This window comes from Nocardioides hankookensis (genome assembly GCF_042658885.1).
GTDB classification, from domain to species: Bacteria; Actinomycetota; Actinomycetes; order Propionibacteriales; family Nocardioidaceae; genus Nocardioides; species Nocardioides hankookensis.
Genome location: NZ_JBHSRJ010000004.1, coordinates 1,293,087 through 1,348,229 on the forward strand (window position 1 = coordinate 1,293,087; position 55,143 = coordinate 1,348,229).

General features: G+C 71.2%; 56 protein-coding genes and 1 riboswitch (2 of these 57 running past the window's edge). Of the genes, 34 read left to right on the plus strand and 22 right to left on the minus strand.

What is annotated here, in order from left to right:
- On the plus strand, positions 1-158 hold the 3' portion of the coding sequence (locus tag ACFPYL_RS12700) for a GNAT family N-acetyltransferase (protein WP_379154431.1). Its footprint begins 805 nt before the window's first position; 158 of the gene's 963 nt are visible here — the last part of the coding sequence; the start codon falls outside the window, past its left edge; it ends in the stop codon at positions 156-158.
- Here the strand turns inward: ACFPYL_RS12700 and ACFPYL_RS12705 are convergent.
- From ACFPYL_RS12705 to ACFPYL_RS12720, 4 genes are read right to left on the minus strand one after another with little or no spacing between them, the layout of a single operon-like run.
- A complete protein-coding gene (locus ACFPYL_RS12705; protein ID WP_379154434.1) occupies positions 155-1,222 on the minus strand; it encodes an NAD(P)H-dependent flavin oxidoreductase in 1,068 nt (355 codons plus the stop codon). The two genes, ACFPYL_RS12700 and ACFPYL_RS12705, sit on opposite strands and share 4 nt — an antisense overlap.
- Positions 1,215-1,976, minus strand: coding sequence for a CoA-transferase subunit beta (locus ACFPYL_RS12710; protein ID WP_379154437.1), 762 nt, complete (start codon positions 1,974-1,976; stop codon positions 1,215-1,217). Before ACFPYL_RS12710 ends, ACFPYL_RS12705 begins: the two co-directional genes overlap by 8 nt.
- The gene (locus tag ACFPYL_RS12715) at positions 1,973-2,851 is read right to left on the minus strand and encodes a CoA transferase subunit A (RefSeq protein WP_379154440.1); all 879 of its coding nucleotides are present in this window, start codon (positions 2,849-2,851) and stop codon (positions 1,973-1,975) included. Before ACFPYL_RS12715 ends, ACFPYL_RS12710 begins: the two co-directional genes overlap by 4 nt.
- Positions 2,848-3,603 (minus strand): enoyl-CoA hydratase family protein, encoded by a 756-nt coding sequence (locus ACFPYL_RS12720; protein WP_379154443.1) that lies wholly within the window; start codon positions 3,601-3,603, stop codon positions 2,848-2,850. The genes ACFPYL_RS12715 and ACFPYL_RS12720 overlap by 4 nt, the downstream gene beginning before the upstream one ends.
- A 50-nt stretch (positions 3,604-3,653) precedes the next feature.
- Here ACFPYL_RS12720 and ACFPYL_RS12725 point away from each other — a divergent pair, with 50 nt between their 5' ends.
- Together ACFPYL_RS12725 and ACFPYL_RS12730 are read left to right on the plus strand one after the other, a co-directional pair.
- Positions 3,654-4,403: an SDR family oxidoreductase gene (locus ACFPYL_RS12725; RefSeq protein ID WP_379154446.1), complete on the plus strand. Its 750-nt coding sequence runs from the start codon at positions 3,654-3,656 to the stop codon at positions 4,401-4,403.
- Positions 4,400-5,281 (plus strand): SDR family oxidoreductase, encoded by an 882-nt coding sequence (locus tag ACFPYL_RS12730; protein WP_379154449.1) that lies wholly within the window; start codon positions 4,400-4,402, stop codon positions 5,279-5,281. Before ACFPYL_RS12725 ends, ACFPYL_RS12730 begins: the two co-directional genes overlap by 4 nt.
- Before the next feature lie 85 nt (positions 5,282-5,366).
- Here the strand turns inward: ACFPYL_RS12730 and ACFPYL_RS12735 are convergent, their stop codons facing one another.
- Complete coding sequence (locus ACFPYL_RS12735; RefSeq protein WP_379154452.1) at positions 5,367-6,308, minus strand: hypothetical protein; 942 nt, start codon at positions 6,306-6,308, stop codon at positions 5,367-5,369.
- A 166-nt stretch (positions 6,309-6,474) separates the two neighbouring features.
- A complete protein-coding gene (locus tag ACFPYL_RS12740) occupies positions 6,475-7,638 on the minus strand; it encodes a steroid 3-ketoacyl-CoA thiolase (protein ID WP_379154455.1) in 1,164 nt (387 codons plus the stop codon).
- Positions 7,639-7,746: 108 nt separating this feature from the next.
- On the opposite strand from ACFPYL_RS12740, the gene ACFPYL_RS12745 reads away from it, so the two are divergent.
- Positions 7,747-8,988 (plus strand): cytochrome P450, encoded by a 1,242-nt coding sequence (locus ACFPYL_RS12745; RefSeq protein ID WP_379154457.1) that lies wholly within the window; start codon positions 7,747-7,749, stop codon positions 8,986-8,988.
- Positions 8,989-9,108: 120 nt separating this feature from the next.
- On the opposite strand, the gene map is transcribed toward ACFPYL_RS12745, so the two are convergent.
- Positions 9,109-9,879 (minus strand): type I methionyl aminopeptidase, encoded by a 771-nt coding sequence (gene map, locus ACFPYL_RS12750; RefSeq protein WP_379154460.1) that lies wholly within the window; start codon positions 9,877-9,879, stop codon positions 9,109-9,111.
- A 54-nt stretch (positions 9,880-9,933) separates the two neighbouring features.
- Between map and ACFPYL_RS12755 the strand changes: the two genes are divergently transcribed.
- From ACFPYL_RS12755 to ACFPYL_RS12770, 4 genes are read left to right on the plus strand one after another with little or no spacing between them, the layout of a single operon-like run.
- Complete coding sequence (locus ACFPYL_RS12755) at positions 9,934-10,845, plus strand: aldo/keto reductase (RefSeq protein WP_379154463.1); 912 nt, start codon at positions 9,934-9,936, stop codon at positions 10,843-10,845.
- Positions 10,846-10,872: 27 nt separating this feature from the next.
- Positions 10,873-11,478, plus strand: a complete 606-nt coding sequence (locus ACFPYL_RS12760) for a ClpP family protease (RefSeq protein WP_379154466.1) — start codon at positions 10,873-10,875, stop codon at positions 11,476-11,478.
- Positions 11,475-12,095, plus strand: a complete 621-nt coding sequence (locus ACFPYL_RS12765) for a ClpP family protease (protein ID WP_379154469.1) — start codon at positions 11,475-11,477, stop codon at positions 12,093-12,095. The genes ACFPYL_RS12760 and ACFPYL_RS12765 overlap by 4 nt, the downstream gene beginning before the upstream one ends.
- Positions 12,092-12,868, plus strand: a complete 777-nt coding sequence (locus ACFPYL_RS12770; RefSeq protein WP_379154472.1) for a maleylpyruvate isomerase family mycothiol-dependent enzyme — start codon at positions 12,092-12,094, stop codon at positions 12,866-12,868. Before ACFPYL_RS12765 ends, ACFPYL_RS12770 begins: the two co-directional genes overlap by 4 nt.
- On the opposite strand, the gene ACFPYL_RS12775 is transcribed toward ACFPYL_RS12770, so the two are convergent.
- The 5 genes from ACFPYL_RS12775 to ACFPYL_RS12795 are packed head-to-tail and all read right to left on the minus strand — an operon-like array spanning position 12,862 to position 17,329.
- Positions 12,862-13,761, minus strand: a complete 900-nt coding sequence (locus tag ACFPYL_RS12775; protein ID WP_379154475.1) for an arginase family protein — start codon at positions 13,759-13,761, stop codon at positions 12,862-12,864. The genes ACFPYL_RS12770 and ACFPYL_RS12775 overlap by 7 nt on opposite strands.
- On the minus strand, positions 13,758-14,072 hold the full coding sequence (locus tag ACFPYL_RS12780) for a helix-turn-helix domain-containing protein (RefSeq protein WP_379154478.1): 315 nt from the start codon (positions 14,070-14,072) through the stop codon (positions 13,758-13,760). Before ACFPYL_RS12780 ends, ACFPYL_RS12775 begins: the two co-directional genes overlap by 4 nt.
- 59 nt (positions 14,073-14,131) lie before the next feature.
- Entirely contained in the window at positions 14,132-15,298 is a 1,167-nt protein-coding gene (locus ACFPYL_RS12785; protein ID WP_379154480.1) for a thiolase domain-containing protein, read from the minus strand.
- Complete coding sequence (locus ACFPYL_RS12790; RefSeq protein ID WP_379154483.1) at positions 15,298-16,350, minus strand: thiolase domain-containing protein; 1,053 nt, start codon at positions 16,348-16,350, stop codon at positions 15,298-15,300. Before ACFPYL_RS12790 ends, ACFPYL_RS12785 begins: the two co-directional genes overlap by 1 nt.
- A 10-nt stretch (positions 16,351-16,360) precedes the next feature.
- The gene (locus tag ACFPYL_RS12795) at positions 16,361-17,329 is read right to left on the minus strand and encodes a Zn-ribbon domain-containing OB-fold protein (protein ID WP_379154486.1); all 969 of its coding nucleotides are present in this window, start codon (positions 17,327-17,329) and stop codon (positions 16,361-16,363) included.
- Between the two features lie 71 nt (positions 17,330-17,400).
- On the opposite strand from ACFPYL_RS12795, the gene ACFPYL_RS12800 reads away from it, so the two are divergent.
- Genes ACFPYL_RS12800 through fadD8 form a run of 3 tightly spaced genes read left to right on the plus strand, consistent with a single transcriptional unit; the run spans position 17,401 to position 20,873 of the window.
- Entirely contained in the window at positions 17,401-18,444 is a 1,044-nt protein-coding gene (locus ACFPYL_RS12800) for an LLM class F420-dependent oxidoreductase (RefSeq protein ID WP_379154489.1), read from the plus strand.
- Between the two features lie 13 nt (positions 18,445-18,457).
- Entirely contained in the window at positions 18,458-19,228 is a 771-nt protein-coding gene (locus ACFPYL_RS12805; RefSeq protein WP_379154491.1) for an NAD(P)-binding domain-containing protein, read from the plus strand.
- A 22-nt stretch (positions 19,229-19,250) separates the two neighbouring features.
- Positions 19,251-20,873, plus strand: coding sequence for a fatty-acid--CoA ligase FadD8 (gene fadD8, locus ACFPYL_RS12810; protein ID WP_379154494.1), 1,623 nt, complete (start codon positions 19,251-19,253; stop codon positions 20,871-20,873).
- Here fadD8 and ACFPYL_RS12815 read toward each other — a convergent pair.
- Both ACFPYL_RS12815 and ACFPYL_RS12820 read right to left on the minus strand, forming a co-directional pair.
- Complete coding sequence (locus tag ACFPYL_RS12815) at positions 20,763-21,656, minus strand: phosphatase PAP2 family protein (protein WP_379154497.1); 894 nt, start codon at positions 21,654-21,656, stop codon at positions 20,763-20,765. The genes fadD8 and ACFPYL_RS12815 overlap by 111 nt on opposite strands.
- A 12-nt stretch (positions 21,657-21,668) precedes the next feature.
- Positions 21,669-22,829 (minus strand): GDSL-type esterase/lipase family protein, encoded by a 1,161-nt coding sequence (locus tag ACFPYL_RS12820; protein WP_379154500.1) that lies wholly within the window; start codon positions 22,827-22,829, stop codon positions 21,669-21,671.
- A 164-nt stretch (positions 22,830-22,993) separates the two neighbouring features.
- Here ACFPYL_RS12820 and ACFPYL_RS12825 point away from each other — a divergent pair, with 164 nt between their 5' ends.
- Genes ACFPYL_RS12825 through ACFPYL_RS12850 form a run of 6 tightly spaced genes read left to right on the plus strand, consistent with a single transcriptional unit; the run spans position 22,994 to position 30,465 of the window.
- Positions 22,994-24,283: an ABC transporter substrate-binding protein gene (locus ACFPYL_RS12825; protein WP_379154503.1), complete on the plus strand. Its 1,290-nt coding sequence runs from the start codon at positions 22,994-22,996 to the stop codon at positions 24,281-24,283.
- Between the two features lie 34 nt (positions 24,284-24,317).
- Positions 24,318-25,298: a carbohydrate ABC transporter permease gene (locus tag ACFPYL_RS12830; protein WP_379154506.1), complete on the plus strand. Its 981-nt coding sequence runs from the start codon at positions 24,318-24,320 to the stop codon at positions 25,296-25,298.
- A gap of 7 nt (positions 25,299-25,305) precedes the next feature.
- Positions 25,306-26,142, plus strand: a complete 837-nt coding sequence (locus ACFPYL_RS12835; protein ID WP_379154509.1) for a carbohydrate ABC transporter permease — start codon at positions 25,306-25,308, stop codon at positions 26,140-26,142.
- Positions 26,139-27,215: a LacI family DNA-binding transcriptional regulator gene (locus ACFPYL_RS12840; RefSeq protein WP_379154512.1), complete on the plus strand. Its 1,077-nt coding sequence runs from the start codon at positions 26,139-26,141 to the stop codon at positions 27,213-27,215. Before ACFPYL_RS12835 ends, ACFPYL_RS12840 begins: the two co-directional genes overlap by 4 nt.
- On the plus strand, positions 27,212-29,497 hold the full coding sequence (locus tag ACFPYL_RS12845; protein ID WP_379154515.1) for a glycoside hydrolase family 3 N-terminal domain-containing protein: 2,286 nt from the start codon (positions 27,212-27,214) through the stop codon (positions 29,495-29,497). Before ACFPYL_RS12840 ends, ACFPYL_RS12845 begins: the two co-directional genes overlap by 4 nt.
- Entirely contained in the window at positions 29,497-30,465 is a 969-nt protein-coding gene (locus ACFPYL_RS12850; RefSeq protein WP_379154517.1) for an acetylxylan esterase, read from the plus strand. The genes ACFPYL_RS12845 and ACFPYL_RS12850 overlap by 1 nt, the downstream gene beginning before the upstream one ends.
- 33 nt (positions 30,466-30,498) lie before the next feature.
- Here ACFPYL_RS12850 and ACFPYL_RS12855 read toward each other — a convergent pair whose 3' ends face one another.
- A complete protein-coding gene (locus ACFPYL_RS12855; protein WP_379154520.1) occupies positions 30,499-31,302 on the minus strand; it encodes a crotonase/enoyl-CoA hydratase family protein in 804 nt (267 codons plus the stop codon).
- A gap of 46 nt (positions 31,303-31,348) precedes the next feature.
- Here ACFPYL_RS12855 and ACFPYL_RS12860 point away from each other — a divergent pair, with 46 nt between their 5' ends.
- The 4 genes from ACFPYL_RS12860 to ACFPYL_RS12875 all read left to right on the plus strand — a co-directional run bounded on the left by ACFPYL_RS12860 (position 31,349) and on the right by ACFPYL_RS12875 (position 35,389).
- Entirely contained in the window at positions 31,349-33,010 is a 1,662-nt protein-coding gene (locus tag ACFPYL_RS12860) for an acyl-CoA synthetase (protein WP_379154522.1), read from the plus strand.
- Positions 33,010-34,119, plus strand: a complete 1,110-nt coding sequence (locus ACFPYL_RS12865) for an NAD(P)H-dependent flavin oxidoreductase (RefSeq protein ID WP_379154525.1) — start codon at positions 33,010-33,012, stop codon at positions 34,117-34,119. The genes ACFPYL_RS12860 and ACFPYL_RS12865 overlap by 1 nt, the downstream gene beginning before the upstream one ends.
- 248 nt (positions 34,120-34,367) lie before the next feature.
- Positions 34,368-34,511, plus strand: coding sequence for a hypothetical protein (locus tag ACFPYL_RS12870; RefSeq protein WP_379154528.1), 144 nt, complete (start codon positions 34,368-34,370; stop codon positions 34,509-34,511).
- Between the two features lie 23 nt (positions 34,512-34,534).
- Positions 34,535-35,389, plus strand: coding sequence for an NAD(P)-dependent oxidoreductase (locus ACFPYL_RS12875; protein ID WP_379154531.1), 855 nt, complete (start codon positions 34,535-34,537; stop codon positions 35,387-35,389).
- Between the two features lie 10 nt (positions 35,390-35,399).
- Here ACFPYL_RS12875 and ACFPYL_RS12880 read toward each other — a convergent pair whose 3' ends face one another.
- From ACFPYL_RS12880 to ACFPYL_RS12890, 3 genes are all read right to left on the minus strand, one after another.
- Positions 35,400-36,449 carry an NAD(P)H-dependent amine dehydrogenase family protein gene (locus ACFPYL_RS12880; protein WP_379154534.1) on the minus strand — a complete coding sequence of 350 codons (1,050 nt, stop codon included), beginning with the start codon at positions 36,447-36,449 and terminating at the stop codon, positions 35,400-35,402.
- A gap of 161 nt (positions 36,450-36,610) precedes the next feature.
- A complete protein-coding gene (locus tag ACFPYL_RS12885) occupies positions 36,611-37,879 on the minus strand; it encodes a DUF1501 domain-containing protein (protein WP_379154537.1) in 1,269 nt (422 codons plus the stop codon).
- Positions 37,879-39,318, minus strand: coding sequence for a DUF1800 domain-containing protein (locus tag ACFPYL_RS12890; RefSeq protein WP_379154539.1), 1,440 nt, complete (start codon positions 39,316-39,318; stop codon positions 37,879-37,881). The genes ACFPYL_RS12885 and ACFPYL_RS12890 overlap by 1 nt, the downstream gene beginning before the upstream one ends.
- A gap of 261 nt (positions 39,319-39,579) precedes the next feature.
- On the opposite strand from ACFPYL_RS12890, the gene ACFPYL_RS12895 reads away from it, so the two are divergent.
- From ACFPYL_RS12895 to ACFPYL_RS12955, 13 genes are all read left to right on the plus strand, one after another.
- The gene (locus ACFPYL_RS12895; RefSeq protein ID WP_379154542.1) at positions 39,580-40,944 is read left to right on the plus strand and encodes a hemolysin family protein; all 1,365 of its coding nucleotides are present in this window, start codon (positions 39,580-39,582) and stop codon (positions 40,942-40,944) included.
- Positions 40,941-41,990, plus strand: a complete 1,050-nt coding sequence (locus ACFPYL_RS12900; protein ID WP_379154545.1) for a hemolysin family protein — start codon at positions 40,941-40,943, stop codon at positions 41,988-41,990. The genes ACFPYL_RS12895 and ACFPYL_RS12900 overlap by 4 nt, the downstream gene beginning before the upstream one ends.
- 99 nt (positions 41,991-42,089) lie before the next feature.
- Positions 42,090-42,689: a CDP-alcohol phosphatidyltransferase family protein gene (locus ACFPYL_RS12905; protein WP_379154548.1), complete on the plus strand. Its 600-nt coding sequence runs from the start codon at positions 42,090-42,092 to the stop codon at positions 42,687-42,689.
- Positions 42,682-43,557 carry a DUF881 domain-containing protein gene (locus tag ACFPYL_RS12910; RefSeq protein WP_379154551.1) on the plus strand — a complete coding sequence of 292 codons (876 nt, stop codon included), beginning with the start codon at positions 42,682-42,684 and terminating at the stop codon, positions 43,555-43,557. The genes ACFPYL_RS12905 and ACFPYL_RS12910 overlap by 8 nt, the downstream gene beginning before the upstream one ends.
- Positions 43,554-43,886: a small basic family protein gene (locus ACFPYL_RS12915; protein WP_379154553.1), complete on the plus strand. Its 333-nt coding sequence runs from the start codon at positions 43,554-43,556 to the stop codon at positions 43,884-43,886. Before ACFPYL_RS12910 ends, ACFPYL_RS12915 begins: the two co-directional genes overlap by 4 nt.
- The gene (locus ACFPYL_RS12920; RefSeq protein ID WP_379154556.1) at positions 43,879-44,640 is read left to right on the plus strand and encodes a DUF881 domain-containing protein; all 762 of its coding nucleotides are present in this window, start codon (positions 43,879-43,881) and stop codon (positions 44,638-44,640) included. Before ACFPYL_RS12915 ends, ACFPYL_RS12920 begins: the two co-directional genes overlap by 8 nt.
- 40 nt (positions 44,641-44,680) lie before the next feature.
- On the plus strand, positions 44,681-45,067 hold the full coding sequence (gcvH, locus tag ACFPYL_RS12925; RefSeq protein ID WP_379154559.1) for a glycine cleavage system protein GcvH: 387 nt from the start codon (positions 44,681-44,683) through the stop codon (positions 45,065-45,067).
- Between the two features lie 131 nt (positions 45,068-45,198).
- Positions 45,199-45,717: an FHA domain-containing protein gene (locus ACFPYL_RS12930; RefSeq protein WP_379154562.1), complete on the plus strand. Its 519-nt coding sequence runs from the start codon at positions 45,199-45,201 to the stop codon at positions 45,715-45,717.
- Positions 45,714-46,457: a transcriptional regulator FtsR gene (gene ftsR, locus ACFPYL_RS12935; RefSeq protein WP_379154564.1), complete on the plus strand. Its 744-nt coding sequence runs from the start codon at positions 45,714-45,716 to the stop codon at positions 46,455-46,457. Before ACFPYL_RS12930 ends, ftsR begins: the two co-directional genes overlap by 4 nt.
- Positions 46,458-46,500: 43 nt before the next feature.
- Positions 46,501-46,974 carry a bifunctional nuclease family protein gene (locus tag ACFPYL_RS12940; protein ID WP_082574382.1) on the plus strand — a complete coding sequence of 158 codons (474 nt, stop codon included), beginning with the start codon at positions 46,501-46,503 and terminating at the stop codon, positions 46,972-46,974.
- 259 nt (positions 46,975-47,233) lie between these two features.
- A complete protein-coding gene (locus tag ACFPYL_RS12945) occupies positions 47,234-47,755 on the plus strand; it encodes a MerR family transcriptional regulator (protein ID WP_379155458.1) in 522 nt (173 codons plus the stop codon).
- A 98-nt stretch (positions 47,756-47,853) separates the two neighbouring features.
- Positions 47,854-47,963: riboswitch (glycine riboswitch) on the plus strand.
- Positions 47,964-48,033: 70 nt separating this feature from the next.
- The gene (gcvP, locus tag ACFPYL_RS12950; protein WP_379154567.1) at positions 48,034-50,916 is read left to right on the plus strand and encodes an aminomethyl-transferring glycine dehydrogenase; all 2,883 of its coding nucleotides are present in this window, start codon (positions 48,034-48,036) and stop codon (positions 50,914-50,916) included.
- Positions 50,913-52,256 (plus strand): serine hydrolase domain-containing protein, encoded by a 1,344-nt coding sequence (locus tag ACFPYL_RS12955; protein ID WP_379154570.1) that lies wholly within the window; start codon positions 50,913-50,915, stop codon positions 52,254-52,256. The genes gcvP and ACFPYL_RS12955 overlap by 4 nt, the downstream gene beginning before the upstream one ends.
- Positions 52,257-52,261: 5 nt before the next feature.
- On the opposite strand, the gene ACFPYL_RS12960 is transcribed toward ACFPYL_RS12955, so the two are convergent.
- The 4 genes from ACFPYL_RS12960 to ACFPYL_RS12975 form a co-directional block, all read right to left on the minus strand.
- A complete protein-coding gene (locus ACFPYL_RS12960; protein ID WP_379154573.1) occupies positions 52,262-53,020 on the minus strand; it encodes a hypothetical protein in 759 nt (252 codons plus the stop codon).
- A gap of 48 nt (positions 53,021-53,068) precedes the next feature.
- On the minus strand, positions 53,069-53,833 hold the full coding sequence (locus tag ACFPYL_RS12965) for an Ig-like domain-containing protein (RefSeq protein WP_379154575.1): 765 nt from the start codon (positions 53,831-53,833) through the stop codon (positions 53,069-53,071).
- A gap of 74 nt (positions 53,834-53,907) precedes the next feature.
- A complete protein-coding gene (locus tag ACFPYL_RS12970; RefSeq protein ID WP_379154578.1) occupies positions 53,908-54,462 on the minus strand; it encodes a hypothetical protein in 555 nt (184 codons plus the stop codon).
- A 104-nt stretch (positions 54,463-54,566) separates the two neighbouring features.
- A protein-coding gene (locus ACFPYL_RS12975) for a metallopeptidase TldD-related protein (RefSeq protein WP_379154581.1) crosses the window boundary here: on the minus strand, positions 54,567-55,143 show its final stretch. The gene runs 818 nt beyond the window's last position; 577 of the gene's 1,395 nt are visible here — the last part of the coding sequence; its start codon lies beyond the right edge, outside the window — the gene reads right to left on this strand; its stop codon occupies positions 54,567-54,569.

The window sequence follows — 55,143 nt, forward strand, 5'->3', positions numbered from 1 at the left end:
TCAAGCTCGGGATGCTGCACTGGCTCGACGTCGAGGAGCCCCAGGTGCGCGAGATCGACACCTGGAACGCCGAGTCCAACCACCACATGATCGGCGTCAACGAGATGCTCGGCTACCGGGTGCTCGGTCGGGTGCTGGACTTCCAGCGCTCCCTCTAGCGCACGTACGACGACGCGCGGCGCAGCTCCTCGGCGGCGCCGGTGACGATCCGGTCGATCAGCTCCTGGCAGGTGGGCAGGTCGTCGATGACGCCGACGACCTGGCCGCTGGCGAGGACGCCCGCATCGGTGTCGCCCTCGACCAGGCCGGCCTTGAGCATCGTCGGGGTGTTGGCGGCGAGCGCCATCTGGCCGAGGGTGCGACCCTGCGCCTTCTTCATGGCGCGGCCGTCCTTGAGCAGCGCCGCCCACGACATGCCGGAGTCCTTCTTGAACTCCAGTGTCCTGCGCATCGTCGGCCCCATCCGCTTGATCGCGCTGGCGCCCTCGAGCTCCTCGACGAGATCGGTGCGGAGCATCCGGTGCGGCATGCCGTCGACCTTCGCGGTGACGACCGTGTCGGTCAGCCCGCGCTCGAGGTAGAGCTGCTTGACGGCGTCCGGGACCGCCGAGTCCTGGGTCAGCAGGAAGCGGGTGCCCATGCCGACGCCGGCCGCGCCGTACGACAGCGCGGCGGCGAGTCCCCGGCCGTCGAAGAACCCGCCCGCGGCGACGACGGGGATGTCGACGGCGTCCAGGACCGTCGGCAGCAGCAGCGTCGTCGGGACCGGGCCGGTGTGGCCGCCGCCCTCGCCGCCCTGCACCATCACGGCGTCCGCGCCCCACGAGGCGACCTTGACCGCGTGCTTGGCCGCGCCGATCGACGGCATCACGACGATGTCGTGCTCCTTGAGCTTCGCGATCAGCTCGGGCTTGGGGGCGAGTGCGAACGACGCGACCTTCACCCCGTGGTCGATCAGCAGCTGGCAGCGGTCGGGGGCATCGGCGGCGTCCGCGCGGAGGTTGACGCCGAACGGCTCGTCGGTGCGGCCCTTGACCTCGATGATCGCGGCCTCGAGCTCGGCGAAGGTCATCGTGGCGCTGGCCAGGATGCCGAGGCCGCCGGCGTTCGCCGTACCGCTGACCAGGCGTGGGCCGGACACCCAGCCCATGCCGGTCTGCACGACCGGGTGGCGGACGCCCGTCAGCTCCGTGAACGGCGTCCGGATCAGCTGCTCAACCATCGTGGGGGACCTCCTTGAAGCGCAGGCCCTTCGGGTCCAGCACCTCACGGATGAGGACCAGCTCCTCCGTCGTCGGCTCGCGCGTCGTGGGCACGTCGGCGGGGACCTCGAGCTCGAAGCCGGTCGCCTCGCGCACGTCGTCGACCGTGACGCCCGGGTGCACGCTCAGCAGCCGCACCGTGTCGCCTGCGCCCTGCACGTCGAAGACGCCGAGGTTGCTGACGATCCGGTGGATGTCGTTGTAGCGAGTGGCGGCCGGCCCGGCCTCCTTCGCGAGCGCCGGTCCCACTCCCGACACGATGTCGACGCGCTCGACGAAGACGCGGGTCGAGTGCTTCGGCACCCAGTACGACGTGCGGTTGTTGACCGTGTTGCCGGGTGCTCCGCGGCTGCCGAGCAGCTGCCGCTTGGGCTGCGCCCAGTCGCCGATCGCCGAGATGTTCTGGTTGCCGTGCCGGTCGACCTGGGTGGCGCCCATCATGACGTGGCGCTTGCCGTAGGCGACGACGTCGAAGACCTTGCGGAAGGGGATCCAGCCCTCGACCACATCGCCCTTGGCGAAGAGCGGCGGGACGCCGGCGAGGAAGAGCGACTCCCCGTCGGAGATCACCAGGTCGGGGTTGCTGGTCAGCTTGGCCAGCCGGACTCCGAGCATCGGCAGCAGCCCCATCGGGCTGCCGAAGATCTCGCCGTCGTCCTTGAACGCGTCCGCGATCGCCGCGGCGCAGACGTCGGCTCGCGTGGCGTCGCTCATGCGTCCTCCCCGAGCTCGCGGACCGCCGCCTGGTAGGCCGCTTCGTCGCCCTCCAGGAACCGGGCGCTGAACTCCGCCCAGTCCTCGTCGCTGCCGGACGCAGCGGCGGCGTACGTGCGCTGGAACTTCTCGTCGCGCTCGTAGTCGGGCGTGCAGGTGGTGAAGTGGGCGCCGTTCGGCGTCTCGACGACGCCCGCGACCATCATCCGGCTGAGCAGGAGGCGCTGCACCGGGGTGTCGACGGTGAGGCCGGCGGTGTCGACGACCTGCTCGACGCTCACGTAGCAGCGGTCGGCGGCCATCGCGAAGAGGTCGTCGAAGTAGGGGTCCGGTCCGAGGTACGTCGCGTTGCCGTGCTGGTCGGCGCGGTTGAGGTGGACGAGCGCCACGTCGAGGTCGAGTGCCGGTACCGCAACGAGCTCCTCACCGTCGGCGTACGGGCTGGTGACCGTCCTGATCCACGGCTGGTTGACGAGCACGTCGGAGCCGAGGCCGGCCCGCATCGGCAGGAACGGCAGCCGCTGGGCCGCCGCGCGCAGGCCGGTCTGGAACATCCCCTCGTCGAGCTCCACGAGCTCGGGGATCGTGCCCTCCTGGCGCGCCTTCTGGAAGTTCGGCTCGAGTGGCACCGAGTCGAGGCTGACGAACGCGTAGACGAGCTTCTTGATCTTGCCGGCGCGCGCGAGCAGGCCGACGTCGGCGCCGCCCCAGCTCACGATCGTCAGGTCCTTCAGATCGCTGTTGAGGATCGCCCGCACCAGCGCCATCGGCTTGCGCCGCGGGCCCCAGCCGCCGATGCCGATGGTCATGCCGTCCTTCAGCTCGGCGACGACCTCGTCGATCGTCATCCGCTTGTCGCGTGGGCCCTTGCTCACTTCTTGCTCTTCTCCGTCCCGGCGAACTGATCACGCAGCTCGTCGCTCACGCCGGCGAGGTTGAGCTCCATCGTGAAGCCCTGCTCGAACCGGTAGCTCTTGTTGACGTCGATCGGGTCGATGCCGTTGAGGCACTCCTTGGCTGCCCGGATCACCCGGGTGTCGTGCTTCGCGATGTCGGTGGCCACCGCCATCGCGGCGTCGTCCAGCTGGTCGCGCGGCACGACCTCGAGGACCGAGCCGAACTGCACCAGGTCCTTCGCCGGGATCGTCCGCGCGGTGAAGTAGAGGGTGCGCATCATGTGCTGCGGCACCAGCCGGGCCATGTGGGTGGCCGCGCCGAGCGCGCCCTGCTTGACCTCGGGCACGCCGAAGTAGGCGTCCTCGCTGGCCACCACGCAGTCGGCGTTGCCGACCAGCCCGACGCCACCGCCGAGGCAGAAGCCGTTGACGGCTGCGACGACCGGTACGGCGCACTCGTAGACCGCCTTGAACGCCGCGAAGCAGCCCTTGTTGGCGCCGATCAGGGCGTCGAAGCCGGTGGTGTTCTGCATCTCCTTGATGTCGACGCCCGCGTTGAACCCGCGCCCCTCGGCGCGCAGCACGACGACGTGCGTCTCCAGGTCGGCGCTGGCATCGTCGAGAGCCGCCGCCACGTCGTACCAACCCTGGACCGTGAGGGCGTTGACCGGCGGCGCGTCCATGGTGACGACGCGGACACCGTCGGGGCGGAGCTCGGACGTGATCGGCACATCTCCTCCTAGCAAGAGCCAACCAAGCAAGTGCTTGGTAGGGTAGCAGCATGGCGCTGTCGATCGACCTGTCCGGACGAGTAGCGCTCGTCACGGGCGGCACCCGCGGGATCGGGCTCGGGATCACCCACGCCCTGCTCGCCGCGGGGGCCACGGTGGTCACTTGCTCGCGCTCGGACGTCGAGCCGGTCCCGGGCACCACGCACCGGGTCTGCGACGTCCGCGACCCGGAGGCGGTGGACGCGCTCTTCGCGTCGTTCGACCGCCTCGACGTGCTCGTCAACAACGCCGGGGGAGCGCCAGCGGCCGATGCCGCCACCGCCTCGCCGCGCTTCCACGACAAGATCGTCGGGCTCAACCTGCTCGCGCCGCTGCTGTGCTCGCAGGCGGCCAACGCGCTCATGCAGCAGCAGGAGTCCGGCGGCGCGATCGTCAACATCTCCTCGGTCTCGGCCAACCGGCCGGCGCCCACCATCGCGGCGTACGCCGCGGCGAAGGCGGGCCTCGACTCGCTCACGGCCTCGCTCGCGATGGAGTGGGCCCCGAAGGTGCGGGTCAACGCGATCGACGTCGGGCTCTGCCGCACCGAGCAGACCGACGACCACTACGGCGACGACGCGTCCGTGGGCGTCATCGAGGCGACCATCCCGCTCGGCCGGATGGCACGTCCCGACGAGGTCGGCAACGTCGCGGTGTTCCTGGCGAGCGACCTCGCGTCGTACGTCTCCGGCGCTGCCGTCGCCTGTCACGGCGGGGGAGAGACGCCCGCCTTCCTCCTGGTCCAGAAGGGACTCACATGACCAACCTCCTCGACGGTCGCGTCGCCATCGTCACCGGAGCGGGCCGCGGCATCGGCCGCGCGCATGCGCTCGAGCTGGCCCGGCACGGCGCGGCCGTCGTCGTGAACGACTTCGGCGTCTCGCTCTCGGGCGAGGGCACCGGCGAGACGCCCGCCGAGTCGGTGGTCGCCGAGATCGAGGCCGCTGGCGGCCGCGCGGTCGTCAACGGCGCCGACGTCGCGGACTTCGAGCAGGCCGCGGCGATGGTGCAGCAGGCGATCGACACCTACGGCGGCCTCGACATCCTGGTCAACAACGCCGGCTTCGTCCGCGACCGGATGCTCGTCAACACCGCCGAGGAGGAGTGGGACGCGGTGATCCGCGTCCACCTGAAGGGCCACTTCGCGCCGCTGCGGCACGCCGGCGCCTACTGGCGGGCCGAGGCCAAGGAGGGCCGCCAGCGCGCCGCCCGGGTCATCAACACCTCGTCCGGCGCGGGGCTCCAGGGCTCGGTCGGCCAGACGACGTACTCCGCGGCCAAGGCCGGCATCGCCGGCATGACCCTCGTCGCCGCCCAGGAGATGGGGCGGTACGGCGTGACGGTCAACGCGATCGCGCCGGTCGCCCGCACCCGGATGACCGAGGGTGCCTTCGACACGTCCGCGATGGCACTGCCCGAGGACAACTCGCCCATCGTCGCCTGGCTCGCCTCCGTCGAGGCGGGCGACGTCACCGGCCGCGTCATCGAGATCGACGGTGGCCAGGTCACCGTCGAGCTCGGCTGGCGCCACGGTCCCGCGCTCGACCTCGGCCGCAGGTGGGAGGCGGCCGAGGTCGGGCCGGCCCTGCGCGAGCTGCTCGCGGCGGGTCCGGACCCGGAGCCCGTCTACGGGGCGTAGGCGGAGAGTTTCATCGGCCGGCCGATGAAACTCATCCTTGGACGATGAAGCTTTGTCGTCCAGGCGCGAGTTTCATCGTCCAAGGTCAGCTGGCTCGGCGGTGCGAGACGATCCGCGCCACCCTGGATCCGATCTCGGCCGGCTGTTGGAGATCCGCCCACACGAGGCGGAGCATGCGCAGTCCGGTCAGCTCCTCCAACAACACTTCCCGATCCCGCTCGGCCTTGATCACGTCGGTGATCGTCTGCCCAGGCTTGAGGAGGCGGCCGTACTTCACCCAGCCGTCGAACTCGACCATCACGCCCTGTCTGCGGAGCAGCAGGTCGACCCGTCCCGCGAGCCGTCCGGAGGGATGGTGCACCGCCCACTGTGGCTCGGGCTCGAAGCCCAGGTTCTCCAGTGCGATCCTGCTCCGAGTCTCGCCGACGGACTCCGAGCGTCCGTCGCTGCGAGCCACCGCCACCGGCAGCTCGATGCTGCCCGGCCACTCACGCAACCAGACCGTCGCATAGCGCTCGAGCTCCTCGCGAGTGGTGAGGCCCTGGTGGAGCGTCCAGTCGAGGACGCATACCGCCGCGACGAGCTCGAGGCCGGCCGCGGTCTCGACGGCAGTCCTGCCCGGCGCCGTCACCCAGTGGCCGTTCAGACGGGAGACGTCACTGACCCGGGTGGTGCCGCGGTGGTGGGTGATGCCGGCCTGGACGCGGTCGCCTCGCCCGAACAGGTTCGTCACGTTGACCTTCTCGAGGTCGAGACCCCAGTCGGGGCCGCCACGCATCACGTGGGCGCTGGCGTGTGACAGCGCGACCCGGTCGTCGTACTGCAGCATCACCGCGCGGCTGAGCAGGAGGTGCCGACCGGCCGGCGTCAGCTGCTGCCAGACGTCGGCGTCGGCGTAGGCGCCGTGCCGGATCCGGACCAGTACGCCGAGACGGAGCATCCGGGCGAGCCAGTTGTCGTCCAGACCGAGCGTCAGGGCAGTGCGACGAAGCAGCAGTCCGTACTCGTCGACGAGTAGGTATCGCATGCCGCAACACTTCCCCGCTCACGTCCCGCGCGGGATCGCCCGCTGGCGACCTGTGGAGAGCCCGGTCGATCCACAGGATGATGCTCACGCTTGGACGATGAAGCTTTGTCGTCCAAGCGTGAGCTTCATCGGCCGGCCGATGAAACTCTTCCGGGCCGGCGGCGGGCTAGATGCGCTCGATGACGGTGCCGGTGGCCATCGCGCCGCCCGCGCACATCGAGATCAGTGCGGTGGCCTGGTCGCGGCGCTCGAGCTCGTGGAGGGCGGTCGTGATCAGGCGGGTGCCGGTGGAGCCGACGGGGTGGCCGAGCGCGATGGCGCCGCCGTTCACGTTGACGCGGTCGAGGTCGACCTGGTGCTGGCCGGCCCAGGAGAGCACGACGGAGGCGAAGGCCTCGTTGACCTCGAAGAGGTCGAAGTCGGAGATCGCCATGCCGGTCCGGTCGAGCACCTTCTGGGTGGCCTCGATCGGGCCGTCGAGGTGGTAGTACGGGTCCGAGCCGACCAGGCAGTGCGAGACGATCCGTGCCCGCGGCTTCAGGCCGAGGGCGGCCGCACGGTCGGAGTCCATGATCAGTACGGCGGAGGCGCCGTCGCTGATCTGCGACGAGGTGCCGGCCGTGTGCAGGCCGTCAGGGAGCACGGTCTTCAGGCCGGAGAGGCCTTCGAGCGTGGTGTCGCGCAGGCCCTGGTCGGTGTCGACCACCCGGGTCTCGCCGGTCGGGTTGCCCTCGGCGTCGAGCACCGGTGCCGTGATCGCCGAGATCTCGCGCTTGAAACGACCCTCGTCGACCGCGACGCGGGCCTTCTGCTGGGACGCGAGGCCGAAGGCCTCGAGGTCGGCGCGGGTGAGGCCGCGGTTCTTGGCGATCCGGTCGGCCGCCTCGAACTGGTTGGGCATGTCGATCGACCAGTCGTCGGGTCGCGGGTCACCGGTGCCCGGCGGGACGTTGGCGCCGAGCGGGATGCGCGACATCGCCTCGACGCCGGCGGCGATCCCGATCTCGATCGTGCCGGCCGTGATCATGTCGTTGACCAGGTGCGCGGCCTGCTGGCCGGAGCCGCACTGGGCGTCGACCATCGTGCCGGCGGTGTGCTGCGCGAGCCCGGCGTGCAGCCAGGCGCGGCGCACCATCCCGTTGGACTGCTCGCCTGCCTGGGTGACGCAGCCGGCGACGACCTGGTCGACGAGGTCGGAGTCGAGCCCGGAGCGGGCCAGCACCTCGCTCATCGCATGGCCGATGAGGACGGCGGGGTGCACGCCGGCGAGCCAGCCCTTCCTCTTGCCGAGGGGAGTGCGGACGGCGTCGATGATCACGGGGGTGCCCATGGGACAAAACTAGAACACGTTCTTGTCCGTGACAATCTTCCCCTGCGTACCTTCGGTATGTATTGTCCATCACTAGAACGTGTTCCAGCCAGACTCGAGGGAGCTCCCGTGACAGCAACCGACGTCCTGCCTGACGGCTTCGACTTCACCGATCCCGACGTGAACCAGGCGGCCATCCCGCACGACGCCTTCCGCGCGGCTCGCCAGAACGCACCGATCCAGTGGGTGAAGCAGGAGCCGACGTGGACGACGGGCTTCGCCCCCGAGGGCCAGGCCGGCTACTACGCCATCACGCGGCACGAGGACGTCTCGGCGATCTCGAAGGACAGCAAGAACTGGTCCACGGCCGAGAACGGCGCGATCATCCGGTTCCCCAACGAGATGGCCCGCGAGATGATCGAGATGCAGCGGGTCATCCTGATCAACCAGGACCCGCCGGAGCACACCCAGACCCGGGCCATCATCTCGCGTGGCTTCACGCCGCGTTCCATCGCCGAGCTCGAGGACACCATGGTCTCGCGCGGTGCGCAGATCGTGCAGGACGCGGTGAAGCGGGGGAGGGGCAACTTCGTCGAGGAGGTCGCCGCCGAGCTGCCGCTGCAGGCCATCGCCGACCTGATCGGCGTGCCCCAGGAGGACCGGCACAAGCTCTTCGACTGGTCCAACCAGATGCTGGCCGGGGAGGACCCCGACTACGCCGGCAACAACGACGTCGCGGCCGCCGAGATCCTGGGCTACGCGATGATGCTCGCCGCGGACCGGAAGGCCAACCCGCGCGACGACCTGATCACCAAGCTCATCCAGGCCCACAAGGGCGAGCGCGGCCTCACCGACGACGAGTTCGGCTACTTCGTCATCCTGCTCGCCGTGGCCGGCAACGAGACCACCCGCAACGCGATCTCCCACGGCATGAACGCCTTCCTCGACAACCCCGAGCAGTGGGAGATCTGGAAGCGCGACCGGCCGGCGACGATGATCGACGAGGTCGTCCGGTGGGCGACGCCGGTGACCGTCTTCCAGCGCACGGCGCTCAGCGACGTCGAGGTCTCCGGGCACGTCTTCAAGAAGGGCGAGCGGGCGGCGCTCTTCTACGCCAGCGCCAACTTCGACGAGGACGTCTTCGAGGACCCGTTCACCTTCAACATCCTGCGCGACCCCAACCCGCAGCTCGGGTTCGGCGGCCACGGAGCGCACTACTGCCTGGGCGCCAACCTGGCCCGCCAGGAGATCCGGGTGATCTTCAACGCGATCGCCGACCACGCGCCCGACATCTCCAAGATCTCGGAGCCGTCGCGGCTGCGGCACTCCTGGGTCAACGGCCTGAAGGACCTGCAGGTCAAGTACGCATAGGGGAGCCGGGCGGTCGTGTCGGGCACCCGAACGGGTCTCGACACGCTCCGTCACGGCTTCGCGGGCTCAGCCGTGGTCGCTGCTCGACCACCGACGATCAGGTCCGCTCCGCGTCCCTGATCAGGCGGCCCGCTCGGTGAGAACCAGCGGGCCGTCGATCGTGATGGCCACGGTGTGCTCCATGTGGGCGCCGCGCGAGCCGTCCTTGCTGCGCAGGGTCCAGCCGTCGGGGTCGGTGAAGATCTCGTCGGTCGTGTGCAGGAACCACGGCTCGATCGCGATCACCAGGCCGGGTCGGAGCTTGAGCCCGCGGGCGGCGCGGCCGTCGTTGGGCACGTGCGGCTCGCCGTGCATGGTGCGGCCGACGCCATGGCCGCCGAACTGCAGGTTCACGCCGAGCCCGGCGGCGCGGGCGACGTCGCCGATCGCGGCGGAGATGTCGCCGAGCCGGTTGCCGGAGACCGCCTGCGAGATGCCCGCCTCGAGCGCGCGGCCGGTCACCTCGATCAGGTCCAGGTCCTCCTGGCGCGGGGTGCCGACCACGACGCTGAGCGCCGAGTCCGAGACCCAGCCGTCGACGTTCGCCGCGAAGTCCACGGACAGCAGGTCGCCGTCCTGGAGGACGTAGTCGTGGGGGAGGCCGTGCAGGACCGCGTCGTTGACCGACGTGCACAGCACCTTGCCGAAGGGCGAGGCGCCGAACGACGGGTGGTAGTCGATGTAGCAGGACTCCGCGCCGCGGTCACGGATCATCTGGTGGGCGAGCGCGTCGAGCTCCAGCAGGTTGACGCCGACGTCGGCCTTCGCAGCGAGCGCGGTGATCACGTCGGCGACGAAGCGACCCGCCGGTCGCATCTGCTCGATCTGGGCGGGGGTGCGGAGCTCGATCATGTCGTCGACCCTATCCACTGAGGTTCCGGGACGGCGCATCCGTAGGGTGATCGAATGCAGCTCGTCCTCGGCACCATGTACTTCGGCACCCGCACCGACGAGGCGACGTCGTACGCCTTGCTGGACCGCTTCGTGGCGGCCGGCGGACGGATCCTGGACACGGCGAACTGCTACTCCTTCTGGACCTCGCCGACGGGGCGCGGTGGGCAGAGCGAGGCGCTGCTCGGGCGGTGGCTGGCGGCGAACCCGGGGCTTCGCGACGAGCTGGTGATCGCGACCAAGGTGGGGGTCGAGCCGACCGACGACGGGGGCGTCGAGGGACTGTCGGCGCCCGTGATCGAGCGGGAGTCGGTTCGCAGCCTCGAGCGCCTCGGCGTCGACGTCATCGACCTCTACTGGGCCCACGGCGAGGACCGCGCGACCGACCTCGAGGAGACCGTCGGCGCTTTCGGTGCCCTCGTCGAGCGGGGCGTCGTACGCCGGCTCGGCGTGTCCAACCACCCGACCTGGCGCGTCGAGCGCGGCCGCGCCCTCGCCGAGCGGCTGGGTGTCGAGCCGTGGACCGCGCTGCAGCTCACCACGTCGTACGTCGAGCCGCGCCCGGGTGCGCAGGTGCCGGGCAAGGACCACCGCTTCGGGTTCGTCAGCGACGAGACCGCCGACTACCTCGAGACCCATCCGGAGATCGACCTCTGGGTCTACAGCCCGCTGGTGCAGGGCAGCTACGACCGCGCGGACCGGCCGTTCCCCGAGGCCTACGACCATCCCGGCACGACCGAGCGACTGGCCGCGCTGACCCGCGTCGCCGAGGCGCACGGCGTACCGCGCTCGCAGGTCGTGCTCGCCTGGATGCTCAGGCGGGGCTGGAAGCCGATCGTCGGAGTGAGCTCCGTCGACCAGCTGGACTCGGCGCTCGCCTCGGTTCAGCTGGGGGCAGATCTGCTGGGAGCGGATTCGCTTCCGTGACGGTCCGGGCCGCCGCAGGCTCGGAGCATGACCCAGACACCCTCCATCGCCGGGCTGACGGCGGCCGACCGGCTCCTGCACCAGCGGATCGTCGTGCTCGGCCAGCAGGTCGACGACGACATCGCCAACAAGCTCTGCGCCGAGCTCCTGCTGCTCTCCGCCGAGGACCCGAAGCGCGACATCGCGCTCTACATCAACTCGCCCGGCGGCAGCGTCAGCGCCGGGCTCGCGATCTACGACGTGATGCGGCTGATCCCCAACGACGTGAGCACGCTCGCGATGGGGCTCGCGGCCAGCATGGGGCAGTTCCTGCTCTCGGCGGGTACGCCGGGCAAGCGCTACGCCCTGCCGCACTCGCGGATCCTGATGCACCAGGGCTCGGCCGGGATCGGCGGCTCCGCGGTCGACGTACAGATCCAGGCCGAGAACCTCGAGCACACCAAGAACGTGATGATCGGCCTGATCGCCGAGCACACCGGCCAGCCCGTCGACGTGGTCGAGCGGGACTCGCTGCGGGACCGCTGGTTCACCGCCGAGCAGGCGAAGGAGTACGGCTTCGTCGACCGGGTGCTGACCGACGTCGGTGCCGTCACGCCGGCCCGGACCGCTCCCGTCTTCGGAGTCCGCGCATGAGTCAGTACACGATCCCGAGCGTCATCGAGAAGACGCACCGCGGCGAGCGGGCCGTCGACATCTTCAGCCGGCTGCTCACCGAGCGCATCGTCTACATCGGCACGGAGATCGACGACGGCGTGGCCAACGTCGTGATCGCGCAGCTGCTGCACCTGGAGTCCGACAACCCGGACGCGCCGATCGACCTCTACCTGAACTCCCCGGGCGGGTCGATGACCTCGATGCTGGCGATCTACGACGCGATGGAGTTCGTCCGGCCCGAGGTCGGCACCAAGTGCGTCGGCCAGGCGGCGTCGACGGCCGCGGTGCTGCTGGCTGCGGGAGCGCCGGGGCAGCGGATGATCCTGCCGCGCGCCCGCGTCGTGCTGCACCAGCCGTCCGGCGGCGGTCAGGGCGCGTTGCCCGACCTCGCCGTCGCTGCGAAGGAGCTCGCCCGGGCGCGCGCGGAGATGGAGGAGATCCTGTCCGCGCACACGGGCCGGTCGGTGGAGCAGGTCCGCGAGGACACCGAGCGGGACCTGGTGCTCTCGGCCGACGAGGCGGTCGCGTACGGCGTCGTCGACGCGGTGCTCTCCAGCCGGAAGATCCTGACCGCCTCGCGGGTTGCGTCCACATGACCTCTCTCGCAGACCGCGCGATCGCGGCCCTCCGCAGCAACCACGACACGCTCGCCGCCCTGGTGCCGACCCTGTCCGAGGACCAGCTCAACGGTCCCAGCGGCGCCTCCGAGTGGACGGTCGCCCAGGCGCTGTCGCACCTCGGCAGCGGCGCCGAGATCACCCGTCAGCCGATCGCGACCGCCGCGGGGGAGCAGGTCGAGGTCGAGGACAACCAGACGATCTGGGCGCGCTGGGACGGCTCGACGCCGACCGAGCAGGCGGCCGGCTTCGTCGAGCACGACGCGGCGTACGTCGCCACCGTCGAGGCGCTGACCGCGGACCAGCGGCAGAGCCTGATGATCGACCTCGGCTTCCTGCCGAAGCCGGTGCCGCTCGAGGTCGCGCTGGGCATGCGCCTCAACGAGGTCGCCAACCACGCCTGGGACGTGCGGGTCGGCGTCGACCCGGCAGCCACCGTGGAGGCCGAGTCGGCCGAGCTGCTGCTCGAGCTCTTCGACGGGCCGCTGTCGTTCCTGCTCGGGTTCTCCGCCAAGGCCGACCAGGTCGACCAGGAGGTGCGGCTCGCTGTCCCCGGCGGCGGCATCGAGATCACCGACGGCGTGAGCGTGACGACCGAGCCGTTCGCGGAGCCGACGGCGACGTTCGACGGCCCGGCCGAGGCCGTGGCCCGGCTGCTGACCGGCCGCCTGCGCGCGCCGTACGACGCCGGGGTCGGGGTGACCGGCAACGTCACCCTGGACGAGCTGCGGAAGGTCTTCCCGGGCTACTGAGCCCGGCGGTCGAGCACCCCGCCCAGCACGGCGACCAGCCGTCGGAAGGACTCGGCCTCGTCCGGAGCATGGTCCGGGTTGACCTCGCACATCGTCAGCCCGCGCCAGGCCGGGGCAGCGACGAGCTCACCGAGGACGGTGGCGAGCTCGTCGAGCGTCAGCCCGTCCGCGCGGCGGCTGTTCTCCGCGATCGGGAAGTCGATCCAGGACAGCACGTCGATGTCGACGTGCACCCAGAGCTCGTCGTGGCCGGCCGCCCACTGCACGACCCGGCGGGCCGCGGCGGTCGGGTCACCGTGCACGTCGGCCAGCGTCTCGACCGTGATGCCGGTGTCGGCGACGATCGCCGCCTCCGAGTCGGTGATGTTGTCCTGCGCGAAGAGCAGCACGTCGCTGCCGGCGAGCATCGGCCGACGCGGGCCGAGCGACGCGATCTCGTCGTCGGCACCGGGTGCGTCGACCAGGTGCGCGACGCCCATCCAGTCGATGGCGCCTTCGCCGGTCGCGGGCACCTTGAGGTCGGCGTCGAGGTCGATGTAGACCAGCGCCACCGACCGCCCACGCTCCAGTGCGCCGGCGATGCTGCCGAGCTCGACGGTGCAGTCGCCGCCGAGGACGAGCACGTCGTCCCCGTCGTCGAGGGCGCTCGCCACCCGCTCGGCCACGCTGCGGCCGGTGGCCGCGACGGCGTGCGCGTTCATCGCGTCGGGTCGACCGCCGTCGGCACGCCACCGGAAGGTATCGACGTCACCGCGGTCACGCACCACCACACCGCCGGCCGAGAGCCGCTCCAGCAGGCCGTGACGCCGCCAGGCCTCCGGAGCCTTCTCCTGGCCGGGGGCGTAGGCCCCGGCGCTCGACGGTGCACCGATCACCGAGAGCGCGCGGGTCATGCGGCGAGCGCGACCGGCCCTGAGATCTGACCCACGCTCAGCCTGCGACTGACGCGCGTGGTGAGGTCGACAAGCCGCAGCCCGAGGGCGCCCGCGACGGCGCCGAGGACCTCCGAGCTGGGCTCCTTGAGTCCGCGCTCGACCTCGGAGAGGTACTGCGTCGAGACCCCGGCGTCGCTGGCGACGTCGGCCAGCGTGCGCTCCGCCGTACGGCGCTCCTCGCGCAGCTCGTGACCGACGGCCTCGCGCCAGAGCGGCTCGGGCTCGGCGGAGCGGGCTGGCTGGACCGGGAATGCGACGAGGTCACCCATGTCCCGACGATAGGCCCGCCGGGACACGGGTGGCAGCGCCGTTCGCCAGGGGCGAACGACTAGTTCGTGGGCTTGTCCGCGCCGACGACCCACATCGCGAAGAACTGCGAGCCACCGCCGTACGCGTGGCCGAGCGCCTTGCGGGCGCCGTCGACCTGGTGCTCGCCGGCCGCACCGCGGACCTGGAGCGCCGCCTCGCCGAAGCGGAGCATGCCGGACGCGCCGATCGGGTTCGAGGAGAGGACGCCGCCGGAGCAGTTGACCGGCAGCACGCCGTCCATGGCGGTGCCACCGGACTCGGTGAGCCGCCAGCCGCCGCCGTTCTCGTCGGCGAAGCCGAGCGACTCCAGCCACATCGGCTCGAACCACGAGAACGGCACGTAGATCTCGGCCATGTCGATCTCGTCGATCGGGCTGGTGATGCCGGCCTGCTTCCACAGGGCGGCCGCCGCGTCGCGCGACGCCTGGGGGTTGACCTGGTCCCGCTCGGCGGCGGTGGTCGCCTCGGAGCGCATCACGGTGCCGTGGATCCACGCGGGGTTCGGCGACGCCGCCGCGACGTCCTCGGCCACGATCACCAACGCGCACGCGCCGTCGGAGGACGGGCAGGTCTCGTCGTAGCGGATCGGGTCCCAGAGCATCTGCGACGCGAGCACCGACTCGACCGTGGTGCCCTCGTTGTGCAGGTGCGCGTACGGGTTCTTCAGCGCGTTGTTGCGGTCCTTCGCGGCCACGATCGCACCGACGTGGGTCGGCGCGTCCGAGCGGCGGATGTAGGAGCGCACGTGCGGGGCGAAGTAGCCACCGGCGCCGGCGTGCACCGGCATGTTGAACGGCAACGGCACCGACAGCGCCCACATCGCGTTGGACTCCGACTGCTTCTCGTACGCGACCGTCAGCACCTTCTTGTGCACGCCGGCCTGGACGAGAGAGGCGGCGACGATGGCGGTCGAGCCGCCGACCGAGCCGGCGGTGTGCACGCGCAGCAGCGGCTTGCCGGCCGCGCCGAGCGCCTCCGCCAGGAACAGCTCGGGCATCATCACGCCCTCGAAGAGGTCGGGCGCCTTGCCGACCACGATCGCGTCGATCTCGTCCAGCGTCATGCCGGCGTCCTCGAGGGCCCGGTCGATCGCCTCGCGGCAGAGGCCGGCCATCGAGACGTCCAGGCGCTTGGCGCGGTGGTGGGTCTGGCCGACGCCGACCACCGCGGCGGGCTGCTTCGCCATCAGTTGCTTCCTTCCAGGACGCAGAGGAGGTTCTGCTGCAGGGCGGGACCGGACGTCGCGTGCCCCACGCCCTTGGCGATCTCGCCGGACCAGATCCGCGAGGCGACCTCGCCGACCCGGATGCCGCCACCGGAGAACATCGGGTTGCTGGTCAGCGCGCCCCCCGACGGGTTGATGCGTACGTCGTCCGCGAGGCCGAGCTCGCGACGCAGGATCAGCTCCTGGTGGCTGAACGGCGCGTGCAGCTCCGCGACCTCCACCCCGGACAGGTCGACCGCGGCGGCGGCCCGCTCGGCCGAGGGCGAACGGGTCAGGTCGCGGGTGCCCATCCCCATCGGGTCGATGTAGTGCGCCAGACCGCTGATCCACGCCGGGCGCTCACGCACGTCGCGGGCCCGGTCGCCGGCGGCGAGCACGATCGCGGCCGCACCGTCGGTCACGGGGGAGCAGTCGTGCTTGCGCAGCGGGTCGGCGTACATCGGCCGGGCGAGCAGCTCCTCGACCGACGAGCCGCCCTTGCGGATCGAGTAGTCGTTCTTCTCCGCGTCGGTCAGCGACCGGTTGGCCACCTCGGCCATCGCGGTCTCGTCCCAGGCGCCGGCGTCGATGCCGGCGCGCGCCTGCAGGCCGGCCAGCGACACGGTGTCGGGCCACAGCGGCGTCATCGTGTACGGCTCGAGCTGGAGGCCCAGGGTCCGGCGCAGCACGCCGGCCGAGGACTTGCCGAACGCGTAGACGAGCGCCGTGTCGACCTCGCCGGTCTGGATCTTCAGCCAGGCCTCGTACATCGCCCACGCGAGATCCATCTCCACGTGCGACTCGTTGACCGGCGGGATCACGCCGATGGCGTCGACCGCCGACACGAACGAGAACGACCGGCCGGCCAGGTAGTCGGACGAGCCCGAGCACCAGAAACCGATGTCGCGGCGGGTCCATCCGGTCTGCTCGTAGCACTCAGCGAGGAGCGGCACGAGCATCTCCACGCAGGTCGGCGACCCGTCGAACTCGGGCATCTGTCGCTGGGCGAACCCGACGACTGCAACGTCTCTCATTCCCAGTCCCTCACAGGTGGTTTCGGTAGGTCTCGTAGTCCGCGTCCGGGTCACCGGTCGGCTCGAAGTGGTCGATGTTCTCCAGGGAGTAGGTCCACTCGGCCTCGGGCTTCCACACCGCCTTGACGCGCATGCCCATCCGGACGTCGGCGGCGTCGACGCCCAGGATCAGGTGCAGGATCGCGATGTCGGCGCCGTCGAGCAGCACGTACGCCGAGACGTACGGCGGCGTGATCTTCTGGCCCAGGAACGGCACGTTGACGATGCAGAAGGTCGTGATGGTGCCGGTCTGCGACACCTCCACCTCCTCCGCCGTCGGCGTCCCGTCGGACGGGCAGGCGCTGCGCGGCGGCACGTAGACCTTCTGGCAGGTGGGGCAGCGCTGGCCGACGATGCGGCCCTCGTTGAGGCCTCGGTAGAACGCCGACTCCTCCGGGCTCGCGGCGTACAGGTAGTCGAGCGAGACCGGGACGATGACGCCGGTCACCGGGTCGACGGCGACGGTGGTTGAGGAAGGCGCGCTGGCGCCTGTCTCGAAACCTCCGTCGCTCTCCGGTTCGAAGACGATGTCGGTGATCGCGCCGACCCGCTCCTCGGCGAAGCGCACCTGCACCCGCATGCCGGTCGACACCTCGTCGGGCGAGGCGACGTCGAGCGCGTGCAGGACGGGTCGGGTGGCGCCGTCCAAGGTCACCAGCGCGAACGCGAAGGGCCGGTCGAACGGCTGGTCCTTGACCGGCTCCGGCACCCATACCCACGACGCGACCGTGCCGCCCGGGCCGACCTCGACGAACTCCGTCGTCGGCTCGTGGGTGACCGGGTCGAACTCCAGCGGGGGTACGACGACCTCACCCGCCGAGGTCCGGCCGCCGACGACGACGCCGTCGCGGAGCCCGGTGAGGAAGCGACCCACGACGGGGCCGGTGGAGCGGGTGTAGTCGAACGCTACGGTGACCGGTGCTGACAGTGTTCGTGTCATGGTCCGAAAGTAGAACACGTTCTAGGATCGGGCAAGCACCCACCACCAGAGGACCACCAGAGGAGACGCACATGAAGCTCGGACTGCAGCTCGGGTACTGGGGCGCGCAGCCTCCGCAGGGTGTCGGGGAGCTGGTGGCCGCCGCCGAGGAGGCGGGGTTCGACGCGATCTTCACGGCCGAGGCGTGGGGGAGCGACGCGTTCACCCCGCTCGCGTGGTGGGGTCGGGAGACCGAGCGGATCAAGCTCGGCACCTCGATCGTGCAGATGTCCGGTCGGACGCCGACCTCGATCGCGATGCACCTGATGACGCTCGACCACCTGTCGAACGGTCGCGTCATCCTCGGCATGGGCGTCAGCGGCCCGCAGGTGGTCGAGGGCTGGTACGGCCAGCCGTTCGGCAAGCCGCTGGCCCGCACCCGCGAGGTCGTCGACATCATCCGCAAGGTGCTCGCCCGCGAGGACAAGGTCACCAACGACGGCCCGCACTACCCGCTGCCGTTCCGCGGTGAGAACTCCGTGGGCCTCGGCAAGCCGCTCAAGCCGATCGTGCACCCGCTGCGCGCGGACGTGCCGATCTGGCTGGGCGCCGAGGGGCCCAAGAACGTCGCCCAGACCGCCGAGATCGCCGACGGCTGGATCCCGATCTTCTACACACCCCGGTCGGCCGGCATGTACCAGCCCTGGCTCGACGAGGGCTTCGCCCGACCCGGCGCGCGTCGTACCCGAGCCGACTTCGAGATCGCCGCGACCTGCCACCTCCAGGTGGTCGAGAACGCCGAGCAGAAGCAGCTCGTCCTCGACGCGATCAAGCCCTCGGTCTCGCTCTACATGGGCGGCATGGGCGCGCAGGAGGCCAACTTCCACAACCAGGTCTTCGTGCGGATGGGCTACGAGGACCTCGCCAAGGAGGTGCAGCAGCTCTACCTGAGCGGCGAGAAGGACAAGGCGACGTCGCTGATCCCCGACGAGCTGGTCGACGACATGCACATCGTCGGCACCCCGGGCGAGGTCAAGGAGAAGGTCGCCCAGTGGGAGGAGACCGGCGTGACCACGCTGCTGCTCAGCGCCCGCTCGGCGGACGAGATCCGGTCGGTGGCCGAGCTGCTCGCGTGACAGAGTTCCCTCTGTGAGCACGTACGGCGTCATCGGAGTCGGGTCGATCGCGGAGGCCATCGTCGTCGGGCTGTGCGACGGGGTCGACGACCCGCCCACGATCGTGCTGTCCCCGCGCAGCGCCGACCGGTCGGCGGCCCTGGCGGCCAGGTTCGCGACGGTCGACGTGGCCGCTGACAACCAGGCAGTCGTCGCCGAGGCCGACGTCGTGGTCGTGTGCCTGCTCCCGGGCAACGCCGCCGAGATCCTGGCCGGGTTGGCCTTCCGTGCCGACCAAGCGGTCGTGAGTGCGGTCGCCGGCCTCGACGTCGCTCGCCTGCGCTCGATCGTGGCGCCCGCGACCGATGTCGCACGCAGCATCCCGCTCCCGGCGGTGGCGACGCGTGGCGGCAGGACGCCGGTGCACCCGGCGACGCCGGCGGTGACCGACCTCTTCGGTCGCCTCGGCGGGAGCCTGGCGATCGACGACGAGCTCGCCTACGAGTCGGTGGCGGCTGCATCAGCGACGGTCGCCGCCCACTTCCGCTACCTCGGCACCATCGCCGGCTGGCTGACCGACCGGGGCATCGCCGGACCCGAGGCGCGGCGCTACGTCGCGGACACGTTCGCAGCGCTCTCGGGCGAGCTCGGTCAGCCCGACGCCGACTTCACGGCGCTCGCCCAGGCGCACGCCACGCCCGGCGGGCTCAACGAGCAGTTCGCGCGCGACCTCGGCGAGGCCGGGGTGTACGACGAGGTGCGGAGCGGCCTCGACGCGGTCCTCGCGAGGATTGCCCCGAACTGAAACACGTTCTAGTCTCGGTCGCATGACGGACGCTCTGCCCTCTTCCAACGACCTGCGCGTCGGCACCCACAACGGCCACCTGATGGTGTCCGCCCTCAAGCGGCACCGCGACAAGCCGGTCATGTACCTCGGTGACACCACGATCACCGGGGGCCAGGCCGCGGAGCGGATGAGCCAGTACGCCCAGGCCTTCGAGGCGCTCGGCGCCGGTCGCGGTACGGCGGGGGCGCTGCTCGCGCTCAACCGCCCCGAGGTGCTCTTCATCCTCGGCGCCGGCCAGACCCAGGGACACCGGCGCTCCTCGCTGCACCCGCTGGGCTCGCTCGACGACCACGCCTACGTCATCAACGACGCGGAGATCACCAGCATCACCATCGACCCGGTGCCGATGTTCGTCGAGCGTGCGCTCGGCCTGCTCGAGAAGTGCCCGAAGCTGGAGAAGGTGCTGACGATCGGGCCGGTGCCCGAGGAGCTGAGCCACGTCGGCCACGACCTCAACGCGGCCGCAGCGTCGTTCGACCCGCTGCCCCTCGAGGCGGTCACCCTCGACCCCGACCACATCGTGTCGATCACCTACACCGGCGGTACGACGGGCAAGCCCAAGGGCGTCATCGGCCTGTCGCGTCAGATGAACACGATGACCCAGATCCAGATGTCGGAGTGGGAGTGGCCCGAGTCGCCGCGCTTCCTGATGTGCACGCCGCTGTCGCACGCCGGCGCGGCGTTCTTCGTGCCGACCGTGCTCAAGGGCGGCTGCCTCTACGTGCTGGCGAAGTTCGACCCGGCCGAGGTGCTGCGCACCATCGAGGAGCAGAGGATCACGGCGACCATGCTGGTGCCGTCGATGCTCTACGCGCTGATGGACCACCCGGACAGCAAGACCCGCGACCTGTCGTCGCTCGAGACCGTCTACTACGGCGCGTCCGCGATCAACCCGGTGCGGCTCAAGGAGGCGATCGAGCGGTTCGGCCCGATCTTCGCCCAGTACTACGGGCAGTCCGAGGCGCCGATGGCGATCACCTACCTCTCGAAGGAGGACCACGTCACCGGCGACGACCGCCGGCTCGCCTCCTGCGGTCGTCCGTCGGCGTTCATCCGTACGGCGCTCCTCGACGAGGACGGCAAGCAGGTCCCGGTCGGTGAGCCGGGCGAGATCTGCGTGGCCGGCCCGCTGCTGGCCGGTGGCTACTGGAACCTGCCGGACGAGACCGCCGAGACCTTCCGCGACGGCTGGATGCACACCGGTGACGTGGCGCGCGAGGACGAGGACGGCTTCTGGTACATCGTCGACCGCACCAAGGACATGATCGTCTCGGGCGGCTTCAACGTCTTCCCGCGCGAGGTCGAGGACGTCGTCGCCGAGCACCCGGCGATCGCCCAGGTCGGGGTGATCGGCACCCCGCACGAGAAGTTCGGCGAGGCGGTGACCGCGATCGTGGTGCTCCGCTCGGACGCGCCGCGCGACGAGGAATCGATCGCCACCATGACCGCTGAGATCCAGGAGATGGTCAAGGCACGGAAGGGTTCCGTGCAGTCACCCAAGCAGGTGATCGTCGCCGACTCGCTGCCGCTGACCGGGCTCGGCAAGCCCGACAAGAAGGCCCTCCGGGCTCAGTTCTGGACCGGGGACCGCGCCGTCGGCTGAGCGGCGCCGCCAGTAGCGGCGGATGGCGGTGTCGGCCGCGAGCGAGCCCGCGAGGAGCGCGATCGCGACGATGCCGTCCATCCACCAGTGGTTGCCGGTCGCCGAGACGACCAGCATCGTCAGGATCACGTGCAGCAGGAAGAACCACCGCCAGCGGCTCGTGCTCGCCGCGATGATGCCGAAGGACACCACCGCGGCCCAGGCCACGTGGATCGAGGGCATCGCGGCGTACTGGTCCGAGACCCCGGTGGTCGGGTCGACGGCGTACACGGACATCCCGAACTGGCGGCCCATGTCGACGTACCCGAGGTCGGGGAGGAAGCGCGGCGGCGCGACCCGGACGAAGCGGATCACCAGGCACCACGCGGTGATCAGCGCCAGCCCGTTGCGCCAGTGCGGGTACTTGTCCCGGTGCCGGATGAAGAGCCAGACCAGGAAGGCGATCAGCGCCGGGACGTGCACCGTCGCGTAGTACCAGGTCGTCAGGTCGGCGACGTGCTCGTGGGCGAGCACGAACTTCTGGAGCGACAGCTCCGACGGCAGGTGCAGCCAGTCCTGGAACGCCGCGATGTCGTGCGCCCGGGCGATCGCGCCGTGGGTGGCCGTGATCGGGAGCATCCGAGCCAGGCGCCACACGGCGTAGAGCGACGCGATCAGGGCGAACTCGGCGGCGGCCGGCTCGACGTGCGGGGTGAGGCGGCTCGGCCGCAGCCGGACCGCGAGCCAGACCAGGCCGCTGATCAGGGCAGCGACCGCTGCTTGATCCCAGGTCGGCCACGGCACTCGGAGATTCTGTCAGGCGATGTCGAAGACGTGACCGGAACCCAGGATCATGTCGGCGAACCGCTCACCGATGAGCAGGTGCGTGGCGGCGTCCGGGTGCAGGTCGTCGGGCAGCGGGAGCCGGGCCGCGTCCGCCTCGCCGTACAGCGCGAGACCGTCGAGGTAGTGCAGGTGCGGGTCGCGGTCCGACCGCTGGGCGACGATCCGCGCCAGCTCCCGGCGGATCACGCGCAGGGTCAGCCTGCCGAACAGCGTCTCGGCGGGGTCGCCCGACGCCTCGAACCGGACGTTGCCGTCCGCATCGGTGGCCGGCATCAACGGTCCGGGGGTGTCCTCGTGGATGCCGCACCAGATCGGTGAGACGACCAGCAGCGGCGTCGTCGGGTGGCCGTCGCGGATGGTGTCGAGGAAGCCGTGCACGCCGGCGGTGAAGGCCCGCAGTCGCATCAGGTCGGCGTTGACCAGGTTGATCCCCATCTTGACGCTGATCAGGTCCGCGGGGGTGTCGCGCATGGTGCGGGCCACGAACGGGTCGAGCAGCGCGCTGCCGCCGAGTCCCAGGTTGACCAGCTCGACGCCGCCGAGGGTCGCGGCGCGGGCCGGCCAGGTGGTCGTCGGGCCCGCGGCCTCGGACCCCGCACTGATCGAGCTGCCGTGGTGCAGCCAGACCGGGCGCCCGTTGCCGGGTGAGGGGTCGACCGGTGCGTCGGTGCGCAGCTCGACCAGCACGGTCGTCTCGCCGTGCGGGAGCCAGATCTCGACGTCCTTGTCGGCAGGGGAGAGGTCGGCGAAACGCAGCGTCCCGGCCGGCCCGGGGCGGTCCTTGAACGTCCCCTTCGTCATGTCGATGACGATCGCGCCGCCGCCCGGCACGCTGCCCTGGTCGACGAGCTCGCCGTCGACGACGAGGTCGTAGAGCCCGTCGGGTCGAGGCGGGACGCCGACGTACACCCGCTTGGTCGGCACGGTGTCGAGCTCGATCGTGGTGGCGGCCGTGCGGAAGCACAGGCGTACGCCGGAGGGCTGGCTCTCGGCCATCAGCAGCTGCGGCTCCGGCACCTGCGCCCGCGCCCAGGCCGGCAGGCGGTGGGGGAGCAGGCCCGCATCGGTCGGCTCGAGCTCGAGGGCACCGCGCACGAGGTCGGCGGTGATGGGCGTCGTCAGGAGCGGCACGACCCCACGGTCTCACCGCCGGACCCTTGCCCTTTGTTTCGAAAATGGCGAAACTATGGAAAACGTTATCGACAACGATTGACACGCCCTGTGACGAGTGACACCTTTCCGGTCATGTGTGACGTGCGTCGCACCCGGCGTACGCCGAATGGAAGGGTTTCCGTATGAGGTCGAAGTCTCGCAGCGCGGCGCTCGCCGTGCTCTGCGCCGGCGTGTTGACGTTCGCTGCCTGTGGCAGCGACGACTCGTCGGAGGGGAGCGGTGGCACCACCACCATCACGTGGTGGCACAACTCCAACAACGAGCCCGGCATGGGCTACTACGAACAGGTCGCCAAGGACTACGAGGCCGACCACCCGGGCGTGAAGATCGAGATCAGCGCCATGGCCCACGAGGACATGGTCGACAAGCTCGACGCGGCGTTCCAGAGCGGGGACATCCCCGACATCTACATGGAGCGCGGCGGCGGCGAGCTGGCCGACCACGTCGACGCGGGCATGGTCCGTGACATCTCGGACGACGCCTCGGAGGAGATCGACAAGATCGGTGGCTCCGTCGGCGGCTGGCAGATCGACGGCAAGACGTACGCGCTGCCGTTCTCGCTCGGCGTCGTGGGCGTCTGGTACAACGCCGACCTGTTCGACCAGGCCGGCATCACCGCGCCGCCGACCACGATGGACGAGTGGTACGACGACATCGCCAAGCTCAAGGACGCCGGCATCACGCCGATCTCCGTGGGCGCCGGTGACAAGTGGCCCGCCGCGCACTACTGGTACTACACCGCGCTGCGCTCGTGCCCCGAGGACGTCCTCCAGGACGCGGTCACCAGCCTCGACTTCTCCGACCCGTGCTTCGTGAAGGCCGGCGAGGTGGTCGAGGACCTGCTCGCGACCGACCCCTTCAACAAGGGCTTCCTGACCACCAAGGCGCAGGAGGGCGCGACGTCCGCGTCCGGCCTGCTCGCCACCGGCAAGGTCGCGATGGAGATGCAGGGCCACTGGGAGCCCGGCGTCATGCAGGGCCTGACCGACGACGGCAAGGGCCTGGGCGACAAGACCGGCTGGTTCCCCTTCCCGGCGGTCGAGGACGGCCAGGGCAACCCGGCCGACGCCCTCGGCGGCGGCGACGCGTGGGCGGTCTCCGAGGACGCCCCCGACGAGGCGGTCGACTTCGTGAAGTACCTGCTGTCCGACGAGGTCCAGGAGGGCTTCGCGTCGAACGACATGGGTCTGCCGACCAACCCGGCCGCGAACGGCTCGGTCTCGGACCCGGCGCTGGCCGGCGTCCTCAAGGCACGCGACGACGCGCCGTACGTCCAGCTCTACTTCGACACGGCCTTCGGTGCCTCCGTCGGTGGGGCGATGAACGACGAGATCGCACTGCTCTTCGCCGGCGACGCGTCCCCGCAGGACGTGGTCGACGCGACGCAGCAGGCCGCCGACGCCGAGCAGTGACCCGGACCGCACCGACAGGAGCAGTGAGCTGACCGTGACCGACGAGGACGTCGCACTCTCCACGACGTCCACACCTCTCGGAGGGGCCACCCGGCGCGACCAGCGCCGGGTGGCCTCCCGGCCCCTCGGGTCGGGCTGGCGACAGCGACTGGAGATCGCGTTCTTCGTCACGCCCGCGCTGGCGCTGATGGCGGTCTTCGTCGTCTGGCCGATCGTCTCGGCCGTCCGGATGTCGTTCTACCGGTGGAAGGGCTTCGGCCCGATGGACGACTACATCGGGATCGACAACTACCGCTACGTGCTCAGCGACGACGTGTTCACCGGGGCGGTGACGCACAACTTCATCATCGTCTTCGCCTCGATCCTGATCCAGCTGCCGCTGGGGCTCGCCGTGGCCCTGCTGCTCAACCGCCGCATCCACGGCCAGGGGATCCTGCGCACGATCGTCTTCGTCCCCTACGTGCTGGCCGAGGTGATCGCCGGCGTCGTCTGGTACCAGCTGCTCCAGCCCGAGTCCGGCGTCGTCGACGGGCTGATCACGGCGGTCGGGCTGACCCCGCCCGAGCAGGGCTTCCTGGGTACGCCGGACCTGGCCCTCGCGACGGTGTTCGTCGTGCTCACCTGGAAGTACCTCGGCCTGGCCATCCTGCTCTTCCTGGCCGGCCTCCAGGGGGTGCCCCACGACCTCTTCGAGGCGGCGCAGCTCGACGGCGCCAGCTGGTGGCAGGTGCAGCGCCGGATCGCGATCCCGCTGCTCGGCCCGACGATCCGGACCTGGTGCTTCCTGTCGATGATCGGCTCGCTCCAGCTCTTCGACATGGTCTGGATCCTGACCGGCGGCGGTCCGGCCAACGCGACCACCACGATGGCGACCTACCTGATCAACCAGGGGACCGGCCGGCACAACTACGGCATCGCCGGCGCGGCGTCCGTGATCCTGTTCGTGATCGGCTTCCTGATGGCGTTGATCTACCAGGTGTTCGTGCTGAGGCGCGACACGACCGTGGAGAGGTGAGGCGGCCATGATCCGACGTGCGAGGCCGTTCGGCTCTGGTGGACCGCTGGTCTACCTGCTGGCCCTGGTCGCCGTCATCATCACCCTCGGGCCCGTCGTGTACGGCGCGCTCGGCGGCTTCCGCAGCAACGAGCAGCTGGCCAGCGACCCCTCGGGGCTGCCGGACCCGTGGGTGTTCTCCAACTACACCGCAGTGCTCACCAACGAGACGTTCTGGCGCTACGCGCTGAACTCGACCATCGTCGCGCTGGTGACCACGGTCGTGGCCGTGCTCTTCGGCGTGATGGCGGCGTACCCGCTCGCGCGCTACCAGTTCAAGGGCCGCGAGCCTCTCTTCATGGTCTTCGTGCTGGGGCTGCTCTTCCCGGCCGCGGTGGCGATCATCCCGCTCTTCATCCTGGTCTCGCGCAACCTGCACCTCGCCAACACCTGGTGGGGCGTGGCGCTGCCGCAGGCCGCGTTCGCGCTGCCGATCACCGTGGTGATCCTGCGACCGTTCCTGATGGCGATCCCGCGCGAGCTGGAGGAGGCCGCACTGATCGACGGGGCGTCGCGGGTCGGGATCTTCTGGCGCCTGGTGGTGCCGCTCTCGATGCCCGCGCTGGTGACGGTCGGCGTGCTCGCGTTCGTCGCGTCCTGGAACGCCTACCTGCTGCCCCTGCTCCTGCTGCAGGACGACATGCGTACGCTGCCGCTCGGCGTGGCGGACTACTCGAGCGAGCACTCGTCCGACACCGCGGGCGTGCTCGCGTTCACCACGTTGGCGATGATCCCGGCCCTCATCCTCTTCCTGGCGATGCAGCGGCGCATCGTCAGCGGTCTCCAGGGCGCGGTGAAGGGATGACGGGCGACGTGGAGGAGAACACCGTGACCCAGCAGGGCACCGGGCCGAGCGCACCGCTGGGTGGTGGCGGCCGGGTCACGATGCAGCAGGTCGCGCTCGAGGCCGGGGTCTCGATCTCGACGGTCTCCAAGGTGATGAACGGCCGGTACGGCGTCTCCAGCCAGACCTTCGACCACGTCACCGAGGTGATCAACCGCCTCGGCTACGAGACCAGCCTGGTCGCGCGCAGCCTGCGCAACGCCCGGACCAACGTGATCGGCGTGCTGGTCGCGGACTTCGAGCCGTTCAGCACCGAGGTGCTCAAGGGAGCGGCCGACGCGATCCGCGGCACCGGCTACGAGCTGGTCGCCTACTCGGCCGGCGGCCGCTTCGACGAGCACGTCGGCTGGGAGCGTCGCTACCTCTCCCGCGTGATGGGGACGCTGGTCGACGGCGCCGTCCTGGTCACCCCGACGGTCACCGACGTCCAGTACGACGGCCCCGTGGTCGCCGTCGACCCGCACACCGGTCGTTCGAGCCTGCCGACCGTCGCCGCCGACAACCTCCAGGGCGCCCGGATGGGCGTCGACCACCTGCTCAGCCTGGGGCACCGACGCATCGGCATGGTCACGGGCCGCGCCGACCTGGTCTCCGCCCAGCTCCGAGAGCGCGGCTACCGCGAGGCGCACGCGGCCGCCGGCGTACCGGTCGACGAGTCGCTCCTCGCCGACGGTGCCTTCGACCCCGAGCAGGCCCGCGAGGCGGCCCGGACGTTGCTCGGGATGGCCGAGCCGCCGACCGCGATCTTCGCCGCGAACGACCTCTCGGCGCTGTCGACCCTCGAGGTCGCCGCCGAGCTCGGCGTCGAGGTGCCCGGCCAGCTCTCCGTCGTCGGGTTCGACAACATTCCCGAGTCGGCGCTGTCGCACCCGCCCCTGACCACCGTCCAGCAGCCGATGCGCCAGCTCGGGCACGACGCGATCGCGATGCTCGTCGCGCTGATCGCGGGCGAGCAGCTCGACGAGACGCACGTGACCCTCGACACCACGCTGGTCCTCCGGCGTACGACCGCGACCCTGGGAGATGCATCGTGACCGAGCTGTGGCGTGACCCGACGGCACCGGTGGAGGCGCGGGTCGCCGACCTGGTCGACCGGATGACCGTCGAGGAGAAGGTCGCCCAGCTCGGCTCGATCTGGTGGCTCGACCCCGACGCCGGCGGGATGGCGCCGATGCTCAGTGAGAGCGTCGGCCCGATGCCGCCGTGGGACGAGGTCGTCGCCGACGGGCTCGGCCAGCTGACCCGTACGTTCGGGACCGCGCCGCTCGAGCCGCTCGAGGGCATGCGGATCCTGGCCCAGCGGCAGCGCGACGTGATGGCCGGCAACCGGTTCGGCATCCCGGCGCAGGCGCACGAGGAGGTGCTGACCGGGCTGGCCGTGTGGGGCGCGACCATCTATCCCGCGCCGCTCTCGTGGGCCGCGTCCTTCGACCCGGAGCTCGTGGAGCGGATGGCCGCGCAGATCGCCGGCTCCATGCGGCGGCTCGGCATCCACCAGGGCCTCGCGCCCGTGCTGGACGTCGTGCGCGACCACCGCTGGGGTCGTGTCGAGGAGACGATGGGGGAGGACCCGTTCCTGGTGGGCCTGGTCGGCAGCGCCTACGTGCGTGGCCTCGAGCAGGGCGGGACGGTCGCCACCCTCAAGCACTTCCTCGGCTACTCTGCCTCGCGCGCCGCCCGCAACCTCGCGCCGGTCTCGATCGGTCCGCGCGAGCTGGCCGACGTGATCCTGCCGCCGTTCGAGATGGCGCTGCGGGCCGGCGCCCGGTCGGTGATGAACTCCTACACCGACCTCGACGGGCTGCCCGTCGCCGCGGACCCGCGGCTGCTGTCGGGGCTGCTGCGCGATCAGCTGGGCTTCGCCGGCACGGTGACGGCCGACTACTTCTCGATCGCCTTCCTCCAGTCGCTGCACGGCGTCGCCGGGTCGCTGGGCGAGGCGGCGTCGCTGGCCCTCGAGGCCGGCATCGACGTCGAGCTGCCGACGGTCAACGCGTACGGCGCACCCCTGCTGGCCGCGATCGCCGACGGGGTCGTGGACGAGAAGATCATCGACCGGGCGCTGTCGCGGGTGCTGGCCCAGAAGTGCGAGCTCGGGCTGCTGGACCCGGGCTGGGCGCCGCTCGAGCCCGCCGAGGTCGACCTGGACGACCGCGAGTCCCGCGCCGTCGCCCTCGAGCTGGCCCGTCGCTCGGTCGTCCTGCTCGCCAACGACGGCAGCCTGCCGCTCGCCGCCGGCGCGACGGTCGCGGTCGTCGGGCCGCGGGCGGACACCCCGGAGGCGATGCTCGGCTGCTACTCCTTCCCGATGCACGTGCTGGTCCACCACCCCGAGGCCGAGGCCGGCGTGGAGGTCCGCACCGTGCGGGAGGTGCTGGCCGAGACCTTTGACGTCACGTACGCGCTGGGCTGCCCGGTGCTGGGCGGCGAGGAGGCGGACATCGAGGCCGCCGTCGCGGTCGCCGCCGACGCCGAGGTCTGCGTCGTCGTGCTCGGCGACCAGGCCGGGCTCTTCGGCAAGGGCACCTCCGGCGAGGGCTGCGACGTCGCCGACCTGGACCTGCCGGGCCGTCAGGAGGAGCTGCTCGAGGCGCTGCTCGCGACCGGTACGCCGGTCGTCGCGGTGCTGCTGGTCGGCCGCCCCTACGACCTGAGCCGGCAGGTGGACCGGCTCGCCGGACTGGTCTGCGGTTTCTTCCCGGGCGAGGAGGGCGCGCAGGCGGTCGCCGACGTGCTCAGCGGGCGGGTGAACCCCTCGGGCCGCCTCCCGGTCAGCTTCCCGGGAGCCGGCTCGACCCAGCCCTCGACGTACCTCGCTCCGGCGCTGGGCCGGCGCAACGAGGTGAGCGTGGTCGACCCGACGCCACTCTTCGGCTTCGGGCACGGGCTGTCGTACGCCACGGCGACCTGGACCGCCGTGACGTCGTCGGCGCCCACCTGGGCGACCGACGGCACCTGCGAGCTGGTGGTGCGGCTCGTGAACGAGGCCGACCGGGACGTGTCCGAGGTGGTGCAGGTCTACCTCCACGACCGGTCGGCCTCGGTGGTGCGGCCGGTGCAGCAGCTGGTCGGCGCCGCGCGGGTCGACCTCGCGCCCGGACAGCAGGCCCAGGTCTGCCTCTCGCTGTCGGCCGACCTGACGTCGTTCACCGGCCGCGACCTGCTCCGCATCGTCGAGCCCGGCGAGGTGGAGCTGTGGGTGGGCGCGTCCAGCACGGACGTCCGCGAGGTGCTCCCGCTGGAGCTGGTCGGCGCGACCCGGGTCGTCGGCGTGGACCGGGTGCTCGAGCCGGTCGTCACCGTCGAGCTCACCTGATGGACTTCGACCTGCCGCTCGACGAGGCGCGGGTCTACCGGCCGCCCCTCGCCGTACCCGATGACCTGGAGGAGTTCTGGGCGCGCACGCTCGCGCGCATCGGCACGGCTGCGCCGACGTTCACCCGGGTCGACTCCGGGCTCGTCGCCGTGGAGACGTACGACGTGACGCTGGCCGGCTTCGACGGCGACCCGGTCCGGGCGTGGCTGCACCTGCCGGCGTCGTCGCTCCGCGCCGGTCCGCTGCCCGGTGTCGTCCAGCTCCAGGGCTACAACGGCGGGCGCGGGCTGCCGCACGAGCACGTCTTCTGGGCGCTGGCCGGCTACGCGCACCTCGTGGTCGACACCCGCGGGCAGGGCAGCGGCTGGACGACCGGCGCGACCGGCGACCCCGCCGGCTCCGGGTCGTCGCAGCCGGGGTTCCTGACCCGCGGGGTCGAGGACCCCGAGACCTACTACTACCGACGCGTCTACGCCGACGCCGTGGCCGCGCTCGAGGTGCTGCGCGGTCACGACCTGGTCGACCCATCTCGGGTGGCCGTGGCGGGAGGGAGCCAGGGCGGCGGGATCTCGACCTCCGTCGCCGCCCTGGCTCCCTCCTCCGTGGCGGCGGTGCTGTGCGACGTGCCGTTCCTCTGCGACTTCCGGCGCGCGGTCGCCGTGTCTCCGGCCGAGCCGTACGGCGAGCTGGTCCGCTACCTCGCCGCGCACCGCGACCGGGTGGAGCAGACCTTCGCGACGCTCTCCTACGTCGATGCTGCGGTCCTCGGCCGGCTCGCCACCGCGCCCGCGCTGTGGTCGGTCGCCCTGATGGACCTCACCTGCCCGCCGTCGACGGTCTTCGCGGCGTACAACTGGTACGGCGGACCGAAGGAGATCGAGGTCTACGAGTTCAACGACCACGAAGGCGGCGAGGCCTTCCAGCAGCAGCGCCAGCTGGCCTGGTTGCCGACGGTGCTCGGGGCCTGACTGGCGCCCTCCGGCCGGGGAGGTCGGGAGACCCTAGCGGCCCTGGAACTGCGGCGCCCGCTTCTCGGCGAACGCGCGGGGGCCCTCCTTGGCGTCCTCGGAGGCGAAGACGGCCTTGCCGACGGTGGCGTCGTCGGCCCAGCAGTCCTCCTCGTGCTTGCCCTCGGAGTCGCGGACGGTCTTGAGGATCGCCTGGACGGCCAGCGGGCCGTTGGCGCAGATCAGGTCGGCGATCTCGTGCGCCTTGGCGAGCGCCTCGCCGTCGGGGACGACGTGGCCGATCAGGCCGATCTCCTTGGCCTCGGGCGCCTTGACCAGACGGCCGGTCAGGAGGAGGTCGAGGGCGACGGTGTAGGGAATCTGCCGGGGGAGGCGTACGGCGGAGCCGCCCATCGGGTAGAGGCTCCACTTGGCCTCGGCGACGCCGAAGCGGGCGGACTCGCCGGCGATCCGGATGTCGGTGCCCTGGAGGATCTCGGTGCCGCCGGCCACGGCGGGGCCCTCGACCGCGGCGATCAGTGGCTTGGTCAGGCGGAAGCCCTTGAGCAGCCCCTTGATCACCGTCGGGTCGAAGCCGGACTGGAAGCTCTCGTCGGGCGAGCGCTTGGTGGCCGCCTTGAGGTCCATGCCCGCGCAGAAGAAGCCGCCCGCCCCGGTGAGGATGCAGACCCGGATCTCCGGGTCGGAGTTCACCCGGTCCCAGGCGTCCTCCATGATCGCCATCATCTCGCCGGAGAGCGCGTTGCGCGCCTCCGGGCGGTTCATGGTGACGATCAGCTTGTGGCCGTCCTGCTCGACGAGGCAGTGGGGGGCCGCCCCGGGTTCGACTGAGGTCATGAGCGCGAGCCTAGCCAAGAACAAGAACGTGTTCTAGTCTCGCGGCGTGGCTCACAACATCGCTGATCTCTTCGAACACGCCGTCGACGCCGCGCCCGACAACGCCGCCCTGAAGTTCGGCGACCGGGTCGTGTCCTACGCCGAGCTGGAGGCCGACGCCAACCGGCTCGCGCACTACCTCCAGGCACAGGGGGTGGGACCGGGCGACCACGTGGCGATCTACGCCAAGAACAGCATCGAGCACGTCGTCGCGATGCTCGCGATCGTCAAGATCCGCGCGGTGATGATCAACGTCAACTACCGCTACGTCGAGGGCGAGCTCAACTACCTCTTCGAGAACGCCGACGTCGTCGCGGTCATCCACGAGCGCTCGTACGCGCCGCTGGTCGCGGCCATCTGGGACAACCACGAGAAGCTCAAGGTCGCGGTCGTCGTCGACGACTCGCTCGACCCGTCGGACGCCTCCGACTTCTCGTCGTACGGCGGGGTCCACTACGACGACGCGATCGCCGGCCAGAGCGCCGAGCGCGACTTCGGCGAGCGCAGCGCCGACGACGTCCACATCATCTACACCGGCGGCACCACCGGCTTCCCGAAGGGCGTCATGTGGCGCCAGGAGGACTGGTGGCGCGTGCTCGGCGGCGGCACCGACTTCTACACCGGTGACCTGCTCGAGGAGTTCACCCAGTCCGGCCAGGCCAACGACCCGCGGATGGCGACGTTCCCGCTCAGCCCGCTGATGCACGGCGGCGCGCAGTCCGGCCTGCTGATGCACCTCTTCGCCGGGCACCTGACGATCCTCGAGGCGAAGTTCGACCCGGTGCGCACCTGGGAGATCATCGAGGCCGACAAGATCCAGCTGATCTTCATGACCGGTGACGCGATGGCGCGCCCGCTCATCGAGGCCTACGAGGAGAAGGCCGCGACCGGGACGCCGTACGACGCCTCGAACCTGGTCGCGATCTCCAGCAGTGCCGCGATCTTCAGCCCGCCGGTCAAGGCGCGCTGGATGGCGGCCTTCCCGAATTCGATCTTCACCGACTCGGTCGGCGCGACGGAGACCGGCTTCCAGGGCATGGGCATGGCCGACGCCAACAACATCTCGACCGACGGCCCGGTCGTCGGGCTCGCCTCCAGCGGCGTCGTGCTCGACGAGAACAACGAGCTGCTCGACCCCGACACGGACGTCGGCAAGGTCGGCCGGCTGGGCCGCGGCGGCTCCGTGCCGCTGGGCTACTACAAGGACGAGGCCAAGTCGGCCGCGACCTTCCTGGTCATCAACGGCGAGCGCTACTCGGTGCCGGGAGACTTCGCGCGCATCGAGGAGGGCCGCCGGGTCACGCTCCTGGGCCGCGGGTCCAACTGCGTCAACACCGGCGGCGAGAAGGTCTACCCCGAGGAGGTCGAGATGGCCATCAAGGGGCACCCGGCCGTGTACGACGTGCTCGTGGTCGGCATCCCCGACGAGAAGTACGGACAGGCGGTGGCCGCCGTGGTCGAGCTGCGCGAGGGGGAGAGCCTCGAGCTCGAGGACCTGCGCACCTACCTGCGCGCGCACCTCTCCGGCTACAAGCTGCCGCGCACCCTCACGATCGTCGACCAGGTGCCGCGCAACGCCGCGGGCAAGGCGCAGTACCCCGCGGCCAAGGAGCTCGCGCTCGCTGGCTTCGCCGCCAAGGCCGCGACCGTCAACCCGACGAGCGTCTGATGCGCACGCCGCTGTGTGACGAGTTCGGGATCGAGTACCCGATCTTCGCGTTCACCCCGTCCGAGCACGTCGCCGCGGCGGTGTCGCGGGCCGGCGGGCTCGGGGTGCTCGGCTGCGTCCGGTTCAACGACACCGAGGAGCTCGAGCGGGTCCTGACCTGGCTCGACGAGAACACCGACGGCAAGCCGTACGGCGTCGACATCGTGATGCCCATGAAGATCCCGACCGAGGGCACCTCGGTCGACCTGGGCGCGATGATCCCCGAGGAGCACAAGAAGTTCGTCGACGAGACGCTGCTCAAGCTCGGCGTACCCCCGCTCCCTGAGGGCGAGGGCCGCGAGGGCGTCCTGGGCTGGCTGCACTCCGTCGCCCGGTCGCACCTCGACGTCGCGCTCCAGCACCGGCCGGTGCTGATCGCCAACGCGCTCGGCTCACCGCCGGTCGACGTCATCGAGAAGTGCCACGAGCACGGCATCAAGGTCGCCGCGCTCGCGGGCGCGGCCAAGCACGCGCTCTCGCACGTGCGCAACGGCGTGGACATCATCGTCGCCCAGGGCTACGAGGCTGGCGGCCACACCGGCGAGGTCGCGAGCATGGTGCTCCAGCCCGACATCGTCGACGCCGTCGGGCCGGACGTCCCGGTGCTCGGCGCCGGCGGCATCGGCTCCGGCCGGCAGATCGCCGCCTCCCTCGCGCTCGGCTCGCAGGGCGCCTGGATGGGCTCCGTCTGGCTCGGCACCACCGAGTACCAGCAGATGGGTGCCGCCAACTCCGAGGCGTGGACGACCGCGTTCACCCGGGCGACGTCGTCCGACACGGTCCGGACCCGGGTCTACACGGGCAAGCCGGCGCGCCTGCTCAAGACGAAGTGGACCGAGGCCTGGAACGAGGAGGGTGCGCCCGCCCCGCTGCCGATGCCGCTCCAGAACCTGCTCGTCGCCGAGGCCCACAACCGGATCAGCGCCGCCAACGACCCGGACGTCATCTCGATGCCGATTGGGCAGATCGTCGGCCGGATGAACGAGGTGCGCCCCGTCGCCGACGTGGTGGCCGACCTGGTCGCCGAGTTCGAGGCGACGGTCGAGCGGCTGAACGCCATCCGCGGCTAGACCGAGTGCGGGTGGTGGTTTCGAGGCTCGCTTCGCTCGCACCTCAACCACCGGCATCGGTGGTTGAGGTGCGAAGGCCGTCAGGCCTGAGCCTCGAAACCACCGTGCGGCGCGCTGGGCGTGCGATCTGCTAGCGCGTTGCAAGCGTTCTGCTGACTTCCCTCAAGACGGCGTTCGCGATTCCGATCTACTCCCCAGCGGTGGCACCATCGAAGGTGCTCGCGTCGTAGGAGTAGGGGGGTGGCGCGATGTTCAAGGGACTGCTGCAGGGCGTCACGAAGGTGCTGGTCGTCACGATCGCCGCGTTCTGCGTGCTGATCCAGGTCAGCAACGTCGACCACGCCGTCACGCGCATCACGGATCGTGCCGCGCTGACCTCTCTCGAGAAGTAGGAGCCGCGTCGTACGGTCGACGCATGAGCACTGCACCGACCGTCGCCCTGCTGGGGACCGGCACGATGGGCGCCGGCATGGCGCGCAACCTCGCCGCTGCCGGCCTCCCGCTGCGGGTCTGGAACCGGACGCCCGAGCGGGCGGCGCCGCTCGCCGACATCGCCAGCGTGGCCTCCACCGCGGCCGAGGCGGTCGCGGGAGCGGACGTCGTCGTGACGATGACGTACGACGGGCCGTCCGTCGAGGAGGCGATCGCGGCAGCGCGCGGCGGTCTGGGCGCCGGGACGGTCTGGATCCAGGCCGCCACCGTCGGCGTGGATGCCACCACCCGACTCGCCGCGCTGGCCGACGAGCTCGACCTGGTGTTCGTCGACGCTCCCGTCCTCGGCACCAAGAAGCCCGCCGAGGACGGCACCCTCGTCGTCTTGGCCTCGGGCCCGGACTCCGCGCGCGACGTGGTCGCACCGGTCTTCGACGCGATCGGCAGCCGGACGATGTGGGTGGGTCCCGCCGGTGCCGGGACGCGGCTCAAGCTCGTGGCGAACGGATGGGTGTTCACCGTGCTCGAGGGCGTCGCCGACGCGCTGGCGCTGGCACGTGACCTCGGCCTGGACCCGGCGCTCTTCCTGGAGGCCGTGCGCGACGGAGCCATGGACGCCCCGTACGTCCAGCTCAAGGGGTCCGCGATGCTCGCGGACGAGATGACGCCCTCGTTCGCCCTGTCCGGTGCGCTGAAGGACGCCGAGCTGGTGCTCGCCGCAGCGGCCGAGGCCGGGACCGACCTCGCGGCGCTCCCCGGGATCCGGGACCACCTGCGGCGGGCGGTCGACGACGGTCACGGTGACCTCGACATGGCCGCGACCTGGAGGTCGCACTGACCGGTGTGCCTCAGCGCAGGTCGGGGTGCGCCCTGCCGGCGATGAGCGGGAGGTCCAGGTAGGTCTTGATCCCGGGCTCCGCGGCCACGACGTACGGGATCGAGTTCACACAGTGGAACGCCGTGGCGGTGACGCCCGGGTTGCGCACGAGGCCCTCCTCGACCGTGTCGGGCTGCCAGCCCTTGATGGTGACGAAGCAGCTCGGGTCGCCCTGCACCTCGACCTCGAAGCGCTCGCCCTCCGGGCCGAAGGTCCAGGCGGGTTCCAGGTGCTCCTCGCCCATCAGCCAGTTGACGGCGATGTGCACGACGACCGTCTCGCCGACGTACGCCTGCCAGATGAAGCGCTGACCGGCGACCAGGCCGGGCTCGATGACGCCGATCGGCGTCTCGATCGGCTGGGTGGCGACGGCCACCTCCTGGGAGGTGCGGATCTCGGCGTCGGCGGAGAAGCCGAGGGTGTCCAGGCACATCTGGATCGCCTGGATGAAGCCGCCCGAGAGCAGGCCGAGCATGGGGCCGCCCATCGCCTCGTCAGGCTGGCCGCCGAACATCATGATGTGGCGTACGACGTCCGGCGCGTTGTAGGTGCGGATGTCGGAGAACTCCTCGCCGCGCACGTAGGTCACCGCGGACGACAGCGCGGAGAACATCAGCGGGTGCAGCTCGGTGATGCCACCGGGGTTGATGCCCGTCCCGTGCAGGGTGGTGCCGCCCTCGAGGCAGGCCGCGGCCAGCGGGGCGCCGTCCCGCTCGGTCGGGTAGAACCAGCCGACCGGCGTGACGACGTTCTTGCCGGACCGCAGGATCGCGGCGACCTCGTCGCGGTTGGGGATCAGCGGCGAGTAGAGGACGCAGTCGGCCTCCATCGCGAGGATCTCGTCCATGCTGCTGGTCGCGGCGATCCCGAGGGGCTCGATCCCGAGGATCTCGCCGACGTCGACGCCGTTCTTGCTGTCGGAGTGCACCCAGCACCCGACGAGCTCGAGGTCCGGGTGGAGCAGGATGCCTTCGATGGCGGCCTTGCCGACGCTGCCGGTGGCCCACTGGATGACGCGCACGGCGCCACTGTGGCAACTAGAACGTGTTCTTGTCTACGCCCGACGGGCGCCAGCGTGAGTTTCGTCGGCCGGCCGACGAAACTCACGCCTGGACGACAAAACTTCGTCGTCCAGGGAGGAGAATCGTCGGCCGGCCGACAAAACTCTCAGAATCGACTTGTCTACAGCGAGGTCATCACGCCGACGGACTCGGGGGAGAAGCGCGGGAAGACCTTCGCCGTCGACGCCCCGAACCGCTGGGAGACGATCTCGGCGAGCACGCTGCGGTAGTCGGTGGTCACCTGCAGGTCGGCGTCGTCACCGGTGCCCAGGCCCGGCCAGCTGCCGTAGTAGCGCCCGCCCTTCACCCCGGCGCCGGCGACGAACATGACGTTGCCGTAGCCGTGGTCGAGGCCGCCGCTCGCGTTCTCGACGACCCGGCGCCCGAACTCGCTGATCGTCACGAGCGTGACCTTCCCGGCCTGGTCGCCCAGGTCGCCGAAGAAGGCGGCGATCGCGCCGGCCAGCGCGCTCGCGTTGTTGACCATCCAGCCGCGCTCGGCCGAACCCATCCCGGAGTGCATGTCCCAGTCGCCGTGGTCGACGGTGACGACCTCGATCCCGACGTCGCCGCGGATGGCGCGGGCGACCTCGGCGAGTGCCCTGCCGAGGTCGGTGTCGGGGTAGCTCGCACTGTGGTCGGCGGCCGCCTCGGCGGGGCCGAACTGGTCGACCGCGGCGTACGTCGACCGCATCCCGCGGGCCAGCACGGACCGGTCGTGGTCCCACAGGGTGCGCAGCGAGCGCCGGCGCCGGCCCCCGTCGCCGTCCTCCTCGCCGGGGAGCCGGACGTCGTCGACCTTGCCTGCCGACATGGTCGGCGCGGGCCCGTAGAGGGAGGTCGGGGTGACGCCGCCGGCTAGGTTGAAGCCCTGGAGCGGAGAGGTGCCCGACGTGGTGCCGATCAGGCGGTTCAGCCACCCGCTGCGCGCGGCCGAGCCCGGGTCGGCGTCCTCGACGGCCTCCATGGCCGCGAAGTGGGAGCGGTTGGGCGCGGGGAGGCCGGTGGCGTGCACCGCGGCCAGGGTGCCGGCGTCCCAGAGCGGCAGCAGGGGAGCGAGCGCCGGGTGCAGGCCGAAGCTGGCGTCGCGCGCCAGCAGGCGCTCGGCCGGTACGGCGATCCCGGGCCGCGCCCGGTAGTAGGCGGGGTCGGCGTGCGGCACGACCAGCGACAGCCCGTCGGCGGCGCCGCGGAGCGACACGACCACCAGGACCGCGGGAGCCGACGTAGCGGCGGAGGCGGACGTGGTGATCGCCGCCGAGCCGACGAACGTGGTCGCACCGGCGAGCGCGACCGCGCCGGAGAAGAGCCCGCGCCGGGAGACGGCCGCGAACTCGGCGCAGCAGGCGTCCGCGGTCGGGAGGGGAGTCTGGGAGGTCACGTCAGTCATCACCGGGTCAGATGGGCGGGGGAGTCGAGCAGGACGCTGAGCAGGCGGAACATGCCCCATCGCACGAGCCCGTGGTCGGGCGTGATCCGCTCGTGCGGCTTGCAGCCGGTCGCCTCGCTGCACGCCTGCACGAGCCGCGGCGTCGCGCGCCGGTGCAGGATCCGCTGCGACATGGAGTCCACGAGGACGTCGAACCTGACCGTCTTGCGAGGCAGCCAGGCCGCCGGCTTGCGGTAGTGCGCGCCGGCCGAGGGCCACCAGCCGCCGGCGAGGCTGCGGTGCACGGACATCGAGGCGATCAGGCGGGCGGGCGACGCCCAGGACAGGTTGTCGATCGGCTGGCCGTCGGGCCGGGGCCAGGCGAACGGCGTCACGCCCATGCCGGCGACCTGCCACAGCAGCTGGTTGGCGGCGTACGCATCGCCCTTCGTGCCGGCCGGGGGCCTGCTGACCCGCACGCCCAGCGCGCGGTACGTCGCGACCAGGTCCTCGCCCGGGTCCCGCACCTTGGCGCCGACGGCGCGTTGGAACTCGCGGGTGCCGACCAGCGCGCGGAGCACCGGCCGGATGTCGGTGTCGTGCTGGCGGTAGACCCGCGCGAGCCGGCTGATCAGCGCAGGAGACGGATCGTCGCGCACGAACTTCACCGCGAGCTTGCGGGCCACGTGGCGGGCGGTCGCGGGGTGGTGGGCGAGGTAGCGGAGGTAGTCGCGGGTGACCTCGCGGCCGTCCGCGCTCTTGTTCGCGTGCCGGAAGCCCATCACCTTCACCGGTCCGCGGGCGTGGCGCTCCTTGTCGTACTCGGCCGCGAAGGTCTCCCACATGTCGACCGTCCACCCGGTGAGGATGCGGGCCGAGGCCTTCACGTCGGACTCGTCGTAGGCGCCGCGGCCGACCGTGTGCAGCTCGAGGAGCTCACGGCCGAGGTTCTCGTTGGGGAACTGCTTGGTCGAGCTGACGTTGTCGAGGCTGATCAGCATCGCGGGGTGCGTGACGACGGCCGGCAGCAGCTGGTCGAAGCGGCCCAGGGCGTGCTTGCGGATCGTGTCGCCGTACCGGACCCGCCAGGTGAACTGGGCGTCGCCGTTGGCCGGCACGTTGAAGTGGTGCTCCCAGAGCTCGGTCATCATCTCGTGGAGCTGGTGGCGCGACTCCATGCGACGCAGGAGCACCCAGCGCTGGTAGTCGGCCATCACCTGCCAGCCGCCCTCGATCTCCTTGACCTGACGGCGCCACAGGTCGCTCGGGCCGCGGTCGAGGCTCGGCCACCAGCCCCGGAGACGGTCGGCGGCGTGGTCGGGGACGGACCCCGGGGCGAGCTGGCGCTCGAACCACTCGCGGCCACCGCCGGCCCGACGTACGTCGCGGGCGAGCTCGGGGGTCACGCCGTACGAGAAGCGGCCGACCAGGTGGCGGTCGCGGCCGTTGAGAACGGACATCTGCGGGGCGTCTCCACGTCGTCGCGGTGGCACCGGACCCTCCCGAGAAAGGAGCGTGGTCCGCGGTCTAGACCAATGCTAGGGGCTCGGCCGCGCGATGTCGGTGGTTTCGGGGAATGTCGTCGGTGGGTCGACGCCGGTACGATGCGCTGGTCCAGCCCATCACCCGTGAGGACCTGACGCACCGCCCATGGACGGCTCTCAAAGTCCCCAGCTCTCCCTTCGACCTGACAGGTCTCGATCCGGCGGGGGAGAGCACACATGACCGCGTGGCTGCTGCTCCTCGCAGCGCTCCTGCTGATCCTCGCCTGTGGCGTCTTCGTCGCGGCCGAGTTCTCCTTCGTCACGGTCGACCGCCTCAAGGTCGACCAGGCGGCCGCCGCCGGTGACTCCGGCGCGCGCGGAGTCCAGCAGGCGCTGCGCACGCTCTCGACGCAGCTCTCAGGTGCGCAGGTCGGCATCACGATCACCAACCTGGCGATCGGCTACCTGGCCGAGCCGGCGATCTCGGACCTGATCGACGGGCCGCTGGAGAGCGCCGGTGTGCCGGCCGGCGCCATCACGCCCGTCGCCGTCGGCATCGGCCTGGCGCTCGGCACGATCCTGACGATGATCTTCGGCGAGCTGGTGCCCAAGAACCTGGCGCTCGCGAAGCCGATGGAGGTCGCGCGGGCGACCCAGCGCTTCCAGCGCACCTTCACCGCCGTCATGCGAGGCCCGATCCGGGTGCTCAACGGCTCGGCGAACGCGTTCGTCCGGCGCATCGGCATCGAGCCGCAGGAGGAGCTCCGCTCGGCGCGCAGCTCGACCGAGCTCGCCTCGCTCGTGCAGCGCTCCGCGACCCTCGGCACCCTGGACGTCGAGACCGCGGAGCTGATGGAGCGCTCGGTCGAGTTCGGTGCACGCACCGCCGGCGAGATCATGACGCCACGCGTGCGCTCCTCGAGCCTCGGCCTCAACGACCGCGCGACCGCCCTCATCGAGCTGACCCGCCAGACCGGGCACTCGCGCTTCCCCGTGGTCGACGCCGACGAGAACATCGTCGGCACCGTGCACGTCAAGCACGCCGTCGCCCTGCCCGTGGGGGAGCGCGCGACGACCAAGGTCCGGCACCTGATGGCCAAGCCGATCATCGTGCCCGACTCGCTGCGCCTCGACCCGCTGCTGGCGCTGCTGCGCAAGGATGGCTTCCAGCTCGCCGTCGTCATGGACGAGTACGGCGGGTTCGCCGGCATCGTGACCCTCGAGGACGTCGTCGAGGAGATCGTCGGCGACATCTCCGACGAGCACGACCGGCTCAGCGCCAACGCGCACCGGCTGCGTGACGGCGGCTGGTCGGTCTCGGGCCTGCTGCGGCCCGACGAGGTCGAGGACCTCACCGGCATCGAGCTGCCCGACCACGAGGACTACGACACGATCGGCGGCCTGGTGATGCGCTTCCTCGGACGGGTGCCGCAGGTCGGCGACCTCGCCGAGGTCGCCGTGCCCGACCGCTCCGACCCGGACGAGCCGCGCGACCAGCTCGCCGTCCTCACGGTCGAGCGGATGGACGGGCTGCGGATCGACCGGCTCTCGCTGCGCGTGCTGGACACGCCAGTCGACGAGGGTGCGGAGGTGGAGCGATGAACAGCGCCACCGCGGTCGTCCTGGCGATCTTCCTGCTGCTCGGCAACGCCTTCTTCGTCGCGGCCGAGTTCGCGCTGGTGTCGGCTCGGCGTACCCAGCTCGAGCCCCGCGCCGAGGCCGGCTCCCGGATGGCGAGGACGACGATCAAGGCGATGGAGAACATCTCCCTCGTGATCGGCGTCAACCAGCTCGGCATCACCGTGTGCTCGCTGGTGCTGGGTGCCGTCGGTGAGCCCGCCGTCGCCCACCTCGTAGAGCCGCTGCTGCACGCTGTCCACGTGCCGGAGGACCTCCTGCACCCGATCTCGTTCGTGATCGCGCTGACGGTGGTCGTCTACCTCCATGTCGTGCTCGGCGAGATGATCCCCAAGAACATCGCGCTGGCCGGCCCCGACCGGGCCGCCCTGGTGCTCGGTCCGCCCATCTGGGGCATCGTCACCGTGCTGCGCCCGATCGTCGTCGTCATCAACGCCGTCGCCTCGGTCGTGCTCCGCGCGCTCGGGGCCCGGCTGACCGACGAGGTGAGCTCGACCTTCACCCGCGAGGAGGTCGCCGCCCTGGTCGAGGAGTCGCACGGCGAGGGCCTGCTCGAGTCCGACGAGTACGACCGGCTGGCCGGGGCGCTGGGCTTCACCGAGAAGACCGTCGCCGCGGTGCTGATGCCTCCCGAGTCGCTGACCACGGTCCGCCGGGGCACGTCGGTGGCCGACGTCGAGGCCGTCTGCGCCGCGACCGGCTACAGCCGCTTCCCGGTGGCCGCCGACGACGGGGAGCTCGTGGGCTACCTGCACATCAAGGACGTGCTCGAGCCCGACCCGGCCCGGCGTACGCGGGCCGTCGAGGACAAGTGGATCCGGCCCTTCGCCCCGGTCACTGCCGGGGCGCCGCTCCACGACGCGCTGGAGACGCTGCAGCGCCGCGGTGCCCACATGGCGCGCGTCGTCGACGCGAGCGGCGCCACCCTCGGCCTGGCCACCCTGGAGGACGTCATCGAGGAGCTGGTCGGCGAGATCCGCGACGCGGCGCACCTGGACGAGCCGGTCTGACCGCGCCACCGCCCCGCGGGCGAGTGGCGAATCGGGACGGCCGCCGCGCGGCGGCTAAGGTGTGCTCGGCAATCACCCTGGGGAGAAGCGCAGGCACACGTGGGAGACGACTCGACGCGCAACCGCGTGTGGACGCTGCCCAACCTGCTCAGCATGCTGCGGCTGGCGGGCGTTCCGCTGTTCCTGTGGCTGGTGCTCGGCCCCGAGGCCGACCTGCTGGCCCTCGGCGTCCTGATGCTCTCAGGGATCACCGACTTCCTCGACGGCTACCTGGCCCGCAAGCTCGGTCAGACGTCGGTGCTCGGCCAGGTCCTCGACCCGGTCGCCGACCGCCTCTACATCCTCGCGGTGGTCATCGGCCTCGCGCTGCGCGACATCATCCCGTGGTGGGCGGCGCTGTCGCTGCCGCTGCGCGACCTGCTCCTCTGGGGCCTGGTGCCGCTGCTGCGCACCCGTGGCTACAGCGCCCTCCCGGTGCACTTCCTCGGCAAGGCGGCGACGTTCAACCTGCTCTACGCCTTCCCGCTGCTGCTGCTCGGCGACGGGGAGGGCACGGTCGCGACGCTCGCCGAGGTCTTCGGCTGGGCGTTCGCGCTGTGGGGGATCGGCCTCTACTGGTGGGCCGGCATCCTCTACGCCTGGCAGGTCCGCACGCTGCTGCGCACCACCGAGCGACGGCAGGCGGGCCACGATGCCTGAGACGTCGACGACCGACCGGACCCGCACCCCGCTCCTGACGCTGATCACGCAGGAGTCGATGGACCAGGACTACCAGCACGTCGCCGAGCAGCGCGCGGCTGCGCGCGCCACCGGCGAGCCGGTGGAGTCCGATCGGTCCGGGCGCCGGGGGCGGTGGGTCGCGACGGCCGTCGTGGGCGTGTTCGGGCTGCTCGTGACGGTGGCCGCCGTGCAGACGTCGGAGCGCTCGGGGGTGACCAGTGCCAGCCGCGACTCGCTGCTGCGCCAGATCGACCAGCGCCGCGACCAGGCGGCGGAGCTCCAGAAGCGGATCCTCCTGCTGCGTGAGCTCAACATCGGCCTCCAGGACTCGCTCGCGAACGTCAACGACGAGGAGCGCACGACCACCAGCCGCTCGGACCGGCTCGCCGGCCAGGCCGGCTTCGGCCCGGTCAGCGGCCCCGGTCTCGTGATCACCGTCGACGACGCACCCGACGGCGAGGCCGTCCGCGACGAGGACCTCGCGCTGCTCGTCAACGGGCTGTGGGAGGCCGGCGCGGAGGCGATCTCGATCAACGGGCGACGACTCACGACCCGCTCCGGGCTGCGGAACTCGGGCGCCGCCATCAACCTCAACGGCCCGCCGCCGCTGTCCCCGCCGTACGTCGTCTCGGCGATCGGCGACACCCGGACCCTCCAGGCGGACCTGATCGACACGTCGACCGGGCTGGCCTTCAGCAACACCGCCGACGTGCTGGGCTTCCCGGTGACGATGAAGATCGACGACGACCTCACCCTGCCCGCGGCGACGCTGCGGCAGCCGCGGCACGCGGTGAAGGGGACCGCCGAGGACAACCGTCGACCCGACGTGAAGGAGAACGCGCCGTGATCGCAGCACTCGGGTTGCTGGTCGGCATCGTGCTGGGGGTCATCTTCCAGCCGGACGTGCCGCTCTGGCTGGAGCCGTACCTCCCGATCGCCGTCGTGGCCGCCCTCGACGCCGTCTTCGGCGCCCTGCGCGCCTACCTGGACGGGATCTTCGACGACAAGGTCTTCGTCGTCTCGTTCATCAGCAACGTGGTGATCGCCGCCGGGATCGTCTTCATGGGCGACAAGCTCGGCGTCGGCGGCCAGCTCTCGACCGGTGTCATCGTCGTCCTCGGCATCCGCATCTTCTCCAACGTCGCCGCGATCCGACGGCACCTCTTCCATGCCTGACGTCGACGAGCCCCAGGAGCCCCAGGAGCCCACGCCCACGGGGCGCGACCGGCTGCGCCGGGCGATGCTGCGTCCCTCGCGGGGGCAGCTGGTGGTCGCGGTGCTGCTCGCCCTGGTGGGGTACGCCGCGGTCACGCAGGTGCGGTTCACCAACGTGGACGACACCTACGCCGGCTACCGCGAGCAGGACCTGATCGACGTCCTCAACGCCCTGGCCAACCAGACCCAGCGCGCGGAGTCCGAGATCGTGCGCCTCGAGCGCACCCGCGACGACCTGCGCTCCAGCACGGGCGCCCGTGAGGCGGCCCTCGCCCAGGCGCAGCAGCAGGCCGACAACCTCGCGATCATGGCCGGCCTGGTGCCGGTGACGGGTCCGGGCATCCGGGTGACGATCACGGAGACCGACGGTCCCGTGGACGTCGACACGGTGGTCGACATGGTGCAGGAGCTGCGCTCCGCCGGTGCCGAGGCGATGCAGGTCAACGGCGAGGTGCGGGTGGTCGCGCAGACCGCCTTCGAGGACGCCGAGGGCGGGATCAAGGTCGGGGGAGAGCTGGTCACCTCGCCGTACGTCTTCGACGTGATCGGCGCGCCGGACGCCCTGCACGGTGCCATCGACTTCCCGCAGGGTCCGCGCTCCGACCTCGAGGACGAGGGTGCGACCGTCGACGTGGACGAGCTCGGGTCGCTCGACATCGAGTCCGTGGTGACCCCGCGGAAGCCTGACTACGCCCAGCCCGACGCGTCGCAGTAACCTCTCGCTGGCGCACCCGCACCCGAACCGAGGAGACCCCGTGTACCCCGACGACCTGAAGTACACCAGTGAGCACGAGTGGGTCCGCGAGCCCGGCGAGCACGCCGGTTCGGTCCGGATCGGCATCACCGAGTACGCCCAGGACGCGCTCGGCGACATCGTCTACGTGTCGCTGCCGGAGGTCGGGGCGAGCCTCGAGTCCGGCTCGACCTGCGGCGAGCTCGAGTCCACGAAGTCGGTCAGCGACATCTACGCGCCGGTCTCCGGCGAGGTGGTCGCGCGCAACGAGGCGCTCGACGCGACGCCCGAGCTGGTCAACACCGACCCGTACGGCGAGGGCTGGCTCTTCGAGGTCGTGCCGAGCGGTGGCGCGGCCCCCGAGGGCCTGATGGACGCTGCGACGTACGAGGCCTCGCTCGACGGCTGAGCCGGACCGCCCCGGCCCGCCCCCAGAGTGCCGCGAGTCCCCTTGATCGGGCTGCGCGGGCTGATAGGTTCGGGGCAACCGTCAACCTCAACCGGCCCTTGAGGGTTGGCCCATCGACGAAGGACTGACCGATGCCGTTCTGCACAGTCTGTGGCACGCAGAACCCCGACGACGCGCGCTTCTGCGCGCAGTGCGGCAACCGGCTCCCGACGGCGCCGCCGGAGGGCGACGGCGACCCCTCGGGGGAGTCCACGGCGACCATCAACATCACCGCCGCCGACAAGGCCGAGACGTCCGACCGCCAGCTCAACGCGGTCGACGCAGCCGCGGTCGACGCCCTGCCGACCGGGCACGCCCTGCTCGTCGTGCAGCGCGGGCCGGGCTCCGGCAGCCGGTTCCTGCTCGACCAGGACGTCATCAGCGCCGGCCGGCACCCGGAGAGCGAGATCTTCCTCGACGACGTGACGGTCTCGCGCCGGCACGCGGAGTTCCACCGCCAGGGCGACACGTTCACGGTGAGCGACGTGGGCAGCCTCAACGGCACCTACGTCAACCGGGACCGGATCGACCGGGTCCGGCTCAACGACGGGGACGAGGTGCAGATCGGCAAGTTCCGGCTGGTCTTCTTCTCGGGGCACACGGACGGGTGAGCACCGTCGCTGGCGCTGCGGCGGGCTCGGCGCCGCGGGCCCGGATGAACATCGGAGAGGTCCTCGACCGGCTCCGCCCGGACTTCCCGGGCATCACCATCCCCAAGATCCGGTTCCTCGAGGACAAGGGGCTGATCAAGCCGGAGCGCACCGCGTCCGGCTACCGGAAGTTCTCGGTCGAGGACGTCGAGCGGCTGCGCTACGTGCTGCGCATGCAGCGCGACCACTACCTGCCGCTGCGCGTGATCGGGGAGCACCTCGACGCGATCGACCGGGGCCTCGAGCCGCCGCCGATCGAGCCGGTGGTGCCGACCGTCCCGCAGGTCGCGCTGGCCGCGGACGGCATGCCCAGCCCGGAGTCCTTCCTGCGCCGCGACAACGTCCGGCTCTCGCGGCGCGAGCTGCTGAAGATCGCCGAGGTCTCCGAGGAGCTGCTGGGCGAGCTCGAGCAGTACGGCCTGGTGACGCCCTCGCGCACCGGCCACTACGACACCGACGCCCTGGTCATCGCGCAGACCGCGCGCGAGCTGGCCGACTTCGGCTTCGAGCCACGGCACCTGCGGGCGTTCAAGACCTCCGCCGACCGCGAGGTCGGCCTCGTCGAGCAGGTCGTGGCGCCCCACAAGCGCGGTCGTGACACCGCGGCCAAGGCGCGCGCCGAGGAGACCGTCAGCGAGATCGCCGCGCTCTCCGTGCGGCTGCACGCCACCCTCGTCAAGGCCGGTCTGCGCACCTCCTGAGCGGCACCCCGACCTGCTCACCGCCCCGGAGTAGGGTGAACGCGTGCGCGAAGTCGATGTCTTGGGAGTCAGGGTCGAGATGCCCTCCAACCAGCCGATCGTGCTGCTGCGGGAGGTGTCGGGGGACCGCTACCTGCCGATCTGGATCGGCGCCGTCGAGGCGACCGCGATCGCCTTCGCCCAGCAGGGCGTCGTACCGCCGCGACCGCTGACGCACGACCTGATGAAGGACGTGCTCGAGGCGACCGGCAACGAGCTGACCGAGGTCCAGATCACCGAGGTCAAGGACGGCGTCTTCTTCGCCAACCTGGTCTTCGGCTCCGGCGCCGAGGTGAGCGCCCGTCCGTCGGACTCGATCGCACTCGCGCTGCGCACCGGCACCCGCATCGTGTGCGCGGACGACGTCCTCGACGAGGCCGGCCTCGCCGTACCCGCCGAGCAGGAGGACGAGGTCGAGAAGTTCCGCGAGTTCCTCGACCAGGTGACGCCCGAGGACTTCGAGTCCCCCCAGGGCTGAGCGCACTGACTAACCCTCAGGTTGAGGTTGAGAGTTCCGACACGCCGACAGCGTCTTTGACGGGTGCTCCGTCGCGGCCTACCTTGAACTGTCTCTGTTGTAACTCCACCGCTGTGACGCCCGCTCCTTCAGGCCGACCGGCACCTTCCCCGGAGAGTTACGATCGACGGAGTAGCCCTCGGAGGACCGCGTGAAAGAGAACGAGCAGCAGCACGACGCTGACACGGCGCTTGCTGCCCAGGAGGCCGAGGAGCAGGGTCTGCTCTTCACCGACGACGTCTCTCCGTTGCCCAGCGACACCGGCTACCGCGGCCCGACCGCGTGCAACGCCGCCGGCATCACCTACCGCCAGCTCGACTACTGGGCCCGCACCGGCCTGATCGAGCCCACCGTGCGCGGTGCGAAGGGCTCCGGCTCGCAGCGGCTCTACTCCTTCCAGGACATCCTGCTGCTCAAGGTCGTCAAGCGCCTGCTCGACGCCGGCATCTCGCTCCAGCAGATCCGTACGGCGGTCCAGCACCTGCGCGAGCGGGGCACCGACGACCTGACCCGGGTCACCCTGATGAGCGACGGCGTCTCGGTCTACGAGTGCACCAACAACGAGGAGATCATCGACCTCCTCCAGGGCGGCCAGGGCGTGTTCGGCATCGCCATCGGCGGCGTCTGGAACGAGATCGAGGGCACCCTCGCCGAGCTGCCGTCCGAGCGCACCGCCGAGGCCGAGCCGGAGCCGCAGGCCGGCGACGAGCTCGCCGCCCGCCGGGCCCGCAAGATCAGCTGACGCACCACCACGTACGCCGAACATCGGCCCGTCGCCCTCGTGGCGGCGGGCCGATGTCGTGTTTGCGGGCGGGTGCCCGGTAGATTGGGCAGCGCTGACACTCCTGCACGGGAGAGTCCCCGGATCTCGTGGTCACCTGCGAGCGACGGGGCGCCGAAGGGGCAATTCCTCCCCGGAACCTCTCAGGCCACCGGACCGTGCGGGTCAGGCACTCTGAAGCACCAACGGCGGTGCGACAGAGGGGGAGGCACCCGAACGATCTTCGAGGAGCCCACCAGATGTCAGACCACCTCTCGCTCACCGAGCTCGACGGCGCGCTGCCGTTCGTCGAACGCCACATCGGCCTCCGCGACGGCGACGTCGCGTCGATGCTCGACCGGCTGGGGTTCGACTCGCTCGACGCGCTCATGGACGCCGCCGTGCCCGGTGCGATCCGGGTCGCCGAGTCGCTCGACCTGCCGTCGCCGCTGAGCGAGGAGGCCGCGGCCCGCGAGCTGCGGGCGATCGCCCACGCCAACCGGCCCGGTGAGGCGATGATCGGGCTCGGCTACCACGCGACGATCACCCCGCCGGTGATCCGGCGCAACGTGCTCGAGGACCCGAGCTGGTACACCGCCTACACGCCGTACCAGCCCGAGATCTCCCAGGGCCGGCTCGAGGCCCTGCTCAACTTCCAGACCGTGATCGGCGACCTCACCGGCCTGCCGACCGCCAACGCGTCGCTGCTCGACGAGGGCACGGCCGCCGCCGAGGCGATGACGCTCGTACGCCGGGGGAACAAGCTGGCGTCCGGACCGTTCGTGGTCGATGTCGACGCGCTCCCGCAGACGATCGACGTGGTGCGCACCCGCGCCGAGGCGATGAGCATCGAGGTCGTCGTCGCCGACCTCACCGACGGGTTGCCCGCCGAGGTGCTCGAGTCCGGGCTGTGCGGCGTCCTGGTGCAGTACCCCGGCGCGTCCGGCCGGGTGCTCGACCCGCGCACGGTGATCGAGCAGGCCCACGAGCGCGACGCCCTCGCGGTGGTCGCGGCCGACCTGCTCGCGCTGACCGTGCTCGAGGCTCCGGGCGCCCTGGGCGCCGACGTCGTCGTCGGCTCCAGCCAGCGCTTCGGCGTCCCGCTCTTCTACGGCGGCCCGCACGCCGGCTACATGTCCGTCGCCGCCGGGCTCGAGCGGCACCTCCCGGGCCGGCTCGTGGGCGTCTCCGTCGACGCGGAGGGGCGGCCGGCGTACCGGCTCGCGCTCCAGACCCGCGAGCAGCACATCCGCCGCGACAAGGCGACCTCCAACATCTGCACCGCGCAGGTGCTGCTGGCGGTGGTGGCGTCGATGTACGCCGTCTACCACGGCCCCGACGGGCTGCGCTCGATCGCGACCCGCACGCACCGCTACGCCGCAGTGCTCGCGGCCGCGCTCGCCGAGGGCGGGGTGACCGTCCGGCACGAGGGCTTCTTCGACACCGTGACCGTGGCGGTCCCCGGACAGGCGGCCGACGTCGTCGCGTCGGCCCGCACCTACGGGCTCCAGCTCCGGTTGGTCGACGCCGACCACGTCGGCATCACGACCTCCGAGCTCACCACCCGCTCGACGATCAGCAGCGTGCTCAAGGCGTTCGGCATCTCGGGCGTCGACCTCGACGCGGTCGACACCGCCACGGCCGACGCGCTGCCCGAGGCGCTCCGCCGCACCACGCCGTACCTGACGCACGAGGTGTTCAGCAGCCACCACAGCGAGACCGCGATGCTGCGCTACCTGCGCAAGCTCTCGGCGCGCGACTACGCGCTCGACCGGGGCATGATCCCGCTCGGCTCCTGCACGATGAAGCTCAACGCCACCACGGAGATGGAGCCGGTGTCGCTGCCGGGCTTCGCCGACCTGCACCCCTTCGCGCCGGCCGAGGACGCCGCCGGCTACCGCCAGCTCGTCAACGACCTCGAGGGCTGGCTGGCCGAGGTGACCGGCTACGACCGGGTCTCGATCCAGCCGAACGCCGGGTCGCAGGGCGAGCTCGCGGGCCTGCTCGCGATCCGTGGTTACCACCGCGCCAACGGCGACGCGCACCGCGACGTGTGCCTGATCCCGAGCTCGGCGCACGGCACCAACGCCGCGTCCGCCGTGATGGCCGGCATGAAGGTCGTCGTGGTGAAGTCCGGCGACGGCGGCGAGGTCGACCTCGCCGACCTGCGTGCGCAGTGCGAGAAGCACGCCGACGACCTGGCCGCGATCATGGTGACCTATCCGTCGACGCACGGCGCCTACGAGGACACCATCACCGAGCTCTGCCAGGTCGTGCACGACCACGGCGGCCAGGTGTACGTCGACGGCGCCAACCTCAACGCCCTGCTGGGCTACGCGAAGCCGGGTGAGTTCGGCGGCGACGTCTCGCACCTCAACCTGCACAAGACGTTCTGCATCCCGCACGGCGGTGGCGGCCCCGGCGTCGGTCCGGTCGCGGTGCGCGCACACCTCGCGCCGTACCTGCCCTCGCACGCGATGCACCCCGAGCAGGACAAGCGCGACGGCATCGGACCGATCAGCGCGGCGCCGTACGGCTCCGCGGGCATCCTGCCGATCTCGTGGGCCTACATCCGGCTGATGGGCGCCGCCGGCCTGACCCGCGCGACCGCGGTCGCGGTGCTGTCGGCCAACTACATCGCGACCCGCCTCGGCGAGGCCTACCCGGTGCTCTACCGCGGCCACGGCGGGCTGGTCGCCCACGAGTGCATCCTCGACCTGCGCGGGCTGACGAAGGACACCGGCGTGACGGTGGACGACGTCGCGAAGCGGCTGGTCGACTACGGGTTCCACGCTCCGACGATGTCGTTCCCGGTGGCCGGCACGCTGATGGTGGAGCCGACCGAGTCCGAGGACCTCGGCGAGATCGACCGGTTCATCGACGCGATGATCGCCATCCGCGCCGAGATCGACCAGGTCGCGGCGGGGGAGTGGACGGCCGAGGAGTCGCCGTTGCGCGGCGCCCCGCACACCTCGCGGGCGCTGGTCGGCAAGTGGAAGCGCGCCTACTCCCGCGAGCTCGCGGTCTTCCCGACCGGGATCGACCCTGACAAGTACTGGCCGCCGGTGGCCCGCATCGACCAGGCGTACGGCGACCGCAACCTGGTCTGCGCCTGCCCGCCGCTGGAAGCCTTCGCCGAGTGAGCGCGACCCCGGTCGCCGACCTGACCGCCCGCCGCCTGCGCGCCCGGCTCGCCCATGCCCAGTCGTCGGGCCGGCTGCCGTCGGTGGTGGCCGGGCTGGTCCGCGACGGGGAGCCGGTCTGGTTCGACTCGTACGGCGACCCGGCGGTGCCGGGCCACGACACCTCCGACGTGCAGTACCGGATCGGGTCGATCACCAAGACCATGACCGCGGTGCTGGTGCTCCAGCTGGTCCGCGACGGCCGGATCGCGCTCGACGACCCGGCCTCGGTCGTGCTCGGGGACGTCGGGTACGCAGACCGGTCGGTCCGCACCCTGCTCGCGCACAGCTCCGGCATGCAGTCGGAGCCGGCCGGGTCGTGGTGGGAGCGGTCGGAGGGTGTCTCCTGGGACGAGCTGGTCGCCGCCCACGACGGGTCCGGTGCGGTCTTCCCGGCGCACCAGGAGTTCCACTACTCCAACCTGGGCTACGCGCTCCTCGGCGAGCTGGCGGCCCGGCTGCTCGGCACCACCTGGTGGGAGGCCGTCACCACCCGGGTCCTGACCCCGCTGGGCATGACGCGCACGTCGTACCTCCCCGAGGGGGCGGCCGCGCAGGGCTGGTCGGTCCATCCCTACGAGTCGACGCTGGTCGCCGAGCCGGCGACCGACACCGGGGCGCTCGCGCCCGCGGGTCAGGTCTGGGCGACGATCACCGACCTGGCGCGCTATGCGACCTTCCTGCTCGACGGTCACCCGGACGTGCTGTCCGCCGCCGAGCTGCGGCAGGCGTTCGGCCCGCAGTCCGGCAACCCGAAGGACGGCGTGCGCTACGCGCACGGTCTCGGCTTCCAGCTCTTCCCCGGCGGCTCCGGCACGCTCGCCGGCCACACCGGCTCGATGCCGGGCTTCCTGGCCACCTGCCTGGTCGATCGCGGGCGTCGCGTCGGCGGCGTCGTGCTCGCCAACGCCACCGTCGGCTACTCGCCGGCGGCCCTCGTCACCGAGCTCCTCGACGAGCTGGAGCGCTGCGAGCCGACGGTCGACGCGCCGTGGCGGCCGTCAGCTCCGTTGCCGCCCGAGCTCGCGGGGGTGCCCGGCGTGTGGCACTGGGGCAACACCCCGATCGTCTTCACGATGGAGGCCACCGAGCTGGTCGGCCGTCGGGGCGGCGTCGAGCTCTACCGGTTCGCGGTCGTCGACGGCCGGGTCGTGGGGCGGTCGGGCTACCACGCCGGCGAGGAGGTGCACGTCGTACGCCGTGCGGACGGCAGCGTCGGGCACCTCGAGATCGCGACGTTCGTCTACACGCGGACGCCGTACGACCCCGAGGCACCCATCCCGGGTGGTCACCCGGGCTGAGGCCCTCAGCCCAGCCGCTGCAGCAGGGCGCGGACGGACGCGGGCAGCCGCTGCTCGCCCTTGGCGGGCTTGGCGGGCTTGGCGTCGCGCGGGTCGATCTTGACGTTGCGGACGACTCCGCGGTCGGCGAGACCGGAGTTGTACGCGCCGCCGATCATCGCCATCCACCGCACGGTCGCGGTGTGCACCCGCATGGTGCGCGTGGCGTGCGCCGGCACGCTGCCGCCACCGCCGCCGTGACGCCCGAACCACATCCAGCGGACCTGCTTGTCGTTGTGGTTGGTCACGCGGAGGCGGCCCGGCTTGCCCGGCACCTTGTGCACGGTCACCGGCTCGGTCGTCCGCATCGTCACGGTCAGGGTCGCGGGGGTGAGGTAGGTCGTGTTGCAGACGTAGTAGTCGACGACCACCGGCTGAGCCAGCCGGCCGCGCATGGCGAGGACCATCATCGAGTCCTCCGGGCCGAGGAAGCCGGCGGCGTCGCCTGCGACCACCGGCGGGAGGTCGCTCGGGTTGGAGATCGAGTCGAGGTCGACGGCGGGCAGCCGGCACAGCGCGAGCTGGGAGCCGTCCGGGTCCCCGGGGTCCACGTCGTTGGCGAGCACGTCGATGACTGCCATGCCGAAGGGGTAGACCTCGATCGAGTCGTTGGTCACCACGGGTGCGTCCGTGGCGAGGTCGAGCGCCTGGGCGCCGGGGGCGGCCAGGGTGAGTGCCACGGACGCGGTGGCCAGGGCGGTCGTGATGCGGGCGAGGGCGCGCACGGGTTCCTCCGTCTTTCGGGGTCGGTCGGTCAGGTCGTGACGGGGAGGTCAGCGCGTGCGCGCGGCGTACCAGCTGCCGGTACGGAAGTCCTCCGTGTGCTTCGGCGGCGGCGGGAGCTCGGTGCCGGGGCGCAGGTGGATGCCGCGGACGACGCCCATGTCGGCGATGCCGGGCGAGCCGAGGAGCGAGGCCTTGCCGCCGCCGCTGCCGATCACGGCGATCCACACGATCTTGTGGCGGCGGACCGGCACGGTGCGGGTGGCACCGGCCGGGACGGCGACCCGGGCGTCCGGACGGGCCGCACGCGGGTCGCCGTACCAGAACCGGATGGTCGCGGAGTTCTTGTTGGTGACGCTGAGGCGTCCGGGCTTGCCGGCGACCTTGTGCACCACGACGGGAGCGACCGGGAGGACCTCGACCGTCAGGTGCGCGGGCACCAGGTGGGTGTGGTCGCAGACGTAGTAGTCGATGACGTGGGTCCCGTGCGCACGCGGGCTCGAGATGATCGCCACGTCGCCGGGCTCGCCGGCGCCGGACGAGCCGTTGTCGACCGCGAGCACCGTCGGGATCCTCGGGCCGTCGAAGTCGAGGCTGGGGAACCGGCACAGCGCCAGGTCGTCGCCGGACGGCGACGAGTCGTTGGTGAGCACGTTGAGCTCCGCGCTCTGGCCCGGGTAGATCGAGACCGTGTCGTCGACGACGACCGGGAGCGGCGGCTCGTCGGCGTACGACGGAGCGACGCCGAGCAGGGTGAGGCCGAGGAGGGTGGCGGCGAGGCCGCCGGTGAACCGGACGAGGGCGCTGGTGCGCATGGGACTCCGTTCCCGAGATGCGAGTGGTCGCGGAGAGGCTATGGCAGCAACGCCCTCGCCCGAGGGGTTTTCGATCAGTCGACGATCGAGGTCTTCGTCACCGTGAGGCGGTAGACGAACGCGTCGCCGCAGTCGAGCTCGGCGGACCGGGTCCCGTAGGTGAGGACCAGGTCGTCGCGCAGGCGGGTGTGGGTGCCCTTCGAGACGATCCGCAGGCCGGCGTCCTCGACGACCTCGCGCACCTTCTTGACCTTCGTGGTGGCGACGGCCGTGCCGGTGACCCGGACCTTGGTGCCGTCGAGGGAGGCCGCCGCGCGGACCGAACCGCGGGTGACGAACGGCTTCTTGACCTGGCGGGAGACACCGACCTCGTCGGCGCCACCGCCCTCGCCGAGCTGGACCTCGAGGTAGTTGCCGTAGGTGCGGTTCTCGTAGAGGTTGACCCGGACCGGCCGGGAGCCGAGGTCGCCGGTGCAGGCCATCAGGATGCCGCGCTCGTGGGTGACGCCCGGGGTCATCGGGTCGGGGGTCGGGTCGAGGGTCTGGGCGCTGCCCGGTGCCGTGCCCAGCCCGATGAGGGCAGAGGTCGCGGCGACGGCCAGGGCGCCCGTGAGGAGCTGGGTACGCATGTCGTTTCGCTTTCCGTGGTGGGTGGTGGATCGAACACCCGGGATACGCCCGGGCACCCGGCCCGGTTGCATCGGAGAGCGAAGAATCTCCAGCGGTGGCTGGGCTACTGGGCCTGGGAGACGCTCGACATGTTGAAGTCGGGGACCCGCAGGGCCGGCGTCGCGGTGCGCGAGAAGTAGTCGTCGCCCCACTCCCGGCTGAAGCTCGGGACGGTCGCCGACGCGTGCGTGAACCGGCGCAGCAGGTCGACCGGGCTGTCGTTGAACCGGAAGTTGTTCACGACGCCGGTGATCTCGCCGCCCTCGACCAGGTAGACGCCGTCCCGGGTGAGCCCGGTGAGCAGGAGCGACTGCGGGTCCACCTCGCGGATGTACCAGAGGCAGGTCAGCAGCAGCCCGCGCTCGGTGCCGGCGACGAGGTCCGCCTCGGTGCCGGTGCCGCTGTCGATCGAGAGCACCAGGTTGTCGATGCCCGGGGTGACGGGCAGGTCGGTCATCGCCGCGGAGTGCCGGGTCTGGAGCAACGCGGTGAGCTCGCCGTCCCGGATCCAGTCCGTGCGGGACAGCGGGAGGCCGTTGTCGAAGACGGACGACTCGTTGCCGGAGCGCGAGGCAGCGACGAACGGCTCGCACTGCAGAGCGTCGTACGCCGGGTCGGAGAAGAGGTTCACCCCGGCCGAG

What these genes read in the sequence shown, in the direction of transcription:
- ACFPYL_RS12705 (WP_379154434.1), bottom strand. Translation starts at nt 1,222, where the DNA reads ATGGTTGAGCAGCTGATCCGGACGCCGTTCACGGAGCTGACGGGCGTC.
- ACFPYL_RS12710 (WP_379154437.1), bottom strand. Translation starts at nt 1,976, where the DNA reads ATGAGCGACGCCACGCGAGCCGACGTCTGCGCCGCGGCGATCGCGGAC.
- ACFPYL_RS12725 (WP_379154446.1), top strand. Translation starts at nt 3,654, where the DNA reads ATGGCGCTGTCGATCGACCTGTCCGGACGAGTAGCGCTCGTCACGGGC.
- ACFPYL_RS12730 (WP_379154449.1), top strand. Translation starts at nt 4,400, where the DNA reads ATGACCAACCTCCTCGACGGTCGCGTCGCCATCGTCACCGGAGCGGGC.
- ACFPYL_RS12735 (WP_379154452.1), bottom strand. Translation starts at nt 6,308, where the DNA reads ATGCGATACCTACTCGTCGACGAGTACGGACTGCTGCTTCGTCGCACT.
- ACFPYL_RS12740 (WP_379154455.1), bottom strand. Translation starts at nt 7,638, where the DNA reads ATGGGCACCCCCGTGATCATCGACGCCGTCCGCACTCCCCTCGGCAAG.
- map (WP_379154460.1), bottom strand. Translation starts at nt 9,879, where the DNA reads ATGATCGAGCTCCGCACCCCCGCCCAGATCGAGCAGATGCGACCGGCG.
- ACFPYL_RS12755 (WP_379154463.1), top strand. Translation starts at nt 9,934, where the DNA reads ATGCAGCTCGTCCTCGGCACCATGTACTTCGGCACCCGCACCGACGAG.
- ACFPYL_RS12760 (WP_379154466.1), top strand. Translation starts at nt 10,873, where the DNA reads ATGACCCAGACACCCTCCATCGCCGGGCTGACGGCGGCCGACCGGCTC.
- ACFPYL_RS12765 (WP_379154469.1), top strand. Translation starts at nt 11,475, where the DNA reads ATGAGTCAGTACACGATCCCGAGCGTCATCGAGAAGACGCACCGCGGC.
- ACFPYL_RS12770 (WP_379154472.1), top strand. Translation starts at nt 12,092, where the DNA reads ATGACCTCTCTCGCAGACCGCGCGATCGCGGCCCTCCGCAGCAACCAC.
- ACFPYL_RS12775 (WP_379154475.1), bottom strand. Translation starts at nt 13,761, where the DNA reads ATGACCCGCGCGCTCTCGGTGATCGGTGCACCGTCGAGCGCCGGGGCC.
- ACFPYL_RS12780 (WP_379154478.1), bottom strand. Translation starts at nt 14,072, where the DNA reads ATGGGTGACCTCGTCGCATTCCCGGTCCAGCCAGCCCGCTCCGCCGAG.
- ACFPYL_RS12785 (WP_379154480.1), bottom strand. Translation starts at nt 15,298, where the DNA reads ATGGCGAAGCAGCCCGCCGCGGTGGTCGGCGTCGGCCAGACCCACCAC.
- ACFPYL_RS12790 (WP_379154483.1), bottom strand. Translation starts at nt 16,350, where the DNA reads ATGAGAGACGTTGCAGTCGTCGGGTTCGCCCAGCGACAGATGCCCGAG.
- ACFPYL_RS12795 (WP_379154486.1), bottom strand. Translation starts at nt 17,329, where the DNA reads ATGACACGAACACTGTCAGCACCGGTCACCGTAGCGTTCGACTACACC.
- ACFPYL_RS12800 (WP_379154489.1), top strand. Translation starts at nt 17,401, where the DNA reads ATGAAGCTCGGACTGCAGCTCGGGTACTGGGGCGCGCAGCCTCCGCAG.
- fadD8 (WP_379154494.1), top strand. Translation starts at nt 19,251, where the DNA reads ATGACGGACGCTCTGCCCTCTTCCAACGACCTGCGCGTCGGCACCCAC.
- ACFPYL_RS12825 (WP_379154503.1), top strand. Translation starts at nt 22,994, where the DNA reads ATGAGGTCGAAGTCTCGCAGCGCGGCGCTCGCCGTGCTCTGCGCCGGC.
- ACFPYL_RS12835 (WP_379154509.1), top strand. Translation starts at nt 25,306, where the DNA reads ATGATCCGACGTGCGAGGCCGTTCGGCTCTGGTGGACCGCTGGTCTAC.
- ACFPYL_RS12840 (WP_379154512.1), top strand. Translation starts at nt 26,139, where the DNA reads ATGACGGGCGACGTGGAGGAGAACACCGTGACCCAGCAGGGCACCGGG.
- ACFPYL_RS12850 (WP_379154517.1), top strand. Translation starts at nt 29,497, where the DNA reads ATGGACTTCGACCTGCCGCTCGACGAGGCGCGGGTCTACCGGCCGCCC.
- ACFPYL_RS12855 (WP_379154520.1), bottom strand. Translation starts at nt 31,302, where the DNA reads ATGACCTCAGTCGAACCCGGGGCGGCCCCCCACTGCCTCGTCGAGCAG.
- ACFPYL_RS12865 (WP_379154525.1), top strand. Translation starts at nt 33,010, where the DNA reads ATGCGCACGCCGCTGTGTGACGAGTTCGGGATCGAGTACCCGATCTTC.
- ACFPYL_RS12870 (WP_379154528.1), top strand. Translation starts at nt 34,368, where the DNA reads ATGTTCAAGGGACTGCTGCAGGGCGTCACGAAGGTGCTGGTCGTCACG.
- ACFPYL_RS12875 (WP_379154531.1), top strand. Translation starts at nt 34,535, where the DNA reads ATGAGCACTGCACCGACCGTCGCCCTGCTGGGGACCGGCACGATGGGC.
- ACFPYL_RS12885 (WP_379154537.1), bottom strand. Translation starts at nt 37,879, where the DNA reads ATGACTGACGTGACCTCCCAGACTCCCCTCCCGACCGCGGACGCCTGC.
- ACFPYL_RS12890 (WP_379154539.1), bottom strand. Translation starts at nt 39,318, where the DNA reads ATGTCCGTTCTCAACGGCCGCGACCGCCACCTGGTCGGCCGCTTCTCG.
- ACFPYL_RS12895 (WP_379154542.1), top strand. Translation starts at nt 39,580, where the DNA reads ATGACCGCGTGGCTGCTGCTCCTCGCAGCGCTCCTGCTGATCCTCGCC.
- ACFPYL_RS12900 (WP_379154545.1), top strand. Translation starts at nt 40,941, where the DNA reads ATGAACAGCGCCACCGCGGTCGTCCTGGCGATCTTCCTGCTGCTCGGC.
- ACFPYL_RS12910 (WP_379154551.1), top strand. Translation starts at nt 42,682, where the DNA reads ATGCCTGAGACGTCGACGACCGACCGGACCCGCACCCCGCTCCTGACG.
- ACFPYL_RS12920 (WP_379154556.1), top strand. Translation starts at nt 43,879, where the DNA reads ATGCCTGACGTCGACGAGCCCCAGGAGCCCCAGGAGCCCACGCCCACG.
- ACFPYL_RS12930 (WP_379154562.1), top strand. Translation starts at nt 45,199, where the DNA reads ATGCCGTTCTGCACAGTCTGTGGCACGCAGAACCCCGACGACGCGCGC.
- gcvP (WP_379154567.1), top strand. Translation starts at nt 48,034, where the DNA reads ATGTCAGACCACCTCTCGCTCACCGAGCTCGACGGCGCGCTGCCGTTC.
- ACFPYL_RS12965 (WP_379154575.1), bottom strand. Translation starts at nt 53,833, where the DNA reads ATGCGCACCAGCGCCCTCGTCCGGTTCACCGGCGGCCTCGCCGCCACC.
- ACFPYL_RS12970 (WP_379154578.1), bottom strand. Translation starts at nt 54,462, where the DNA reads ATGCGTACCCAGCTCCTCACGGGCGCCCTGGCCGTCGCCGCGACCTCT.